At 40.8% G+C, this 57671-nt stretch carries 54 protein-coding genes and 2 tRNA genes (1 of these 56 running past the window's edge); 35 read left to right on the plus strand and 21 right to left on the minus strand.

Annotation, left to right across the window (positions count from 1 at the left end; all coding sequences use genetic code 11):
* Positions 1 to 100, plus strand: partial view of an MFS transporter gene (locus H6614_03460; GenBank protein MCB9242706.1) — the 3' end only. Its footprint begins 1076 nt before the window's first position; 100 of the gene's 1176 nt are visible here — the last part of the coding sequence; its start codon lies off the left edge, out of view; the stop codon is at positions 98 to 100.
* Between the two features lie 57 nt (positions 101 to 157).
* Here H6614_03460 and H6614_03465 read toward each other — a convergent pair whose 3' ends face one another.
* Positions 158 to 1963 (minus strand): T9SS type A sorting domain-containing protein, encoded by a 1806-nt coding sequence (locus H6614_03465; protein ID MCB9242707.1) that lies wholly within the window; start codon positions 1961 to 1963, stop codon positions 158 to 160.
* Between the two features lie 281 nt (positions 1964 to 2244).
* Positions 2245 to 2505, minus strand: a complete 261-nt coding sequence (locus tag H6614_03470; GenBank protein ID MCB9242708.1) for a hypothetical protein — start codon at positions 2503 to 2505, stop codon at positions 2245 to 2247.
* A gap of 156 nt (positions 2506 to 2661) precedes the next feature.
* Between H6614_03470 and H6614_03475 the strand changes: the two genes are divergently transcribed.
* Genes H6614_03475 through H6614_03485 form a run of 3 tightly spaced genes read left to right on the plus strand, consistent with a single transcriptional unit; the run spans position 2662 to position 4784 of the window.
* Positions 2662 to 3927, plus strand: a complete 1266-nt coding sequence (locus H6614_03475; protein ID MCB9242709.1) for an NAD(P)/FAD-dependent oxidoreductase — start codon at positions 2662 to 2664, stop codon at positions 3925 to 3927.
* Between the two features lie 2 nt (positions 3928 to 3929).
* Complete coding sequence (locus H6614_03480) at positions 3930 to 4250, plus strand: TusE/DsrC/DsvC family sulfur relay protein (GenBank protein MCB9242710.1); 321 nt, start codon at positions 3930 to 3932, stop codon at positions 4248 to 4250.
* A 24-nt stretch (positions 4251 to 4274) separates the two neighbouring features.
* Complete coding sequence (locus H6614_03485) at positions 4275 to 4784, plus strand: DsrE/DsrF/DrsH-like family protein (protein ID MCB9242711.1); 510 nt, start codon at positions 4275 to 4277, stop codon at positions 4782 to 4784.
* Positions 4785 to 4837: 53 nt separating this feature from the next.
* On the opposite strand, the gene H6614_03490 is transcribed toward H6614_03485, so the two are convergent.
* Complete coding sequence (locus tag H6614_03490) at positions 4838 to 5506, minus strand: hypothetical protein (GenBank protein ID MCB9242712.1); 669 nt, start codon at positions 5504 to 5506, stop codon at positions 4838 to 4840.
* Between the two features lie 250 nt (positions 5507 to 5756).
* On the opposite strand from H6614_03490, the gene H6614_03495 reads away from it, so the two are divergent.
* The 4 genes from H6614_03495 to H6614_03510 all read left to right on the plus strand — a co-directional run bounded on the left by H6614_03495 (position 5757) and on the right by H6614_03510 (position 10669).
* Positions 5757 to 6140, plus strand: a complete 384-nt coding sequence (locus H6614_03495) for a hypothetical protein (protein MCB9242713.1) — start codon at positions 5757 to 5759, stop codon at positions 6138 to 6140.
* A gap of 12 nt (positions 6141 to 6152) precedes the next feature.
* Positions 6153 to 7472 (plus strand): T9SS type A sorting domain-containing protein, encoded by a 1320-nt coding sequence (locus tag H6614_03500; GenBank protein ID MCB9242714.1) that lies wholly within the window; start codon positions 6153 to 6155, stop codon positions 7470 to 7472.
* A gap of 166 nt (positions 7473 to 7638) precedes the next feature.
* Positions 7639 to 9570, plus strand: a complete 1932-nt coding sequence (locus tag H6614_03505; GenBank protein ID MCB9242715.1) for an alpha/beta fold hydrolase — start codon at positions 7639 to 7641, stop codon at positions 9568 to 9570.
* A 127-nt stretch (positions 9571 to 9697) separates the two neighbouring features.
* On the plus strand, positions 9698 to 10669 hold the full coding sequence (locus H6614_03510; GenBank protein MCB9242716.1) for a T9SS type A sorting domain-containing protein: 972 nt from the start codon (positions 9698 to 9700) through the stop codon (positions 10667 to 10669).
* Between the two features lie 47 nt (positions 10670 to 10716).
* On the opposite strand, the gene H6614_03515 is transcribed toward H6614_03510, so the two are convergent.
* On the minus strand, positions 10717 to 11847 hold the full coding sequence (locus H6614_03515) for a metallophosphoesterase (GenBank protein ID MCB9242717.1): 1131 nt from the start codon (positions 11845 to 11847) through the stop codon (positions 10717 to 10719).
* Positions 11840 to 14350, minus strand: coding sequence for a cation-translocating P-type ATPase (locus H6614_03520; protein MCB9242718.1), 2511 nt, complete (start codon positions 14348 to 14350; stop codon positions 11840 to 11842). The genes H6614_03515 and H6614_03520 overlap by 8 nt, the downstream gene beginning before the upstream one ends.
* Before the next feature lie 120 nt (positions 14351 to 14470).
* On the opposite strand from H6614_03520, the gene H6614_03525 reads away from it, so the two are divergent.
* A tRNA-Pro gene (locus tag H6614_03525) sits at positions 14471 to 14544 on the plus strand.
* Positions 14545 to 14576: 32 nt separating this feature from the next.
* Positions 14577 to 15377: a methyltransferase domain-containing protein gene (locus H6614_03530; GenBank protein ID MCB9242719.1), complete on the plus strand. Its 801-nt coding sequence runs from the start codon at positions 14577 to 14579 to the stop codon at positions 15375 to 15377.
* Positions 15378 to 15396: 19 nt separating this feature from the next.
* On the opposite strand, the gene H6614_03535 is transcribed toward H6614_03530, so the two are convergent.
* Positions 15397 to 16890, minus strand: a complete 1494-nt coding sequence (locus H6614_03535) for an exo-alpha-sialidase (protein MCB9242720.1) — start codon at positions 16888 to 16890, stop codon at positions 15397 to 15399.
* Positions 16891 to 17035: 145 nt separating this feature from the next.
* Here H6614_03535 and radC point away from each other — a divergent pair, with 145 nt between their 5' ends.
* A complete protein-coding gene (gene radC / locus H6614_03540) occupies positions 17036 to 17761 on the plus strand; it encodes a DNA repair protein RadC (GenBank protein MCB9242721.1) in 726 nt (241 codons plus the stop codon).
* Between the two features lie 2 nt (positions 17762 to 17763).
* Here radC and H6614_03545 read toward each other — a convergent pair whose 3' ends face one another.
* Positions 17764 to 17952: a DUF1737 domain-containing protein gene (locus H6614_03545; protein MCB9242722.1), complete on the minus strand. Its 189-nt coding sequence runs from the start codon at positions 17950 to 17952 to the stop codon at positions 17764 to 17766.
* A 149-nt stretch (positions 17953 to 18101) separates the two neighbouring features.
* Between H6614_03545 and H6614_03550 the strand changes: the two genes are divergently transcribed.
* Both H6614_03550 and H6614_03555 read left to right on the plus strand, forming a co-directional pair.
* Positions 18102 to 19055 (plus strand): J domain-containing protein, encoded by a 954-nt coding sequence (locus H6614_03550; protein MCB9242723.1) that lies wholly within the window; start codon positions 18102 to 18104, stop codon positions 19053 to 19055.
* A 61-nt stretch (positions 19056 to 19116) separates the two neighbouring features.
* Positions 19117 to 19199 (plus strand) — tRNA-Leu (locus H6614_03555).
* 39 nt (positions 19200 to 19238) lie between these two features.
* Here the strand turns inward: H6614_03555 and H6614_03560 are convergent.
* From H6614_03560 to H6614_03595, 8 genes are all read right to left on the minus strand, one after another.
* Positions 19239 to 20186, minus strand: a complete 948-nt coding sequence (locus H6614_03560) for a hypothetical protein (protein ID MCB9242724.1) — start codon at positions 20184 to 20186, stop codon at positions 19239 to 19241.
* A complete protein-coding gene (locus H6614_03565; protein ID MCB9242725.1) occupies positions 20183 to 21016 on the minus strand; it encodes a hypothetical protein in 834 nt (277 codons plus the stop codon). The genes H6614_03560 and H6614_03565 overlap by 4 nt, the downstream gene beginning before the upstream one ends.
* Positions 21017 to 21094: 78 nt before the next feature.
* On the minus strand, positions 21095 to 21475 hold the full coding sequence (locus H6614_03570) for a DoxX family protein (protein MCB9242726.1): 381 nt from the start codon (positions 21473 to 21475) through the stop codon (positions 21095 to 21097).
* A gap of 107 nt (positions 21476 to 21582) precedes the next feature.
* Positions 21583 to 21987: a VOC family protein gene (locus H6614_03575; protein MCB9242727.1), complete on the minus strand. Its 405-nt coding sequence runs from the start codon at positions 21985 to 21987 to the stop codon at positions 21583 to 21585.
* 6 nt (positions 21988 to 21993) lie between these two features.
* Complete coding sequence (locus H6614_03580; GenBank protein MCB9242728.1) at positions 21994 to 22560, minus strand: dihydrofolate reductase family protein; 567 nt, start codon at positions 22558 to 22560, stop codon at positions 21994 to 21996.
* Positions 22561 to 22968, minus strand: a complete 408-nt coding sequence (locus H6614_03585; GenBank protein ID MCB9242729.1) for a VOC family protein — start codon at positions 22966 to 22968, stop codon at positions 22561 to 22563.
* Positions 22969 to 23004: 36 nt separating this feature from the next.
* The gene (locus tag H6614_03590; GenBank protein ID MCB9242730.1) at positions 23005 to 23490 is read right to left on the minus strand and encodes a VOC family protein; all 486 of its coding nucleotides are present in this window, start codon (positions 23488 to 23490) and stop codon (positions 23005 to 23007) included.
* Between the two features lie 26 nt (positions 23491 to 23516).
* On the minus strand, positions 23517 to 23900 hold the full coding sequence (locus tag H6614_03595; GenBank protein MCB9242731.1) for a DUF1428 domain-containing protein: 384 nt from the start codon (positions 23898 to 23900) through the stop codon (positions 23517 to 23519).
* A gap of 223 nt (positions 23901 to 24123) precedes the next feature.
* On the opposite strand from H6614_03595, the gene H6614_03600 reads away from it, so the two are divergent.
* Positions 24124 to 25104, plus strand: coding sequence for a helix-turn-helix domain-containing protein (locus tag H6614_03600; GenBank protein MCB9242732.1), 981 nt, complete (start codon positions 24124 to 24126; stop codon positions 25102 to 25104).
* A gap of 13 nt (positions 25105 to 25117) precedes the next feature.
* Here H6614_03600 and H6614_03605 read toward each other — a convergent pair whose 3' ends face one another.
* Positions 25118 to 27295, minus strand: a complete 2178-nt coding sequence (locus H6614_03605; protein ID MCB9242733.1) for a T9SS type A sorting domain-containing protein — start codon at positions 27293 to 27295, stop codon at positions 25118 to 25120.
* Between the two features lie 245 nt (positions 27296 to 27540).
* Between H6614_03605 and rpsF the strand changes: the two genes are divergently transcribed.
* From rpsF to H6614_03675, 14 genes are all read left to right on the plus strand, one after another.
* Complete coding sequence (gene rpsF / locus H6614_03610; protein MCB9242734.1) at positions 27541 to 27987, plus strand: 30S ribosomal protein S6; 447 nt, start codon at positions 27541 to 27543, stop codon at positions 27985 to 27987.
* 81 nt (positions 27988 to 28068) lie between these two features.
* A complete protein-coding gene (locus H6614_03615; protein ID MCB9242735.1) occupies positions 28069 to 28548 on the plus strand; it encodes a single-stranded DNA-binding protein in 480 nt (159 codons plus the stop codon).
* 75 nt (positions 28549 to 28623) lie between these two features.
* On the plus strand, positions 28624 to 29286 hold the full coding sequence (locus H6614_03620) for a 50S ribosomal protein L9 (GenBank protein MCB9242736.1): 663 nt from the start codon (positions 28624 to 28626) through the stop codon (positions 29284 to 29286).
* 149 nt (positions 29287 to 29435) lie between these two features.
* A complete protein-coding gene (locus tag H6614_03625; GenBank protein MCB9242737.1) occupies positions 29436 to 31304 on the plus strand; it encodes a 2-oxoacid:acceptor oxidoreductase subunit alpha in 1869 nt (622 codons plus the stop codon).
* 5 nt (positions 31305 to 31309) lie between these two features.
* Entirely contained in the window at positions 31310 to 32356 is a 1047-nt protein-coding gene (locus H6614_03630; protein MCB9242738.1) for a 2-oxoacid:ferredoxin oxidoreductase subunit beta, read from the plus strand.
* A 96-nt stretch (positions 32357 to 32452) separates the two neighbouring features.
* A complete protein-coding gene (locus H6614_03635; protein ID MCB9242739.1) occupies positions 32453 to 33163 on the plus strand; it encodes a Crp/Fnr family transcriptional regulator in 711 nt (236 codons plus the stop codon).
* 113 nt (positions 33164 to 33276) lie between these two features.
* Positions 33277 to 33996, plus strand: coding sequence for a hemerythrin domain-containing protein (locus H6614_03640; protein ID MCB9242740.1), 720 nt, complete (start codon positions 33277 to 33279; stop codon positions 33994 to 33996).
* A gap of 10 nt (positions 33997 to 34006) precedes the next feature.
* Positions 34007 to 34441 (plus strand): cytochrome c, encoded by a 435-nt coding sequence (locus H6614_03645; protein ID MCB9242741.1) that lies wholly within the window; start codon positions 34007 to 34009, stop codon positions 34439 to 34441.
* 14 nt (positions 34442 to 34455) lie between these two features.
* Positions 34456 to 36441: a Sec-dependent nitrous-oxide reductase gene (nosZ, locus tag H6614_03650; protein ID MCB9242742.1), complete on the plus strand. Its 1986-nt coding sequence runs from the start codon at positions 34456 to 34458 to the stop codon at positions 36439 to 36441.
* Between the two features lie 60 nt (positions 36442 to 36501).
* Complete coding sequence (locus H6614_03655; protein ID MCB9242743.1) at positions 36502 to 37086, plus strand: hypothetical protein; 585 nt, start codon at positions 36502 to 36504, stop codon at positions 37084 to 37086.
* Positions 37073 to 37519: a nitrous oxide reductase accessory protein NosL gene (locus H6614_03660; GenBank protein ID MCB9242744.1), complete on the plus strand. Its 447-nt coding sequence runs from the start codon at positions 37073 to 37075 to the stop codon at positions 37517 to 37519. The genes H6614_03655 and H6614_03660 overlap by 14 nt, the downstream gene beginning before the upstream one ends.
* A 47-nt stretch (positions 37520 to 37566) precedes the next feature.
* Complete coding sequence (locus H6614_03665) at positions 37567 to 38766, plus strand: nitrous oxide reductase family maturation protein NosD (GenBank protein MCB9242745.1); 1200 nt, start codon at positions 37567 to 37569, stop codon at positions 38764 to 38766.
* Positions 38763 to 39485 (plus strand): ABC transporter ATP-binding protein, encoded by a 723-nt coding sequence (locus tag H6614_03670; protein MCB9242746.1) that lies wholly within the window; start codon positions 38763 to 38765, stop codon positions 39483 to 39485. Before H6614_03665 ends, H6614_03670 begins: the two co-directional genes overlap by 4 nt.
* Entirely contained in the window at positions 39469 to 40245 is a 777-nt protein-coding gene (locus H6614_03675; protein MCB9242747.1) for an ABC transporter permease subunit, read from the plus strand. The genes H6614_03670 and H6614_03675 overlap by 17 nt, the downstream gene beginning before the upstream one ends.
* Here H6614_03675 and H6614_03680 read toward each other — a convergent pair.
* From H6614_03680 to H6614_03695, 4 genes are read right to left on the minus strand one after another with little or no spacing between them, the layout of a single operon-like run.
* On the minus strand, positions 40242 to 41087 hold the full coding sequence (locus H6614_03680) for a histidine decarboxylase (protein MCB9242748.1): 846 nt from the start codon (positions 41085 to 41087) through the stop codon (positions 40242 to 40244). The genes H6614_03675 and H6614_03680 overlap by 4 nt on opposite strands.
* Positions 41071 to 42495, minus strand: a complete 1425-nt coding sequence (locus tag H6614_03685; GenBank protein ID MCB9242749.1) for an amino acid permease — start codon at positions 42493 to 42495, stop codon at positions 41071 to 41073. The genes H6614_03680 and H6614_03685 overlap by 17 nt, the downstream gene beginning before the upstream one ends.
* 27 nt (positions 42496 to 42522) lie before the next feature.
* Complete coding sequence (locus tag H6614_03690) at positions 42523 to 43083, minus strand: pyruvoyl-dependent arginine decarboxylase (protein ID MCB9242750.1); 561 nt, start codon at positions 43081 to 43083, stop codon at positions 42523 to 42525.
* Positions 43084 to 43113: 30 nt separating this feature from the next.
* Positions 43114 to 44301, minus strand: coding sequence for a beta-lactamase family protein (locus H6614_03695; protein MCB9242751.1), 1188 nt, complete (start codon positions 44299 to 44301; stop codon positions 43114 to 43116).
* 148 nt (positions 44302 to 44449) lie between these two features.
* Here H6614_03695 and H6614_03700 point away from each other — a divergent pair, with 148 nt between their 5' ends.
* On the plus strand, positions 44450 to 45913 hold the full coding sequence (locus H6614_03700) for a T9SS type A sorting domain-containing protein (GenBank protein MCB9242752.1): 1464 nt from the start codon (positions 44450 to 44452) through the stop codon (positions 45911 to 45913).
* A gap of 69 nt (positions 45914 to 45982) precedes the next feature.
* On the opposite strand, the gene H6614_03705 is transcribed toward H6614_03700, so the two are convergent.
* Positions 45983 to 49231, minus strand: a complete 3249-nt coding sequence (locus H6614_03705; protein MCB9242753.1) for a PD40 domain-containing protein — start codon at positions 49229 to 49231, stop codon at positions 45983 to 45985.
* A gap of 136 nt (positions 49232 to 49367) precedes the next feature.
* Between H6614_03705 and H6614_03710 the strand changes: the two genes are divergently transcribed.
* The 6 genes from H6614_03710 to H6614_03735 all read left to right on the plus strand — a co-directional run bounded on the left by H6614_03710 (position 49368) and on the right by H6614_03735 (position 57532).
* Positions 49368 to 50681, plus strand: coding sequence for an insulinase family protein (locus H6614_03710; protein MCB9242754.1), 1314 nt, complete (start codon positions 49368 to 49370; stop codon positions 50679 to 50681).
* Between the two features lies 1 nt (position 50682).
* Positions 50683 to 51972, plus strand: a complete 1290-nt coding sequence (locus H6614_03715; GenBank protein ID MCB9242755.1) for an insulinase family protein — start codon at positions 50683 to 50685, stop codon at positions 51970 to 51972.
* Between the two features lie 26 nt (positions 51973 to 51998).
* Positions 51999 to 53375 carry an insulinase family protein gene (locus tag H6614_03720; protein MCB9242756.1) on the plus strand — a complete coding sequence of 459 codons (1377 nt, stop codon included), beginning with the start codon at positions 51999 to 52001 and terminating at the stop codon, positions 53373 to 53375.
* A 47-nt stretch (positions 53376 to 53422) separates the two neighbouring features.
* Entirely contained in the window at positions 53423 to 54403 is a 981-nt protein-coding gene (locus H6614_03725) for a MoxR family ATPase (protein MCB9242757.1), read from the plus strand.
* Positions 54404 to 54614: 211 nt separating this feature from the next.
* Positions 54615 to 55442 (plus strand): T9SS type A sorting domain-containing protein, encoded by an 828-nt coding sequence (locus tag H6614_03730; GenBank protein MCB9242758.1) that lies wholly within the window; start codon positions 54615 to 54617, stop codon positions 55440 to 55442.
* Positions 55439 to 57532 carry a T9SS type A sorting domain-containing protein gene (locus H6614_03735; protein ID MCB9242759.1) on the plus strand — a complete coding sequence of 698 codons (2094 nt, stop codon included), beginning with the start codon at positions 55439 to 55441 and terminating at the stop codon, positions 57530 to 57532. The genes H6614_03730 and H6614_03735 overlap by 4 nt, the downstream gene beginning before the upstream one ends.
* Positions 57533 to 57671: the final 139 nt, after the last annotated feature.

Here is a 57671-nt window from a genome sequence, read left to right on the forward strand (position 1 = left end):
ATTTATAGGAAGCTTTGTCGGTTACGCGCCGGTATTTATCGCCGGTGTTTTGCTTGCTTTCTTAAGTGTAGTTGTACTGAGAGCGGGATTAAAAGAGTAGCGCAAAAAAAAGAGCGCTCTAAGTGAGCGCTCTTTGCACAGTAAAATAATATATAAATCATTTAATAAGGCTCATTTTTTTGCTCTCATAAAATTCCCCAGCTTTTAATCTATATACATATACACCACTTGCAAGACCTGTTCCGTCAAAATCTATTCTATATATTCCGGGCTGTTTTACCTCATTTACCAATGTGGCGACTTCTCTGCCCAACATATCATAGATCTTAATTTGTACAAGACCTGCTTTTGGAATATCATAGCTGATTGTTGTAGATGGGTTGAACGGGTTTGGATAGTTCTGAGCCAGCTTATATGCATCGGGTAAAGTATTTGTATTATTATGAACGCTAACAAGAGTGCCTTCCATCCTGGCTATCGTACCTGTTGTTCCCACTGCCCACCCGCTTAAGCATGTTCCATCAGAGAAATCAACATCGTTGAGTGTTCCTGCAGCGGTAAATTCTGAAGCCCAGTTACTTCCTCCGTCAATAGACCTGTAAACACCTGTACCACGTACATACCAAAAGTCCATTCCTTTACCTTCAACACCATTTATATTACCTGTGCCCGGAACAGTACCGACACTGGTATAGTTGGCACCTCCATCGGTAGTTTTTACTACCGCAGTACCAACTGCAAAGCCTGTCATACCGTCATAATGGATATTGTAAGAGTTAGCTGTACCCGTGGTTGCACCGAATTGCCATGTTGCACCAAAATTAGATGAATAATAAACACGTGTATTATTAGTGCCGAACCAAATATTATTCACGTCAGCAAAAACAGAGTTATTCCACCCTGCTTCACTTCCAGCTTGTGGGAGATAGTATCCAGATGAATCCCATGTTGCGCCTCCATCAGATGTTCTCCATAACGACCATCTGCCTCCTACAGGATCGCCTTCAAGAAACCCTATACTTGGTGTAACGAATTTCATTGCGTTAAAGAAGCCACCTGTTTGAGTGTGAACCTGTGTCCAGTTAACTCCTCCGTTAACTGTACGGTATACGTTTGAAGCACTTGGTGATGTGGTACACCAAGCAGTATCCGCTCCGAGAGCATCGATGGCGTATATATCACCTGATATCACACCTGGGTTTGGGTTACCGTCAGTCCATGTAACACCGCCATCAGTAGTTTTACGGACAGTGCCGGCAGCGCCAGCTGCCCATCCGATCATGCCATTAACTGATTTAACGGAATAAAGAGCAGATGTAGTACCTGAGGTCTGAGCTGACCATGAATAGTTACATGTGCCTGCAGGACCAATATCGACTCCGAAGTTAAGTGTATGGCCCGTCTGACTGCTGTATACAAAGGGACATCCACCTATAGAATAGTTCCTTTTAAAACCTGTAAGTATATTATGACGGAGATTCGGACCAGTTCCTGTTGAACCACATTGTCCAATCTCGACAATTAAGCTCATACCCGGATCATATGGAAATGGTGTGTCAAGATCTATGCTCATCCAGGAATTTGTAGTGGAGGATAAATTTGCACTGGCATGAGAATACACTGTAGTTAGACCTGTAACCCATGATGCAGGCAAGTCGGTAATACTCGACTGTCCCATTTTAATCTCAAGGTTTGTATAAGTCGTTGCAGCGGTAGTGGTTGTATAGACATAGATCCTTGTAATGACGCCTGCCGGAGCAGGTGAAGGATTACTAAATTCTCCGGGCAAAAAAAGCCCTTGTACGGCTTTTCCTCCTGTAACATTGAAAGGAAAAAGATTACTAGAGGTTCCAACGTTTTGATAATTGTAGTGTTGGGGCTGAGCCCACGAGGAACCCGCAAAAATAAGGAAGAGTAATATCGTGAATGCATTCCCAAATAAAAATTTGTGAAAAGTTTTCATATCAATAGTATTTTAGTTTGTGAGATGAAATCTCAAAATATATTATTAATACTAAATAACTGATTCTTTTCTTTAATGGTATGAATAGTAAGTATATAAGTATAAATGTGGGGGTAAGGCAACAGTGTGGGCGTAGTGAGCGATATTTTTCCCCTTTGCATAAGTTTAGGTTACAAAACTTAAAATGTCAAGGTGTTTTTGTTCAGTTTACATTAAAGTTGTATTTTCCAAAATTTTTATAAATATCAATGACAACGTAAAAACCTCAAGTGAGATAAAAATTACTCACTTTCGGCTTCTTGCTCCATTTTATCAAGCCTGGTGTAATAGTCCTTAATTTCCTTTAAGTGAGCAAGGGCGATCTTTCCTGTCACTATCTCATCATCATTCGTTACGTTTGTCTGTGGATCATGTGAGCCATGTTCCATCTCAACTTCGAGTCCTCTTCTGAATTGTTCTATATCATAGGTATTCCAGTCTATGCCAATCTTATTACCGATTTCCCGTGCTTCTTCCGTAGTAAAAGTTTTTTTTGAGTCCATGGTCTTAATTTTTTTTGTAAACATGAAACATATATTATAAAAATAATGAAGTAAAGATTTAAAAACTGTGATTTTACTCACAGGTTAATGTTGCATTGTAAGGAAAAATCAATTTAAATAATTTTATATAGGGAAGGAAAAGAAAGGAAGGTATTTATGAAAAGGCTACTTATATTAGGTGCAGGCACATCCGGTACTATGCTTGCAAATAAATTTTACAATGAAGTTGATTCGAAGGAATGGGAAATTACTGTTGTAGATAATGTAAAAACCCATTACTACCAGCCCGGCTTTCTGTTTATTCCATTCGGTATTTATGAAGAAAAAGACGTTATCAAACCCAAATCCGAACTATTCAATGAGGGTATCAATGTTGTATATAAAGAGATAGATAAGGTAGAACCCGGTAAGAACACGGTTATTTTAGAGGATGGTGAAGAATTGGGATATGACTGGCTAATTATTGCCACCGGGGCAAGGATCGCACCCGAAGAGATCGAAGGAATGAATGGACCGCTTTGGCAAAAGGACATATTTGATTTTTATACAATTGAAGGCGCGAAAGCATTAGAGGAGAAATTGAAAGACTGGGAAGGCGGAAAAATGGTGATCAATATAGCTGAGATGCCTATAAAATGTCCCGTCGCTCCGCTGGAATTTGCTTTTTTAGCTGATTATTACTTTACAAAGAAAGGAATGCGTGATAAGGTGGAAATAAGTTTTGTTACACCTTTGTCTGGAGCATTTACAAAACCCAAGGCATCTAAGTTATTGGGAAATTACCTTGAAGAGAAGAATGTAAAAACCGTAACGGATTTTAATATCGGTAGGGTAGATAACGACGGAAAGAAAATTGTATCATGGGATGAAATGGAAGAGCCGTTTGACCTTCTCGTTTCAATTCCAACAAATAAAGGCGCAGATTATATTGAAAGAAGTGGAATGGGCGACGAATTGAATTTTGTCCCGACCGATAAATTCACCCTAAGAGCAAAGGACTATGAAAACATCTTCGTTATTGGAGATGCAACTAATCTTCCAAGTTCGAAAGCCGGTTCGGTAGCGCACTTCCAGTCAGAGGTATTGTTTGAGAATCTAATGCACGCAGTTAAAGATGAACCATTAACTGCTCAATTTGACGGACACGCAAATTGTTTCATCGAGTCTGGTTTTGGAAAAGCATTTCTTATAGATTTTAATTACGATACCGAACCATTACCGGGAAGCTTCCCATTACCGCTAGTCGGACCATTTTCACTACTTGCGGAGACAAAAATGAATCACTTTGGGAAGCTGTTTTTCAGATGGACATATTGGAATATGCTGCTAAAAGGACACTCAATGCCATTACCTTCACATATGTCGATGCTTGGGAAAAAAGTCGAAGAAGAAGAATTAGAAATTATAAATAAGGAGAAATAAAAATGACATCAACAATAGAAATATTAGGAAAAACACTTGCTGTAGATCCTGATGGAAACCTGGTAGATGCAAAAGAATGGAGTGAAGAAATTGCGAAGGAACTTGCTAAAGAAGAAGGAATACCTGAATTAACTGATAGGCACTGGGTAGTGATCAACTATATGAGGAAAGTATTTGCGGAAACGGGCGAAGCTCCCTCCATCAGAAAAATAACAAAAGAAAGTGGGGTAGAAACAAAGGAAATGTATGCACTGTTTCCAAAGGGACCTGCAAAGAAAGCCGCAAGGATAGCAGGGTTACCAAAGCCAAAAGGATGTATTTAAGTCTGATCGAAAGGAGAAAATAAAATGACAACAGAAGAATTAGAAAATAAAAATTTAATAGAAGAAGAAAAGCACCCAATAACCGGGGTGAGCATAATAGTTTCTAAGGGTTCACTCGAAGGCATATATCCAGGATTGATAATGGCAAATGGAGCCCGCATGGAAGGAATCGATGCTAACCTTTTCTTTACATTTTTTGGATTAGACGCAATTGTGGATAAGAGGATGGACCATATTAAGGTTGCAACGGTTGGAAATCCGGCTATGCATATTCCATCGTTTGTCGGAATCATGCCCGGAATGTCAAATGTCGCAACACACATGATGAATAAGGAAATGGAGAAACTAGATATTCCTCCAGTGAGGGAGTTTATAGAGATGGTACATGATGCTGGATGTAATATTTATGCATGTAAAGCCTCAGTCGATATGTTTCATTTGACCGATAAAGATTTTTGTGAGCAGGTGGACGGAGTAATTACAGTTGGAGAATTCTATGAAAAATCTGCGGGATCGCAGATTATTTTTACATAATAAATACCTAATCCTTTCTCCTGATTAACCCCTCCCATCCCGGGAGGGGATTTTTATAATTTATCTTTGATGTCTTCCATTTGCTTGTCCGGAACACTGTCTTTTGATTTCATAAATTTATGAAACATTTCCGTATCAAAATAAAATATTGTTACTTTTAGAAAACCGTTGTCTTTTATTTTTTCCGTGTAGTAAAAGTCTTCGTTTAGGACGTAAAAAGATGAGACATCATGTTCAAGGCTTACTCTCCCGTTATCCATATCCCAATCGTAAACGTAAAACTTTCTCATGAAAAGAGTATTAACAAATTTAGATGTATCTTTGTAATCTGAGTAGTAATATGAATTACCGTACTTATCCTTCATTGCATCGAGAATGGTATCGAAGTGTTCACGAGATTCGGTTAAGGTCTTGCAAGGAAATTTAATCGATACGTCGATGTTAAAGAGTTTATTACCATGGAAACTGTCGAAGTAAAGTGTTACGTCCAGTGGCATTGTATCATTATTAACTACAATGCTATCACTATAATAAATAAAACTTTCCGATAGGGTAGGAGGGATCTGGGCATCATGATCATAAGTAAAATTAGTATCGACGAAGTAGTCTCTTACGTTACAAATGAAAAGCGCCGCTTCTTTAGACATCCCAAAATCAAATCCATTATATCCCGTGAGCGGCTGAGCTTTCAAAGGAAGATTTGCGAGAGTGAATAATATCATTAAAACCGTAATCCAATTCCGGGTCATTTTCAGCGTTTTTATTTTCTTGACTTATATGAAGTTAACAGGGAAAGATCTAAATTTGTTTCAGTTAAATAAATTTGCAAAAAATGCATTATGTAGTTTAAAAAGTATTGATTTTAGAGTTTTTTTGCTATAATTAGCATGAGCGCCGGGAAAATCCTTACAATTTAACGTTAAAAAGATGCTAAAGATATTTATTCCTCTATTACTGTCATTAATATTATTTATGGCAGGATGCTCCAGTAGTTCATCAGATTCATACCTTCAAAAAGATAATTACGTTTTTACAATGTATGATGATGCAAATTCCATCATAGCTACAGGTACATTAAAAGTTAAATCATACAAGGATAACGCAATCTCAGGTGATTATGAACTTACAACAGTGATAAAGGAATTTGACGGGTATAAGTCCATGAACGGAAACAAATTTACGGGAAAAGTGAACAGCAGTGATAGATCCGCATTAATAAATACAAATCCTAATATGGCCGACAACAATGTTTACTTTAATGTAAAAATAAAGTCTAACAGGCTAGAAGGTGATTGGTACTATACAGCACTACGTCAAGACATCAAATACAACAAAGTTGTAATAGTCAAAAAATAAAATTCAAAACCAATGACCAAACAAATACTAAAAGTAAGAAGTATCTTTTTTGCCGCTTCTTTTATTATTGCTTTAGTAATTTTGACCGGCTCCAATAATGAGCAGACATCGAATACTTTTGATGTTGTTTCAAAAAAGAACTGTGGAACGGTGGAATTTAATAAGATGCAGCTAGAGAGATACCCTGAGTATCAGGTAAACAGGGAAAACCTCGAAAAGTTTACCAAGCAGTATGTTCTTGAAGGCAACAGGCAGGTTGTTACAATACCGGTGGTTTTCCACGTTGTATATAATACCGCTGATCAAAACATTTCGGATGCTCAAATCATGAGTCAGATGGACGTAATGAACAAGGATTTTAACAGGCTGAATGCAGATACAGGAAGTACGCCGGCTCCCTTTAAACCTCTAGCCGCGAACATTCAGGTACAATTTTGCCTGGCACAGCGTGATCCGGGTGGAAGTTCTACTACAGGTATAACACGAAGGATGACATCGATAACTGAATTTACGGCAGAGGATACAAGTATCTATTATACTTCGCTCGGTGGTGAAGATATCTGGGATAGAGATAGATATCTTAATATTTATGTTTGCAAATTGGCTGGTACGCTGCTAGGGTATGCGCAATTCCCCGGAATGAATCCTGCAACTGATGGTGTTGTGATAGGATATAACTATCTCGGTACTATAGGAACAGTTCAACCGCCAAATAATCTCGGGAGAACAGCGACTCATGAAATTGGTCACTGGTTAAACTTATTGCATATCTGGGGTGATGAACCGAACTGTGCCCAGGATGATGAGGTCGCGGATACACCTCTACAAGGTACTGAATCTTCGGGTTGTCCTTCATTTCCTATGACAGATGCATGTACTCCCAGCGCGCCCGGAATAATGTTTATGAACTACATGGATTATTCGGATGACAACTGTATGAATATGTTTTCATTGGGACAATCAGCAAGAATGAATGCAGCGTTGTCAGGTCCAAGAGCCAGTCTAATGACATCGAACGGGTGCCAGTCGGTAGGTATCAATCAGATAGGTACGGAAATTCCGGATGGTTTTGCTCTAATGCAGAATTTCCCGAATCCATTCAATCCAACAACGAAGATCACATTTGATGTCCCAAGTCATGGAAACAGTCTCGTACATCTTTCCATTTATGATGTATCCGGTAAGGAAGTTGCTCTGCTGGTAAATGGAGACCTCCAACCGGGGCGTTATGAATACACATTCAACGGATTTAGTTTATCCAGCGGAATGTATTTCTATAAACTCCAATCGGGTGATTTCGTCAGTACAAAGAAAATGATATTAGTAAAATAGGATTGTCTTAAAAATTGATAAAAAAGCGGGTTTTTACCCGCTTTTTTATTTTTTGGAATAGTCTGTTGGGCATAATTTTTGCATAATTTAGTAATTAATACTTTGTATATATTCATTTTTCACTCAGTAAACACCATTTTCTATGGGGAGCAGCATACGGATAAAAATGAATAAAAGTAGTAGTACAGCTATTTTAATAGTTGGATTCCTACTTTTATTTAACAATCTCCAATCACAATACAGATTTAAACCCAGGCACGAGGGAAGGGGCTTTAATGTCACGCGAGTGGATTTTATGCTTGCAATGAACGATGGGACCTTACTCGACTGCACCAGATTTTTCCCTGACGAGACACCGCCAGCAGGTGGATGGCCTGCATTGATATATTGTCATGGTTTTGGTGGTACCAAATACGAGGATCTTCCATATGCAGAGGAGCAGGCCGCTGACGGATTTTTTACATTTGTATACACTATGAGAGGACAGGGAATATCAGGTGGTAAGACAAATCTGATCAGTACTCTTGAGATGGGTGACTTTACAAAAGTAGTGAACTATGTTAAAAGCCAGAGCATTGTAAATGTCAATAGGGTCGGAGCAATCGGCGGATCCCAGGGCGGAACGATTCCATTCATGGCGGCATGTAATGGAACAAGTTTGCGATGTATAGTTTCAGACGTTTCGAATCCGAAATTCGCATCGGACTGGATATATAATAAGTCTGTCAAAATGTCACTACTATGGACCCTGAGTTATGATACCACTATTGTAAGATACAATAATCTTGTTAAGGCTTTCAGGACATGGATTCTGGCTGATACTCCTGATAAGTACGACAGTTTGTTAACATATATTCCACAAGGAAGAGATTTTTCGAGCCAGGTCGGCAATAACAACGCACCAATATTTATAAGTACATGCTGGCAGGACAAGTTTTTTTCAACAAAACCCGATATAGACGCAATTCCATTTATAAATCCGGATTACAGAATGTATTTTGGGACTTTCGGCTCTCACGGCTCGGAGGCTTATGAGGATGAGGTAGATTATCATAATGAAGTAAACGGTGACTGGCTTTACTACTGGCTGGATGATTATCAAAATGGTGCTCTGGATTCATCGCAATATGTGTATGCATCAAGCAGTTATCCGCGCGTAGACGATATGTGGACGTGGAAGAGATTTTATTCAGATGTATGGCCTCCCGCGGGAGTGCAGGACGTTAAGTTTTATCTTCGACCTAACAGAACCCTCACTAATGCAGTTAGTTCTTTAAATCCTGATACCGTTGGATTTGATAATAATATCCTCGATAATTCGCTTACTATGCTGGAGGCGGTGAATAGGGAATTTACGGGTTCTATCTTCGAGTCAAAATTTCAGCGCAACAGGATAATATTTGAGACACCGACGCTAACGCAGAATGCAAGAATGGTCGGTACTCCATTTGTTAATATACACTACAAGTCTAATACAACAAAAGCTCAGTTTAATCTTCAGATATATGAAATAAAGCCGGGCAATGAGCCTTATATTGTAGGCAGGGCGAATTATACCGACAGGAATATAACACCTAACCAAATAAGGCAGTTGTCTTTTTACGGATCTTCGTGTTCTCATGTATTCCAGGCTGGAAGCAAGCTAAGGATTGTGCTCACAAATATTGATAATATTGATAATGATCCTTTCCTTAGAACGAACCCATATGTATTGCCTTCATTTCAGCAGGCAACAAACATAATCTATATGAATCCTGCTAATCCGACGTACATACAACTTCCTATGATAGGTTGGGTAACGATCTCGGTGAATCCAATTTCTACAAGCGTACCGGATGATTATTCACTGTCGCAAAATTATCCAAACCCATTCAATCCCAGCACTAAGATTAGGTTTGAACTACCAAAATCGTCTCATGTTAATCTTGTGATTTATGATGCGGTAGGGAGGCAGGTCGCAACGTTGGCAGATGACAGGTATAACGCAGGCACGTACGAAGCTGAATGGAAGGCATCGGATTTTTCGAGCGGGGTATATTTTTACAGACTAACGACCGAAAGTTTTATAAGTACAAAGAAGATGCTTTTGATAAAATAGAGTGGTTATGGGGAAATTTTTAGTAAAAAGGCAGGGAAACCTGCCTTTTTTATAATACTTGAAAAAAACAGGAACAAAGATTATTATATAAAAAAAGATACCCAAAAAATTCAAGGGAGGAATTTAAATGAAGAAAATTTTTACAGTCTTAATATTTGTAATTTCCTTTTTGTCAGCAGTATATAAGCCGGTTTCTGCAAATCAAACCGACCGGAGCCCACTGCCGGTTCTGGTTGTTCCAACCATTTACGAAAATACTGCGGCCACGCTTTCATTTCTTGGTCCACTTAGCTCATCAGAGCGGACAGTTCAATTTCTAATTAATGAGAACCAACTAACATCACTTATCGGGCAATACATTGATGCAATTACCTTCAGGCTTCGTCCAACCGTCGCTTCTCCTTGGCCGGCTTCGGATGTGACATATCCTAATTTTGACATATATTTAAGCGAGAGTGTAGCACCCGCAAACAGGAGTTTAGTATTTGCACAAAATATTGTAGGTGTCCAAAAACAGGTTAGAGCTGGTTCGCTTATGATCGTTGCAGGTTCTTACCCTGTCGGAGGTAATCCAAATAATTTCGGAACAAATATAACTTTCGACTCGTCATACTTATACACAGGCGGACATTTATTAATAGAGATAAGGCATGACGCATCCGGTGGTAGCTCAACATCTGTTGAAGCGGCGGGTACATCGACTACCGGTTATGGAACAGATTTCAGCTCTTGCTGGCAGAGCAGTTATACAGCCACGAGCGGTATGCAGGCAAATTTTTGTATATTAAGCTTGACCTCCACGGTTTCCGGAATATCTGTAACATTGAATGAACCCGTTGAATATAAATTAAACCAAAACTATCCGAACCCATTCAATCCAAGTACTAACATAAAATTTGGAATACCGCGCTCAAGCGAAGTTAGACTTGTAATATATGACGCTATTGGCAGGCAGGTTACAACTCTTATAAGCCAGCACATGAATGCAGGACAATATGAAGTGAATTGGAATGCGGATGGATATACAAGCGGAATGTATTACTACACATTGACGGCAGATGGATTTACCGAGACAAAAAAGATGATGCTCGTAAAGTAAATTTTTTAAAAGAATGTGATATTGAAAGCGGGTGAAAGCCCGCTTTTTTATTGTATGTCAAAAGTGAGATTGATTATTTCCGGTTTATTACCCAGCCTAACGGGAGGTCCCCATGTTCCTACCCCGCATGAAACATAATAATGTGTGTTATTCTTTCTTTTATAGCCCCAGCTCAGTTCATAGATCTTTTCAGTAATGAAGTTCAAGGGCCAGAGCTGAGCATGGTGTGTATGACCGGAAAGCTGGAGGTCTATATTATATTTCTCAGCTTCTTCTAGATTATAGGGTTGGTGATCCATCAGAATAACAGGTTTACCGGTATCGACATCTTCCAGGATCTCATCCAGGGATTTTCTGTTTTTCCCTGTAAATCCCTTCTTAGCCCGGTCCTCCCTTCCAACAAGGTAAAAGTTGTCGTCGATAAGGATACTTTCATCTCTGAGTATTATTACGTTATGATCAGTGAGGTATTTTACGGCTTTCTGAATTCCGCCTATGTATTCATGATTACCGGTAACGGAATAAACACCAAGAGGAGCTTGAATGGCTTTAAGCAGTTCCCCAAGATTTTGCCTTATAACAGGGGTAACATCCTCATCCAGTACATCACCGGGAAGAAGAACCATATCGGGGAAGAGGGAGTTGATCTTATTTACAATATTTTTTAATCTCTTTGTTCCAATGATCGTACCGAGATGGATATCGGAGGCGACTGCAATCTTATATTTCTTAGGAACTGCTTTTTTATTCTTTATGGTAATGTATAACTCTTTTATCCGGACATTTTTTGCATTTAAATACCCAATGAAAATTACCAAAAGAACGAGCGGTATTACTATCAGGAATTCGTAGTAGAAGAAACTTTTGGGAAGGAAATTAAAAGCAAGGTTCAGCAAGAGTAATAAATCTGTTAAGACCACTGCTATAAAAAAGTAGAGCAATGAAGCAAACCAAAATGACCCTATCCACACAAAAAGAATGCTTATAAATCCGGATGTCTTTTTCTCGAGATACCTGCCTATGAAAAATGAACCGGCGCATATAATGAAAATAATTGAATAGGCTAATCTTACACCTCCATCGAGGGTGTTGAATCCGTGAATAAAGATGTAAAAATTGATGATGGCATAAAGTGTGAAGAAGATTGTAAAGAAACTGATGAATTGTTTGTTAGCCATTAGGTTCTACTCTTCTTTTGATGAACTTCACAGCTTCAAACCAGATAACGGAGATAAATCCGATCACAACTGCTATTCCCAATTGAGGAAGCGGTGGAAGACTGAATTCGAAAAAGGTTGTTACCGGGTTTATAACAAGGAGTGAGACACAAATAGCTATTGTGACCAATATGATCATAGGCACAAGTTTGTTTCTGTACCGCAATGTAGTGAAGATGGAGTAATAAAAGGAACGATTAACAAGTGTAAGAAATATATTCGCAGAGATTATGGCAATAAAAACCATTGTTCGTGTTGATGGCTCATCTAATCCCAGCATTACACTATATTGGTATGTGAATAGAATTCCAATCGTTATAAATAATCCCTGCACAATACTTGTTCCCAGTTCCATAGGTGTAAAGAACGTCTTTGTGAAGGGTCTCGGCTTATGGTTCATTACATTCTTTTCTATGGGTTCGTTCTCATATATAATCGAGCATGTAGGTCCCATTATAAGTTCGAAGAAAATAATGTGAACAGGAGAGAAGATGTTAGGATATTTCCACGCAAGCGCAAGGGGTAAAAAGACAGTCAAAATTATTGGAATATGAATAGAAATAATATATTGGATGGCTTTCTTAAGGTTTGTATATATCTTCCTGCCCATTGCGATTGCATCCACCATCTTTGCCAGATCGTTATCAACAAGAATAAGAGATGAAGCCTGCTTTGCGATCTCCGAACCTTTGCTTCCCATTGAGACACCAATGTTTGCCGCTCTCAGTGCAGGTCCGTCATTTACCCCGTCTCCTGTCATAGCAGTAATTTTTCCTGAAGCCTTAAGCGCGTTTATCAGCTTTAGTTTTGCTTCGGGGAACATCCGTGTAAAAATGTTATTTCTTAGTGCAGTTTCTTTAAGGCTAGAATCATCCATTGACATGACTTTTTCCCCGTTGGTATAGTCATCTATTCCCCTGAGTTTTATCATTCTTGCTATTGCCAGTGTTGTTTCGGTATTATCCCCTGTAGCTATCTTTACATCTATACCGGCATTGTAAAATGAATCTAAAACCTCCGGAATATTTTTCTTTGGGGGGTCGAGGAATGCCAGTAATCCTTTGAAGTTAAACTTAAATTCCTGCTGAGTCCTGGGGAAATGATCTCCGGAAAATATTGCCTGCCCGACTCCCAAAACTCGGTAACCTTTATCGGAGAGATCCACAACGGCCTCATTTACAATTTTTTTCTCTGTATCTGTTAAAGTGGATAAGTTTATTAATGCTTCAGGAGCGCCTTTAGCGGCGATTATAATATTACCCTCTTGATTCCCGAAGACGTGAGTCATCATTGGAGGCCTTCCATCGAGGGGGTATTCATGGACCATGCTGTAATCTTTTCGTTCATCAATTGGGAATAGCTTTTCATATGCATTGTGAATGGCTATTTCCATTGTATCAAACGGAATAGGCTCACTTGCCCACATAGCAGTCGCTAACAGTTCTTTCTCTTTATCATTGGTCACATTATTAATATCCTCGACCGGTAAGATATTTTCACCCAATACAAAGATACTGGATAATTCCATTCTATTTTCTGTTATGGTTCCGGTCTTATCCAGGCAAATGATATTTGCGCTGCCAAGCGATTCTACGGTTTTCGTTTGCTTAACGATAATACCCATCTTCATTAATCGCCATGCACCCAGTGCCATAAAAGTTGTAAACGCTACCGGGATCTCCTCCGGAAGAATACTCATTGCAAGAGTAAGTGCTTTGAGAAGGCTGTCGAGGATGTTTTTGGAGTCGAAGAAATTTAGTATCCATACAAGGAAGAAGATGACAGCGCCTGCTATTACCATCCTCTTCATAAAATTCCCAATCTGCAGTTGTAACGGAGTCCGTTCTTCCTTAATGGATTCTATACTTTTTCCTATTAAGCCAAGTCTTGTTGCATTTCCTACCTCGGTAACATTGCATATTGCCAGGCCGCCGGATACGGTAGTGCCCATAAAGACTTTGTTGTCTCCGCCATCGGATTTGATCACAGCAGATGATTCACCGGTTAGAATAGATTCGTTTACGGAGAAATCATTCGATTGAATGATCTTTCCATCGGCAGGTATGGATGATCCTTCTTCGACTATAATACAATCGCCTACAACAATATCCTTGATCGGTATTTCTTTGACATCTCCATCACGGATGACCCGGCTGAGCGGTTGTGTAAGGTCTTTGAGAGCCTCGAGAGCGTTACGACTTCTCGAATCCTGGTAAAGAGAGATGGAGGCAACTAAAATTATAGCGGCTGCCATAAATATCCCGTCTCCGACCTCTCCGCTTATAAAGTACAAAATCGCAGCGGTCAGCAACAGAAGTATCATCGGTTCGCTCAAAAGATCACCTATTGCTTTTATGAGAAAATGCTTCTTCTTTTGTTCGAATTCATTTATCCCGTACCTGGCTCTGGAACGTGATACTTCATCTTCACTCAGACCCTGTATGTCAATATTCAGATCTCTCATTAGTCAAAAATAATTTAAATAATCTTAACGAGCTATTAACTAAGAAATGTATAAATTTAAGCTCAAAGCTATAATTTTAGTAAGTGAATTTAATCAGGCTATTTAGTATTTTGAATAGTTCGGGGTGTAGATCAGTTGGTTAGATCGCACGTCTGGGGGGCGTGAGGCCGGTGGTTCGAGTCCACTCACCCCGACAAATTCCTTATAACTCTTCACCCACATTATCATGTCTCAGCCAGCATTTACAGGTACCGTAGCCGAAAATTATGAAAAATATTTTAGCCCGATGTTCTTTGCGGTTCCAGCTAGGGATATTGCCGGCAGAATACCTGTCAATATAGAATCAGTTCTTGAACTTGCATGTGGTACAGGGCAGGTTACCAGATTATTAAAAGACAGATTTCCGGATGCAAAAATAATTGGAACTGATCTGTTTCCGGGGATGATAGAAGTAGCAAAATCTATTACTGGCGAAGATTCAGGAATTAAATGGAAAACTATGGATGCGACCGATATTTCATTCGAGGATGATTTGTTTGATGCAGTTGTGTGCCAATTCGGTGTTATGTTCTTCCCTGATAAGCAAAAGGCTTTCAATGAAGCTTACAGAGTATTAAAACCCGGCGGAACATTTATATTTAGCACCTGGGACACCATTGAAAAACAACATATTGCAGAGGTAAATGTAGAAGTTGTAAATTCATTTTTTCCGAATGACCCTGTCACATTTTTCGATATACCTTTTTCAATGAGCGATCCCTCGGAAATGGAAGAGCTTATGAATGGCGCAGGTTTTAAAAATGTATCAATTGAGTATGTAGATCTTGAAGGAAGTACGGCTTCAGCTGAAGAGGCAGCAAAGGGATTTTTATTAGGAAACCCGATTTATAATTATATTTGTGAAAGAGATGAAAACCTCCTCCCTGAGATATTAAGTGCCGTTCGGGAAAGGTTCGCTAAGGAATTTGGCGCCGGGGCTTTTAAGATCCCGCTGTCGGTGATAGTATCATCCGGAACGAAGTCATAATAAAACTCCGGCCAATATACTACTTTATCAAAACCATCTTTTTTGTACTGACAAAGCCGCCGGCTTCAAGCTTGTAGAAATAAACCCCGCCCGAAAGTTTCTCTGCATTCCATTTGGGTTCGTATGTTCCGGCGCTCAGTTCTCCGTCTATAAGTGTTTCAACTTCTTTGCCTAAAACATCATATATGACGAGTTTGACATTCGAAGAAACAGGTAATTCGAATCTTATCTTTGTGCCCGGGTTGAACGGATTAGGATAGTTCTGAAAAAGGTGGAATTTTTCCGGAATCTCTGAATTTATATTCACCAATCCGACAAGATTTCCTGTTGGATTACGCTTGTAGTAAATCTCAAAATTCCCATCTCTGTGGTCGATCCAAACAACATGCACGGCTTGATTTGATATCGATACTGAAGGATAGATAGAGTCATCGAATGCATTTGTCAGTCTTGTGTCAGGTCCCCAATTTATACCGCCGTTAGTAGAACGTTTGTTGTAAATCTCAAAATTTCCATCGCGGTCATCACACCAAATAACCTGCACAATCTGACCGGACGAGGCAACAGAAGGGTAAAGAGAATATACGTTAGAAGCAATCAAAGGAGCATCAGTACTCCAGGTAATACCTCCGTCTGTCGAGCGTTTATAAAATATATTAAAATATCCGCCCTGCTCATTATTGTCTCCACTCCTTTCATCATTCCATACAATATGAACTACAGAATCGGATACCGATATACAGGGAGACTGGGAGACCGTGACAAGATTTGTCAGCTGTGTGTCAGCACCCCAGGTAACACCGCCATCTGTAGAGCGTTTGTAGTATATTTTGAAAGCGTTACCAACACGGCTATCTGCCCATGCAACATGAACGACCGAACCTGATACACATATGGCAGGTTTCTGTGAAGCAGAAACGGTATCCGTCAGACGTGTATCGGCTCCCCAGCTTGCGCCGCCGTCAGTAGATCGTTTGTAGTATATCCCGGAGTTTCCTTCGCGGTCATCACGCCATACAACTCTCACATCCTGCCCGGAAGATGATATGCAGGGATCAATTGAAAAATCTGGATTATTAGTAAGCCTTGTGTCAGTACTCCAGCTTACTCCTGAATTTGTAGAGCGTTTGTAGTAAATTTCCAGGTTCCCGTCGCGTGTATCTTCCCATACGACATGCACAATTGTACCGGATACTGAAATTGAAGGATGCTGAGAAATAGAAGCATTATTTGTCAGGCGCGTATCGGCTCCCCAGGTAGCTCCTCCGTCTGTAGAGCGTTTGTGGTAAATTTCAGAATTCCCGTCCCGTCTATCTTCCCATGAGGCATACACAAAATTACCGGTTGACGCTATACACCAGGCATTGTTAGTGGATGTAAAGGATGAGGCAGTGTCATTTGTCAGCCGTGAATCGGCCTGCCACTGAGCATATGATTCAGTATACTTAAATATGGTTACTGTAACAGTTAATACAAGGAAAGAAAATAAAAAGATTGAAATGATGGTTTTCATTTTTCCCCTATTGCAGAATTTATTGGAAAACAATTATACCTTAAGTATTTGACATTTTCAAGTAGTGGAAAAAGGCATGCAAATGCTGTGCTTTAGTAAGTAATAAATTTAAAAGTATTTATGTATCTTTGAGTTCACAAAAAGTATGAGCGCGGAATACAAAAATACTTCCAAATCCTTTACTGTACACGACCTTCCCCTTAACGACCGCCCGCGTGAACGTCTCAAATCATCCGGACCTGGAGCGCTCTCGAACGTAGAGCTTCTTGCTCTTATTATGGGCAGGGGAATAAAGGGTGAGTCGGTGATGGACACTGCGCGGAAGCTTCTCTCTCATTTCGGTTCGCTAAAGAATGTGTTAGAGGCAACACTTGAAGAGCTTACTCAAATTAGAGGGCTTGGTCCAGCAAAAGCATCACAGCTCGTTGCATGCTTTGAAATTGCCAGGAGGATAGCTAAGGAAGACATTGAGTCTGAATCGGAACGTCTGAATAGCGATGCGATCACCAATCCTCTGGATGCGGCTAAGCTCGTTCGTTCACACATAACGGATTTCTCGAAAGAGAATTTTTTTGTTATCTCGCTTGATACTAGGAACCGCCTTATCGCGATAGAAAAGGTTTCGCTTGGGACGCTCAACGCAAGTCTCGTACATCCTCGTGAGACATTCGAATCTGCCATACGAAAGCATGCCGCGCAGATAATGATAGCGCACAATCATCCATCTGGCGGTACCGAACCCTCGGAAGAGGATCTAAAGATCACAAAAAGACTTTATGATGCGGGAAAAATTATGGGGATTGACCTGCTTGATCATATAATTGTGACCAAACATAATTATATGAGCTTTATGGAGAGAGGACTAATATAGCTTTAGTAGTCATAATCACCATCCTCTTCATCCTCCATATCATCCATTTCATAGAATACCATTGTCTGAAAATATATCCCATCCGGTGAAACACACGCTCCACCTTCCGGCTCCCAACCCTCATTCATCAGGTCATTTACTATTCTTTCGAGTTCGGGAATGCTTTGCGCAGTAGCTATTTTATATTCCATGGTATGATTTGTAGTTTGAATTATGGGATATTAAATTACTTGTTTACGTCCCCAAATTCAAACTATTTATTTTTTCTATAAAAAAGAACAAATTTTTCGGTTTAAATTTAAAATGATATTTAAGATTTTGCTTTACTGAGATAAAAGCTATGGAATATAAAGATTATTATAAAATACTTGATGTTGAAAAGAATGCTTCCCAGGATGACATTAAAAAAGCCTTCCGGAAACTAGCTATTAAATATCACCCGGATAAAACGAAAGGTGATAAGGCTTCAGAGGAGAAATTTAAGGAAGTGAATGAAGCATATGAGGTACTTCGCGATCCTGAAAAGAGAAAGAAATACGATACTCTAGGCTCGAACTGGAAGCAGTATGAACAGGCAGGTGGTCAGGGCGGATTTGACTGGTCGCAGTTTTATGACCAGACTGGGGGAGGACAAAGGTCATACAGGTTTGAGACGGGAGGAAGCGACAGTGACTTTTTTGGCGGTGGAGTATTCAGTGACTTCTTCGAGCAAATGTTCGGTGGCGGCGGCGGTGGTAGTTTCGGCGGACAACGCAGGAGAGCCGGAGGTGCGATACCCGTTCGCGGACATGACCTTACCGCCGAGATGGAGATAACACTCCATGAAGCTTACAACGGTGTTTCAAAGACTTTCCGGTTGGAAGGTGAAGCTATCAAGCTTAATATTAAAGCCGGTATCAAAGACGGCCAGGTATTAAAACTTGGTGGGAAAGGTGCTCCGGGCATTAACAGCGGACAGCCGGGTGATCTGCTTCTAACAATAAATGTAGCTAGAGATCCTAATTACGATAGAAGAGGGGACGATCTTTATGCGGATCTGCCGGTAGACCTATATACTGCAGTCCTTGGGGGCAAGGCTCAGTTCCAGACTCTAAAGGGTAAAGTAAATGTGACCATATCTGCTGGCACGGAAAGCGGGAAACTCTTAAAACTTCCCGCGATGGGAATGCCTTCTTATTCGGCTAAAGGGAAATTTGGGGATCTTTATCTCAAAGTAGAGATACAGGTACCGCAGAATCTGAATGAGAAGGAGAAGGAGTTATTCGAGGAATTGAAAGCCCTGAGAGGCAAATAAATCAGTTTTAGAAGAAATTCGAAATTATTATATTAGCAGTTCGGTTTGTAAAAAGGTAGTAGCGGTGGTGGCGGAACTGGTAGACGCGCCATCTTGAGGGGGTGGTGCCACCTAGGCGTGGGGGTTCGAGTCCCCCCCACCGCACAAAAGAAAGCCCGATGAATATATTCATCGGGCTTTTTGTCATTTCCAACCTTCCATTCTTTCATTTGCTTTTTTATAGTATTGGTCATAAGCCAATTTAAACTCTATACACTCTGCAACCTTTCCGTGGGTATATTTTTCTATTAGAGAAAGAAAATAATTTCTTCTTTGTTCGTAGTCCCAATTTAATTTATTTCTTAAATAATTTGATACTCTATTTAAAACCATTATGGTCTCATAGGTCGCATTGTTGTCTAAGAAGTGATCGATATTGCTAAAAAGTTTGATACTGTCACCTTCAGCAGCTAAGTAGTAAATATATTCACTAAATATTTGAGGATAAAATTTTGAATCTGGAAATTCATCGACGAGATATTTCAATCTTTCAATCTGACTATCGAATTTTTTGGTATTGTTGAAAAGAATGCTGCATACTTTTTCTTCTTTTCCTCCAGCCGGTAATATCTCTATTTTAATAGAATTTGATTCGAGAGGAGGTGGATAATTTATCTTTTTGCCGCCTGGGACAAGATATACATATTTAATTTGAGAATATTTGTCATAACTTCCTTTAATATCATAAATTCCTTTTGTTACGTATCTTTGATCAAAATAATTCTCTGTTAGGTTTATAAAGGATATGAAAGATGAACCTGGTGACACTTTGATAGAATCAAGTGCCCCCATCCTCTCGTCATCCTCTCGCAGACGTATATTTTCATTGCCGTTATTGCTCACTATTTTAAGTGGGACAGATAATTTATCGGGCAAATATGTTAAGTAGTAATCGGTATCTGTATTGTTATGGATACTAATTTTTAACCAGATATTTTCTCCAAATATATAATTATCATACTCAGGCTCTATAACAAGTTGAACTTCACCTTCCTTTATAGGAATATTGTGATTTGAGAGTATAGGTTCATTTTTAGGACTTTCGGAACAACCGCTCAACAGAATCAATATTAGAAATATGTATTTAATCATTTGGATTTTTTGAGAAGATACATTGAGACTTCTTCTGTCATTGTGCCGGGATATTGTTCGGCTAATTTAGCAATTTCAGAATTTATATCCGAAGAATTTAGTTCTTTTATCTTTTCGAGATAGAACTGATGATAAAGTAATGCATAATAAACTTCATACGAATTGTTGTATTTTTCATAGAAATCCGTATAGAGTTGCTCATATCGCAGGGAATCTGTTATAATCCCATTCAAAACGATTTTAAAGTAAAGTGAAGGCGTATAGGGTGATACAGGATATTTATAATACAAACCTTCATAATCATTTTTGGATGACTCCCGGTATTTTGGATTTGTATTAACTTTTTTATGAATCTCTCTGATATTTTCAAATACCGTCCTATCGTCATTAACCGGCTCAGTTATATCAAAACTAATTGTATTCGATTGGATATTCTGAAAACTACAGACTACACTATAATTCCCATCACCTCCCTTGATGCCATCATTAAGCTGATGGTAATAGATAAGCGTGTCATTCTTTCTTAAGACTTTCTTTATGGGCCACCAATCCACTGAACCTGCCAATTCATTTCTTTGATTGTTAAAGGGACTGGTAACTAATGTACGAATAGCCCCTCCAACAAAAAAACCTGTATAGTAATAATCTTCCTCGGAATTGTTTATAAGAGATATTTTGAGCCAGGCATTTTCACCCAGAAGGTAATTTGACTTTGAAGTCCGAATTGTAAAGTAAATTCCCTGATTTTGATCTAATTTATCCTGATAAATAGCTGTAAGTGGAAGTGAAAAAGTCAAGAAAAGAGTTAATATTACTCGGTAGGGGCTCATAATTATGATACCAAAGTTTTAAGTAACTGTTCCAAATAAAAAAACCCGGCATAACCGGGTTTGAATAAAATGTAACTCTTACTTTTCCTTTCTTCGCGCTAACCATGCATCTAAGCTGTACTTACCTGCGCCCAGAAACACCAATGCAACAAATACTGTAAACAGTCTAAGAGGATTGCTGACTGTACCCCACGGATCGAGTTTGTGAAGATGCTGAAATGTAGCCATTAACATAGTAAATGCCATGAATGCTGAAGCGGGACGTGTAAACAGTCCCAGTACGAGAAGTAATCCTCCTCCGAACTCACTCGCCGCTGCCATAAATCCCCAAAACTCAGGAGCAAAAGAAATACCAACATTGCCCATAGCGCCTCCAACCTTAGCCCACATATCCGGACCACCCTGTATTTTTGGAAGACCGTGAACAAGAAGAAATGTTAATCCCACTCCAAGCCGCATAATGAGAATTCCAAGATCTTTATTCCTTTCTAGAAAATCCTTCAATGTTCCTCCTTTATTTTTTATTACTTAACCGCACAGCACAAGATAAAGATTCCCTTTAATTTTTACTGTGGAATTTCTTCCTCATTCATCCACATCAGTTCCCATATATGTCCGTCGAGGTCTGTATAGCTTCTTCCATACATAAAATCGTAATCCTGAGGCTCGCGTGTTTCGGTAGCACCTGCACCTAAAGCCCTTTCCATAAGGTCAGTTACTTCATCCTTACTGTCACAGGAGAGACAGGTTATTACCTCTGTTGTAGTTGATGAATCTGCTATTTCCTTTGGAGTGAACTCCTTAAATTTTTTCCTAGTGAGAAGCATTGTATATATCTCATCTGAAATTACCATACATGCTGCAGTGTCATCTGTAAATTGCGGGTTGAATTCATATCCGAGCTGTTTGAAAAAGCTTATGGATTTATCCAGATCCTTTACCGGGAGATTTACGAATATCTTCTTTGACATTACTATTTATTTATCTTTTGGTTTATATTTGTTTAATACTTTACCGCTATCGAAAGTCCTGGACTCAAGTAAGGTCAGATTAAAAATATGGTAATTGTCTCCAAAGATTCGGCGTCCATTACCGATTGCTGCCGGGTTAATTACCAGATAATATTCATCTATTAAATTTGCTTCAATAAGGCTCGAAACAAATGTTGCACCGCCATAAACAATAATGTCTTTCCCGTCCATATTTTTCAATTCGTTGATTATATCTATTGAATTCTGAAGTGTTGTATTATTCCAATTTGATTCTGTTAAAGTTCTGGAGAAGACTATCTTTGGATAATCTACCATCTTTTTTGCGAATGCGTATTCTTCACTTTCCGGTTTTTCCAAAGCAGCTTCCCAGTGTTTTACAAAACCGTCTGTCATATTATGTCCCAGGAGTATTGTATCGCATGAATCGGTGAGCTCTGTTACATATTTTTTTACGTCATCAGTCCATTGCATCATAGCCCAGTCGAGCTCGCCATTAGGACCGCAGACGAACCCGTCCACGGTCATTTGTACCTGTAATTTTAGTTTTCTCATTTACATTTTTGAATTTGGCTGAAGAACCCCGATTCTGTTTCCTTCGGTATCTTTAATTGAAATAAACAGACCAACACCCGGGATATCATCTGGTTTATCTTTTCCCTGGCTGCCCCCAAGAACTTCACCACCTGATTCTTCCACTGCTTTCATTGCTTCATTAATGTCGTCGACCGCGATAACAACCGATGGGCATGATTTTTCATCTGCCCTTTGGAATAATCCTCCGTTTATCATTCCCGGGTTCTTTGGAAAACCGTTCTCACCACGCTCGGAAGTGGATACAACAGTATAGTTACCCATTTCAGGCCCAAACTTTTGGGCTTCCCAGCCAAAGGCATTGGCATAAAAGTCTGAAGCTCTATCCCTATCCTCTACAGGGAGTTCGAAGTGTACTACCGGATTCATTTTGCTCATTTTGTTATTTCTTTAATTTTTAAAATTTTATGAGTTCATAGCTCTTTCTATTTCAGCGAGATCGAATTTTCTCATCTGCATTAATGCTCCCATTGCTTTTCTGGACTTCTCGGAATCTCCTGTCATAATTTCCTCCCAGTTAGCGGGACAGATCTGCCAGGATAAGCCGTATTTATCTTTTAGCCATCCGCACATCGACTCCTGTCCGCCATCCGACGTCAGCTTATCCCAGAAATAATCTATTTCTTCCTGACCATTGCACATTACCATCAATGAAATTGATTCATTGAATTGAAATAAAGGTCCTCCATTGAGAGCGAGGAATTTTCTTCCTTCCAACTCAAATGATATGGTCATTACTTGCCCTTCGGTTTGCTTTGCAGCTTCAGCTACTTCTTTAGTGTACCGGGCAATGTGGTTTATTTTAGAATTCTTAAATACCGACACATAAAAGCTTACTGCTTCTTCCGCCTGGTTATCGAACCAGAGGCAATCTTGAATTTTGTTTTCCATTTTAATTCAGAGTTTATTTGATTTATTTATTCTCCTACGAATACCTTGAAACCACCCATTGCCATTTTCCTCATATCGAATGGCATTTTTTTACCCATACAATCCTCCATTAATCCCGGATCCGCCATAACTATTTTGTTGATCCTGTTCCTGTCGGCTTTGGATTTGTACGTGATGAACGAGAAAACCAATGCTTCATTTTTTTTGTGTTTGACATAATCGCCGAATCCTGTCATTCCCTCAATTTTCATATCGTCACCCATACTTTCTATGTAGCTCAATGCACCGTGCTTCATATATATCTTACGGGCTTTATCAGAAATTTTCTTGTATTCCTTTAGTTTTGATGTTTGTACCGGAAGCAGGAATCCGTCCACGTACTTAGCCGATGATTTTGTACTTTTTGCCATAATTTGATTTTTGGTTTATCAGAATTTACGGTTTTAATATAAAGTCTTTACAAATATAAGATGATAAATCTAATTCTTGAGCGTGCAATTACGCCAATAAAAGAGGTTGAATGCGACAAATATGGTAATTGTTACTTCAACGAGGTGTAAATACGCCAACACTAGGGGTTGATTGCGACACCATTATCGAGTAATTTTGTATTAACAATCTAATTAAAATTTCATGAAAAGAATATCTATATTAGTACCAAAAAGAGCGATATTAGGAAGTTTGGAGGGGACGAGAATGATATTTACTCAAGTAAACCAGATATTCCAATCCCAGGGGGCCCCGGCATTATTCGATGTTCAGCTTGTTGGACTTACAAGAGAAACACCGGTAAGCGGAGGAGCTTTTACAGCAAATGCAACTGCATTGATTACCGAAGTGGACGAAACCGACCTTATAGTTATACCCGCTCTGGACGGTGAGATAACAAGCGCTATCGATGATAATAAAGAATTTATTCCCTGGATTGTAAAGCAATATAAGAATGGTGCTGAAATTGCTAGTTTATGTATGGGAGCGTTTCTGCTTGCAGAAACCGGGTTACTCAAAGGGAAGAAATGCTCGACGCACTGGATGGCAGCAAATGAATTTAGGAAGTTATTCCCGGATATTGAGTTGGTTGATGATAAAGTTGTAACCGAAGAGCAGGGAATATATTCGAGCGGGGGAGCATTCTCTTACTTGAATCTCATTCTCCATCTGATTGAAAAATATGCCGGCCGTGACATGGCAATATTTGTTTCCAAGATCTTTGCAATTGAAATAGAAAGGAGGACTCAAACTCCTTTTACTATATTCCAGGGACAAAAAGATCATGAGGATGAAGAGGTAAAGCAGGCTCAGGAGTTTATAGAAAAACACTTCAATGACAAGCTAACAGTTGATCAGCTCGCTAAGATGTTTTATATAGGCAGAAGAACGTTCGAAAGGAGGTTCAAAAAGGCTACGACCAACACAGTAATTGAATACATACAGCGTGTAAAGATCGAGGCCGCTAAGAAAATGCTGGAATCATCACGTGAAAATGTAAATGAGGTAATGTATAATGTTGGTTATTCTGACAGCAAGGCTTTCAGAAATATTTTTAAAAAAGTAGTTGGCTATTCACCACTGGAATATAAGAGGAAATATAATAAAGAAGGAGCTTACGCATAAGCTCCTCTAATGTTTATTTTATCAGTACCATTTTTTTAGTTTGAAAAAATTCTTCTGTCTCTAACTTGTAAAAGTAAATACCGCTTGGCAAAGTACCTCCATCGAATGTATATTCGTAACTTCCCGCATTTAACCTCTCACTTACCAGTATCGCAACTTCCTGCCCTAGTACATTGTAAACTTTTAAACTGGTTAATCCCGAGTGGGAGATATCAAATCGTATTTTAGTTGAAGGGTTGAATGGGTTTGGAAAATTTTGGCTTAGATTAAACTCATTTGGGATTTCACTACCTGTTTGAGAAAGAATATTTGTCAAAACAGGACCACCTGTTGTAGTCTTTAGTATCATTCCATAGCGACCGCAGATATATCCCGTGTTTGCGTCAACAAAAAATATTCCCCATTGTGGTACGTGTATATCAGGGAATGGAATATGCCATTCCCAATCCTCACCGCCATTGGTTGTTCTGACAACTTTTTTTAATAAAGGAGAATAATCTGCAAAGTAGAAACCGATAGTCGAATTTACAAACATTAAATCAGTAAAGTTAGGATCCAGAGGTATATCTTGTTGTGATTCATAATTATTTTCGCCCCTTATATGATTAAGTTCAAACCAGTTATTTCCGGCGTTCGTTGTTTTAAAAGTGCGGTTGGTATAGGGTTCATTTCTAATAGCATAACCGGTGTCATTAAAAAATTGCATAATTGTCATAGACACATCGATTGATTCGCCAAATGTAGTTGTCCAATTCAATCCGCCATTTGTACTTTTAAAAAATTTTCCATAGGGTAATCCAAAGTAAGTTACCCCGCCGGCTATAATTGTCGAATCATTATAATATTTGACACATCCTGTCTTAAAGGGAACTGTAAGCTGAAACCAGTTATTCCCGGCATTAGTAGTCTTAATAAAAAATGGGCTATTTCTTACGGCAACAAGTCCGGTATTTGCATTTAGAAAACTTGCCGCTGATAGGGAACTTCCTGTTACCCCTGTATTTAATGTTTGCCATGCAGTACCCCCGTTAGTTGTTTTTATCAATAAGCCATTTTCACCGGAAATGTATCCCGTATTTTGGTTATAAAAATATATTTCAGCTAATCTTGTTGTTGTTCCTGAATTTACTGTAAGCCAGTTGTTTCCGCCATTTGTAGTTCTTAGCAAAGCTCCACCTGTACCGCAAGAAAGCCCTGTCAAAGCATTGAAAAAATAAATATCAAACAGTTCCTCCCTTGTACCATATGAAATATAATCCCAGTTAATGCCTCCGTTGTGGGTTTTTGCCATGAAACCGTTTAGCCCAACTGTAAAACCTGTGGAGTCATTTACATAATCTACTTTTTCTACTTTTGTATCACTTGTAATTGTTTCGTAGTTTTCTCCTCCGTCAGTTGTTTTAAGGATGAAATTTCCAGTTTCTCTGGTAAAATAACCGGTGGACGAATTTAAAAAATGAACTTCATCGAATTTGCCTAAGCCGCTATAGTAAACTGTCCATGTTATACCACCGTCTGTTGTCCTTTTTACTCCTCCACCTGTTCCTAATACAAAACCTGTCATTGAATTAATAAAATGCACGGCATAGTCGGATGATGGAACAGAGTTCGGTGTCCAGGAATTTCCTCCGTCCGTTGTTTTTAATAAATGGTTTCTTTCGCTGACAGTATAGCCGGTGTTCGCATTTATGAACATAATATCAAGAAGATCTCTGTTATAAAAAGTAGGTATCGAATCCCAATTGATTCCTCCATCTGTAGTTTTGACAAATGTTCCGTTGTCACCACATGCAAATCCGGTTGTTGAATCTATGAAGAAGATACTTGCCAGTGTCTTTACTGTATGTGAATTGGCTTCTTGCCAGAGTGTACCCCCGTTAGTTGTATAGAAAATATGTCCCTTGCTTCCACATGCAACAACTTTTGCAGGAGAGAGGACAAATGCATCATATGTGTTTACAGTGTCGGGAGTATATTGAGGGATATACGATACCCCCCCATTAGTAGTCTTAACCACTATTCCCCCCAACCCAAATGCCCAACCGGTATTATTATCGATGAAAGCTAAAGTGTTTAGAGTTCGCGTAGTAGGATACGGATTTTGTTCGGTCCATCCGTTAAAGGTAAATAATTGGGAATATAGGGGAAGTGATGAAAATAGCAGAATTAGGGTAAAGTATATCTTCTTCATAGGTAATTTTTGATTAAATTAACCCACTTAGTTATCCAAACTCTACTCTTTAAAAGTATAAATATTATATGCCATTTTTTCAAGATTGGAATACAGTGGTAATATATTATTATTTGCTGTTTTTTCACTGTCCACTTTTTTAGATTTTTACCCTATCTTACTGTATTTAGCTTGATTGTTTTGCTTTATTGTGGTATTTTTGAGACTTTGGTAAAAATAATGTTAAAATAACGTAAACAAACGATTTGGCAAACAGATATTACGAGTCTTATATTATCGTAGATGGTAATTATGAAGATTCACAGGTTGAAGAGATAGTCACACGTTACGAGAAGTTCCTGAAAGATCACAACGCGGAGATTAAAGAGCTTGAGAGGATAGGAAGGAAACGACTGGCATACCCCATCAAAAAAAGGCTAAACGGATTTTACATTTGTTATGAATTTCTCGCCGAGCCTGAATTAATCAAAGAACTTGAAATGAAGTACAAGGTAGATGACGAGATCCTTCGTTTTCTTACCGTACAGACAGATGAAAAAACTCTTGAACGCCGTGCGAAGCACTTCAAGAGAAAGGCCGAAGAGCTTGCTAAAGCCGAAGCCGAAAGCAAGGAGGAAGCTAAGCAAGAGGGAACTCCCGAAGGAAAGACTGACAACAGGGAGAGAAAACCTCAAGCGGAAGCTGTCAAGTGATCCGGTTCGTCTCCGGGTATGCAATGAGTGTGACTTAATTTTTTTAACTAACTTTAACAACCTATTTGCGGGAGGTAAAACATGGCTGAATTTAAGATGCCCGAATTAAACTCTGTGATCATCGCAGGAAACCTCACCAAGGATCCGATCTTTAGGCAGACGACTAACGGAACACCGGTGGTTAATTTTTCGATTGCGAGCAACAGAAGATTCAGGGACAAAAACGACGAGTGGAAAGAAGATGTTTGCTACGTCGGGATTGTTGCCTGGAACAGACTGGCAGAAAGCTGCAGAGATAAGCTCAAAAAAGGTAACGCTGTCTTAGTCGATGGTGAGCTTCAAAGCAGGACTTTCAAAACTGAAGATGGTAACAACAGAACCATCGTTGAAATTAAAGCAAGAAGGATCCAATTTCTTAATAAGAGAGCCTCATCTGGCGAAGGTGACGATGATGACTCTATTTTGGAAGATGATTCTGATTCGCATGACTCAGGAATGGATGATGATAATTTCGATTCGCTCCTATCACCTGAAGATTCTGAACTAATTAAAGGGAATTAATCTATCGAAAGTTTTTACATCTTAAAAGGGGCAGGTTATTAACCTTCCCCTTGTTTATATTTTAAATATAGAGACATGAAGATAATATTAAAAGAAGATCACGGCGTCCTTGGATCAGCCGGCGATGTAGTAGAAGTAAAGGGCGGGTACGCAAGGAACTACTTAATTCCCCGCGGTATAGGTAAAGTTGCTAACGAGTCAAACATCAAAGCGATGTCTGAGCTCCGCAAGCAGCAGCATAAAAAGATCGAAAAAGAGGTTGAAGATGCAAAGAATCTTGCCGGCGAACTCGAAAAGGTTACTCTTCAAATGACCGTTAAAACCGGTGAAGATAACAAAGTATTTGGCTCGGTAACTTCACAAAATCTTGCCGACGAACTGCATGGAAAAGGATTTGCGGCAATAGATAAAAGAAAGATTCTTCTTCCACATCCTATTAGAGAAATAGGCGAATTTCCTGTAAAGATCAAAGTTTACGGCGAAGTTATGGCTGAGATCAAAGTAATTGTGGAAAAAGAAGCCACTGATGATAAGGTTGTTGATAAAGTACAGGAAGAAATAGACGCGAAAAAAGCCGCTGAAGAGAAAGCTCAAGCTGTAACTCAGGAAGTTGTCGAAGAAAAAGTCGAAGAAACTCCGGAGATTGTGGCTGAAGATGAGGTTATAGCCGAAGAAAAAATTGAAGAGCCGGTTCCCGAAGATAGCGGAGAAGAAAATCAGGAAGAAGGTAAAGAGTAGTAAGGTTAATAAATAAGTAGATTTCCAAAAATCCGTCTCTGGTCTCAGGGACGGATTTTTTATTTCTATTTTACGTTGTTTTGGATTAATATTGGAATTAAATTTATGAAATTATTGAGATATTTTTAAATATTAGTTATTTTAATCATATGTCAGAAAATACAGAAACAAAAGACCTTCAAAAGAGTAACGGTCACGATAAGAAAACCGAGCATCTCGAAAGTGTAACCATTCGTTTTGCCGGTGATTCCGGTGACGGGATGCAGTTAACTGGTAAACAATTCACAGGGACTGCCGCTATATTTGGTAATGACATCGGGACTATGCCCGATTTTCCGGCTGAGATCAGGGCGCCCGCGGGCACATTGTACGGAGTAAGTGGTTACCAACTTAGATTTTCAGACCACGATATATATTCACCCGGGGATGAAGTGGATGTGCTTGTTGCAATGAATCCTGCTGCACTAAAAGTCAATCTCAAAGATCTAAGAAAAGGCGGAACAATAATTGTAAATGAAGATGCCTTCGATAGAAAGAATCTCCAGCTTGCAAAGTATGAAGTAAACCCGCTCGAAGACGATTCGCTAAGCGAATATAATGTACATAAACTTCCCATTACAAAAGCCACGCTCGAAGTTGTAAAAGATGTTGGCTTGACTACAAAAGCCGCAAACAAATGTAAGAATTTTTATGCGCTGGGACTTATGTACTGGCTCTACGACCGCTCGCCTGATAAGACGCTTGCATGGATAGATGAGAAGTTTAAAGATAAACAAGTTGCGGAAGCAAATGCGCTTGCATTAAAAGCAGGGTATAACTTCGGCGAAACATCGGAGATATTTAATACACGGTATGACGTTAAACCTGCGAAACTACCGGCTGGTACTTACAGAAGCATTAGCGGTAATGAAGCTATTGCCCTCGGACTTGTAGCCGCGGGTGCAAAGACCGGTCTTAAGATATTCCTTGGAAGCTACCCAATAACACCTGCTTCGGATATACTGCATCATATGTCTCGTCATAAGAATTTTAATGTAATAACGTTTCAGGCAGAGGACGAGATAGCTGGAGTTACATCTGCATTAGGTGCTTCGTTTGCAGGAAGCATTGGGGTAACAACAACCAGTGGTCCGGGTATGGCATTAAAAGCCGAAGCAATTGGACTGGCTGTAATGGTTGAGCTTCCACTTGTGATTGTCGACGTACAGAGAGCCGGACCATCTACGGGACTTCCTACAAAGACTGAACAGGCTGATCTCTTACAGGCTATGTACGGCAGAAATTCGGAATCGCCCGTTGCGATAATTGCCCCGGCAACACCATCGGAATGTTTCACAATGGCTTATGAGGCTGTGAAAATTGCGATCGAACATATGACTCCTGTGATACTTCTCTCTGACGGTTACATTGCAAATGGTAGTGAACCGTGGAAAGTTCGTACATCCGCTGATCTTAAAGACATTAATGTGGAATTCAGAACGGATTCTGACGGCTATTACCCGTATTTAAGAAATGAATTTTTAGTGCGCCCATGGGTAAAGCCTGGCACTCCGGGTCTTGAACACAGGATAGGCGGACTTGAAAAAGAAAATATTTCCGGTAATGTGAGCTATGATCCGCAGAACCATGAGAATATGGTAAAGTTGCGCGCGCAAAAGATTAAGAATATTGCCGAACATATCCCTGAACTCGATGTGCTCGGTGAGGATTCGGGTGAACTCCTTGTACTCGGATGGGGAGGAACACATGGCGAAATATTGACTGCTTTCGAGCGCGCAAGAGAGAAAGGGCTTAAAGTATCCTACGCTCATCTGCGCTACCTGAACCCGATGCCAAAGAACACCGAAAAGGTGCTTAGGAGCTTTAATAAAATACTTATTCCCGAATTGAACATGGGACAATTAAGCAAGCTTATAAGAGGCGAGTACCAGATAGATACGATACAGCTCAATAAAATACAGGGACAGCCCTTTAAGACAAGAGAAATTCTTAGTAAGATCGAAGAAATTTTAAATTAAAGATCATGTCAGAAGAAATTACAAACGGAACGGGTACGACAGAAGGTGCAGTTGAGTACAAAGCGAAAGACTTTTCATCGGACCAGGATGTAAGATGGTGTCCCGGTTGCGGCGATTACTCAATACTTGCCCAGATGCAGAGAGTATTGCCCAATATGGGACTTAAGAAAGAGAACGTAGTTTTTATTGCCGGGATAGGATGTTCGAGCAGGTTTCCATATTACATGAATACATATGGTTTCCATACTATTCACGGCAGGGCAACTGCAATAGCAACGGGTACCAAGATAGCTAATCCTGATCTATCCGTCTGGGTAGCTACCGGTGACGGTGATTTATTGAGCATAGGCGGAAACCACTTTATACATATCTTAAGGCGTAATCCGAATATTCATTTACTTCTCTTTAATAACAGGATATATGGTTTAACTAAAGGACAGTATTCTCCGACCTCGGAAAGAGGGAAGGTGACTGGTTCGACTCCATACGGTTCGCTGGATAATCCCATTAACCCGGTATCGCTTGCGCTTGGTGCGGACGGTTCTTTTATTGCGAGAACTATGGACAGAGACCCGAAGCATTTGCAGGAAATGCTTATGAGATGTCACCGGCATAGGGGAACTTCATTCCTGGAAATTTTCCAAAACTGTAATATTTATAATGACGGTGCTTTCTTTCTCTATACAGAAAAAGATACTAAAGAAGACAATGTAGTGTTCCTTGAACAGGGGAAACCGCTCGTATTCGGTAAAGAGAGGAATAAAGGTATCCGCCTCGACGGTTCAAATCCCGTAGTTGTAGATATTTCAAACGGTGAATGGAGTGAAAATGACCTTATGGTACACGATGAGCAGTCCAGAGAACAGGCGTTCATCTTGAGCAGATTTAAAGAGATTGACGGACTGCCTGCTCCAATGGGCGTTTTTCTGGATCTTGAAAGACCGGTCTTTGAAGATCTTGTGTATGAACAGATCGATGCCGTTAAAAGCAAACGGGGAGACGGTGATCTCGATGCCCTCTTGCGTGGCACACAGACATGGGAAGTTGGCTGATAGGATATTATGCATTGTTAAATCTAGACAGGATTTCCTGATACTATTCACTCCTATTCTTATTAATTTAGGTATAAGCTGAATTAAATAACCTTAATGGATCACAACGATGTAAAGAAGATCTTTCTGTTTTCTGATCTTTCCGACAACGAAGCAAAACTCATATACGAAAATTCGGTTTTTAAAACCTTTGATAAAGGCGAGATGATTTTCTTTGATTCGGAACCTTACCAGGGGTTTTATGGTGTTCTGGAGGGATCGGTTAAGATATATAAAATAAGCAAAGACGGTAAAGAACACATCATTCATTTTATTGAAAAAGGAAATACATTTGCTGAAGTGCCTTTGTTTGAACGATGGAGTGATTCCCGGCAGGAGGTTACTTATCCTGCTAATACAATGGCACTTGAGGAGGATACCCAGTTGATTTTGATACGAAGTGAATGCTTTCTCTCTGTACTCGAAAAAGATCCCGGACTTTGTATGAAAATGCTCGCTAGTGTGAGCAAACGAATGCGGTACCTTACCAAACACATCGAAGACCTTACCTTAAAAGACATAACCAAAAGACTCGCCGGGTATCTTGTTCTGGAATATAATAAAAGTACCTCCTCGGGTTCGCATCCGGCCTCTCCTGACACTATAGAACTTGACATATCAAAGTATGATCTTGCTTGCTACCTGGGTACTATAAACGAAACTGTTTCCCGTGTTTTCAGAAAATTACAGGATGAGGATATTCTGCACGTTGATGGCAGAAATATAACCATAAAAAACCTCCCTCTTCTAAAAGAAGTTGCCAAATAAATTCCACTTTCTCATAGGTTAGTTTCCACCTTTATCTGCATTTCTATCCATTTGACTTAAGTCATACTACCTGTCCCCTTAGTACCATTAATTTTGAATAGAACCGGATTCTTATGGTTACTAAGGAATCAAAAATATCGGATATAATTAGAGAGAATCCTGAGCGGGTACTAACGCTTGATAAATATGGCGTTAAATTTTACCAAAATCCGGGGATAACACTTATGGAAGCATGCACCGGCAAAAAGATAGATTTGAACCTCTTAATAAACGATCTCGAAAGATTAGAAAAAGGTGCCAGTATATTAATTAATTGGGAAAACTGGAGCTTGGACTTTATGATTACTTATCTAGAAAACAATCATCACGCTAATATACGTTCTTTACTTGGCAAGGACTATGTGATCTTTTTTATAAAATATTTGCAGGGAAAAGAAAATGAGAATAAAGAAATTGATGAGTTGTTTAGCTCGATAAATGTGCACCTAAAGAAAGAAGAGAGGATGCTTTTTCCATATATAAAACAACTAGAGATTGTTTATGCCAATGGACTCGAGTTCGAGTATGCAAATTTCGGCACCTTACCGAATGTATTGAAAGTTATCAACAAAGAGCATTCGCAGATTTGTGCTTATATTGACAATGTGGTGGCAGGTATTGACCGCATCTTGGATAAGGCATCTCTCGAAGTAAAAAAGTCTATCCTGAAGATTCTTGAGGGCATAAAAAAAGACTTTCACTTACACGTTTACCTCGAGGAAAACGTGATATTTCCTAAAGCCTTAACATTAGAAGAAGAACTGATCAATAATTTTAATATTTCAAAAAATTAATATCTGGGAAATGAAAACAACAATACAAAATAAGTTTATTATGGTAGGTTTTCTTGGAATGTTGCTTCTGCTACTACTGTTTACGTCTTGCTCACAGAGAGATCCTGAGATCGGAATCGGACCGGTTGATAAGGTTGAAATTAGTGCGACTATAGATGATGGAATGGTGACCAAAGGAAAGCAGATATTTGAAACCAAATGTTTGTCCTGCCACAAGATTAATGAAAAATTTGTAGGCCCCGCGTTAATAGGTGTGACCAAAAGGCGGAAACCGGAATGGATAATGAATCAGATATTGAATCCGGAAGAGATGACTAAAAAGGATGAAGTCGCCAAAAGATTATTCCACGAATATAATATGACACAAATGACTTTCCAAAATGTAACACAAGATGACGCAAGAGCAATTCTCGAATATTTCAGAAAAAACGACAGTGAAAAATAAAGGAGAAAAATATCATGAAGAAATTTAATTATTTGTGGAGTTTTATCCTCCTGCTCGTAGCAGTAGGTGTGATATCTTTCGCAGTGAAAGGCTGTGGCGACGGGGGACAGGGTGATGTTACTTTGGTAAGTGACGCCGCCGACAGGGTATACGTAAAACCGGGTAGCTATGATGAGTTTTATGCTGTGGTATCAGGTGGATTCAGCGGACAGATGTCATTCTATGGTCTTCCTTCAGGGCGACTTTTCAAAGTTATTTCGGTTTTTTCCCAAAATCCGGAAACAGGCTATGGTTACACAGAAGAGACCAAAGCTATGCTGAACACTTCATTCGGATTCCAACCGTGGGATGACTCGCACCATTCTGAATTATCACAAACAGACGGTGTCCCCGACGGCAGATGGGTATTCATAAATGGAAATAATACCCCGCGTATCGCAAGGATCGATCTTAAGTCGTTTGAAACAGTTGAAATAATTGAGATCCCAAACAGTGGCGGAAACCACTCTTCGCCATTCATTACTAATAATACCGAATATGCTATCGCAGGAACACGTTTCAGTGTTCCGCTTGGCGACCAGGACCCGCCGATTGCCGATTACTCTAAAGAATTCAAAGGAACTCTTTCTTTTGTGAAAATAGATCCGCAAACAGGCAGGATGGGAATTGATTTCCAGATAGTAACTCCGCCGTTTAACTATGACCTTAGCCACTCAGGAAAAGGTCCGTCGCAGGATTGGTTCTTCTTCTCCTGCTATAATTCGGAGCTCGCACATACATTGCTTGAAATAAATGCCAGCCAGAAAGATAAAGACTTTATTCTTGCTATAAACTGGAAGAAAGCAATGCAGGTGAAACAGGAAGGCAAGACAAAACCAATGAGTGTAAAGTATGCTCATAATACATACGACGAAAGTACACAGTCAGCATCGACTGAAATGATGGAATCAGTGGATATGATGTATCCTGAAGACCTTGCCGGATCCATGTTCTACATCCCTTGCCCGAAATCACCGCACGGTGTGGATATTGATCCGACCGGTGAATACTTCGTTGGCGGTGGAAAACTTTCTACTATTATTCCAGTTTTCTCATTCAGCAAAATGATGACCGCAATTGAAAATAAAGATTACGAAGGTGATGTAGAGGGAATTCCTATCCTAAAATACGAATCAGTATTAGCTGGTGAAGTTAAAGATCCGGGACTTGGACCGTTGCACACGGAATTTGATAATGAAGGCAATGCATATACTTCAATGTTCGTTTCCTCTGAGGTTACAAAATGGAAAGTTTCTACTCAGGAAGTAATAGATAAGATCCCTGTTTATTATTCTATCGGTCACCTTATGGTACCCGGTGGCGATAGTAAGCAGCCATGGGGTAAATATCTCGTTGCATTGAATAAGATCACCAAGGACAGGTACCTCCCGACGGGTCCTGAACTCACTCAATCGGCTCAATTGATAGATATTACCGGTGATAAGATGAAATTATTAAGCGACTTCCCGACTGTGGGTGAGCCTCACTACGCACAGGGTATCCCAGCTGATATATTGACCAAAAACCAGATCAAAATATTTAAGATCGAAGAAAATAATAATCCCTATGCAACCAAGAGCGAAAAGGATGCAAGGGTTGTAAGGGAAGGAAATGTTGTCCATGTATATATGACAGCTATAAGATCTCACTTGACCCCGGATAATATAGAAGGTGTAAATGTCGGTGACGAAGTTTACTTCCACGTCACTAATTTAGAGCAGGATTGGGATGTTCCGCATGGGTTTACAATTAAGGGATCTAATACTGCAGAGATGCTGATAATGCCGGGACAGACGAGAACAATTAAGTGGGTGCCTGATGCGCAGGGAATATATCCGTTCTATTGCACGGACTTCTGCTCAGCTCTTCACCAGGAAATGTCAGGTTACCTGCGAGTAACACCAAAAGGTTCTGACGTACCGCTAAGTTTTAAAACAGGTTCCGGACAGGAACAGAAGTAAGGCTGATTACCTTGGGGGGTGCTAAACCCCCCGTTTTTTTGAGAATATTAATTAATGACGATGAAAAAGCAAACGCGTATAATATTGATTGTAATTTCACTGATGCTGATCGGCGCGTATTTTTTCCCGATATGGAAAATAGATCTTAAAGCTCCGCAATATCCCGAAGGATTGGGAATGAAGATATGGGTAAGCAAAATATCCGGCGACTTGAATACCATTAACGGATTGAATCACTATATTGGTATGAAAACCATACAGCCGGATTCTATATCGGAGCTAAAGGTAATGCCATTCGTTGTTGGCGGACTTATTGTTATTGGAGTTGTAGCCGGTGTTTCCGGGAAAAAGTGGATATTGTTTTCTTGGATAGTGCTTTTTGTTATTGCGGGTGCAGTCGGTTTATATGATTTTTATACGTGGGAATACGATTACGGGCATGACCTCAATCCAAGCGCGGCAATAAAGGTACCGGGGATGAGCTATCAGCCTCCGCTAATAGGCTCAAAAAAACTCCTGAATTTCTACGCGTCATCATTGCCGGATATTGGTGCTTATATATTTTTCGGTGTTGCTCTTATTGCGATTATACTTTTGATACTTGAAGTGAGAAAACCTAAAAAGTTGCTGAATGCCGAAACATAAAGTTATTTTTTGTTTTATAGCGTTGGTTCTATTAACCTCCTGTAATAGGGGACCTGAACCGTTAAACTTTGGAACGGATGAATGCAGTCATTGCAGGATGACTATAATGGATGAAAAATATGGTGCCGAGATTGTAACAGGGAAAGGTAAAGTTTATAAATATGATGCAATGGAGTGCCTTATAAATGGAGCAGTGGAAAATGGACTCGACAAAGATGGATCGAATACTATCTACGTGATAGACACATCCCAGCCCGGCAAACTGATTCCGGCATTAGGTGCTTACTACCTGATTTCCGAAGAGCTTCACAGCCCGATGGGTGCCGGTCTGTCTGCATTTGAGAGTGAAACATCTGCGCGGGAATACCGGAATAAATATGGAGGTGAGATTTATAATTTTGAACAGGTAAAAGAAATTATCCTTAAAAAGTGAAGAAGTTCGCCATAAATATTGCTCTCTTTTTATTTGTCATCTTATCCATGGCTCAAAATGCTATTGGCAGGGATGTAATTGTAGGTGAGAAAGAAAGATTCAAAAATATTAAGGAAGCAGTTGGATTTGCAAAGGACGGCGACCATATAATAATCAAGCAGGGTTACTATTGGGAATTCGGTATCGAGATTGAAAAACAGATTACTATTACAGGCAAAGGAAGCCCTGTTATTGACTGCATGTCAAAAGGAAGAGGCATTCTTATTAAAAGCGACAATGTTACAATATCTGGGCTTGTAATAAAGAACATTGCGACCAGTAATCTTGATGAACTTGCAGGGATAAAGATTTTCGAATCAAAGAACTGCATTATAGAAAACAACCGTCTGGAAAATAACTTCTTTGGCATCTACCTCGCTAATGCCTCGAACTGCGCAGTCAGAAATAACGAAATTATTGGTAATGCCCTTACAGAGAGTTCATCCGGTAATGGGATACATCTCTGGCGGTGTGATAATATCCTTGTTGAGAATAACTCTGTATCGGGTCACAGGGATGGTATATACTTTGAGTTTGCTGGAAATTCGAGGATAAGCGGTAATATGAGTTTCAAGAATTTACGTTATGGACTTCACTTCATGTTTTCTCACGGGAATGTTTACTCATACAATACTTTCAGAAATAATGGTGCAGGTGTAGCTGTGATGTATACTAATCATGTGGATATGTACAATAACCGCTTTGAGGACAACTGGGGGCATTCATCTTACGGATTATTATTAAAGGATATTAATGACAGCCGTATTCACGGTAATTACTTCGATAAAAATACCGTAGCTGTGTTTATGGAGGGCTCGAACAGGGTTAGTCTCATCGACAATGATTTTATGAGCAACGGGTGGGCGCTTAAAATAATGGGAAATTGCTACGACGACACAATTATGTCTAACAACTTTGTTGGAAATACTTTCGACGTTGCCACAAACAGTTCGCGAAGCACTAATTTTTTCTTTGGTAATTACTGGGATAAGTATTCCGGATACGACATGGATAAAGACGGGTTTGGTGATGTGCCGTTTAGACCTGTGAGCATATATTCTGTCATTACGGAAAAAATACCGTCCGGCAAGATTCTCATAAGGAGCTTTATAATGAACATATTGGATGCCGCCGAAAGGGTCTTTCCGGTACTCATTCCTGAATCCCTTATTGATGAAAAACCGCGGATAAAGAGGATTCAGCGATGATAACACTAAAAGGTCTGTCAAAATCTTTCGGCAAGTTCAAAGTTCTCGATAATATTTCGATTGATTTCAAAGAGGGCAATGTGGTTGCGGTTATGGGTCCCAACGGATCGGGCAAAACTACTTTGCTTAAATGTATTCTAAGTCTTGTAATACCCGATGCGGGTGAGATAATTGTCGATGGGGTGCAGGCTGGTGCTGATTATTCGTATAAAGATAAGATAGGCTATATGCCTCAGTTCGCCAATTACCCCGGAAATCTAAAAGTTCGGGAGATATTCGATATTTTAAAGGAGATCCGCGATGACAAAAAAGTCTATGATGAGGAACTCGTCGAAAGCTTCAAAGTTCGGGATGTTTTTGAAAAGAAATTCAGCCAGCTGTCGGGTGGTATGCGTCAGAGAGTGAGCGGAGCGCTAGCTTTCCTTTTCGATGCTCCTATAATAATCCTGGATGAACCTACTGCCGGTCTCGATCCTTTAGCCGCCGAGATAATAAAGGCAAAGATTTTCAAAGAAAGACAAAAAGGTAAATTGATAATTCTTACCTCTCATCTTCTAACCGAAGTCGATGAGATTGCGGACAGATTGATCTTCTTATTGGAGGGTAAGGTAAAACTGGATACCAGCATTTTAGCGATGAAGAATGGTCATGGTGAATCACTCGGCTCTATCGTTTATAAGTATTTTAACAAAGAGGAAAAGAATGAAGGGGAACAGTAAAATATTTAGATACGTCGTCACTGATCTACTCCGTGGAAAGCTTTTTACGGGATACACACTGCTTCTTTTGATAATTAGCTCCGGTGTAGTTTACATGGGAAAGGATGATGCAAAGGCAGTCGTAAGCCTCTTGAACGTGGTTCTTCTTATCGTCCCGCTCGTGAGCGTCATATTCGGTACTATCTACTTCTATAATTCGATCGAGTTCATGGAGTTGTTGCTCACACAGCCTGTTAAAAGAAGCTCCATCTTCTACGCGGAATACTGGGGGCTGGCATTCGTTCTTTCGCTCAGTTTTTTGATTGGAATAGGTATACCTGTACTGATAACCGGATTTTCCGTAACTTCACTGTACCTCCTTATTGTAGGTGTCATGCTTACTTTTATTTTCGTAGGCATATCTTATTTCATTTCTGTGACCGATAAAGATAAAACAAGGTCGGTTGCCTACGCCATTATCACCTGGCTGTTCCTGAGTGTTATATACGACGGGATTATACTTATCCTGTCATTTGTATTTATTGATTACCCGATAGAAGATTTTGTGCTGGCATTAACCGCTCTCAATCCGATAGACCTCTCACGTATAATGATAATCTTAAATCTTGATATGTCTGCGCTGATGGGTTTCACTGGCGCATCTTTCGATAAGCTTTTTGGTAATGCCACTGGGATTATTGTAGCGTTTGCGCTTCTGCTGATGTGGACTTTTGTGCCCTTCTGTATTTCTTTAAGGAAATACAGGAGACGGGATTTTTAAAATCCCATCTCCTTTTCCCACTCTGAAATCGTCATTTTGGAAATGTCATATGCCAGCTTATCCTTCGGTATCGCGTCCTTCGCGAGGACCACATATGGAGCGCATGTCAGCGCCGATCCCACATAACCTTCCGGTACCCATGCTGTCTTATATCCCAGGTATATGGATTTGTATTTAGCAAGCTGGTCCTGTCCGCACAGCGCCACGCTCTCGGCGATGTTTTCCATCAATTTGTCTAAGTAAGCCACTCTGTCCTCCTCGCTTTCTGCCGGTATATCCTGCCCCGCATCCTCGATGAATAAATTCGAATCCCGTTCCTGGTCTTCCGCTATGGCAATTGCGATTGCGCACCATATAGATGTAGGTCCGGCTATTGTCACATCTTTTACTGCGCATATTGCTTGTGCTCCGGGTAGTAGAGGGAAGCGCCTCTTCTCGTTTCTCCCGAATAACCTTTCTCCGGCATTTAGCAATGGCTCGACCGAATACACCGGTATCTCCACACCGTCGAATCTCTTCTTCATAAATAGCGGTTTCTGCGAACCGTCTGCTATCACTTCTGCTTTTGCCAGGTCATATCCCCATACCGCTCCGTTTAATCCATTGAATGATGATGCCGTTATCATGTTGATCTGTCCGATATACGCGTCTGCTGCCTCAGCCCGGTCGTAACATACTATTCCATCAAGTATATTGTCCATTTCTTTCTTTACTATCCCCGTCGAGAGTGTCATTACCGAAATATATCCGAGCCCGCTTGAACCGGGATTGCCGTATCCGTCGCAGTATTCATCGAATGGTCCTACCGCTCCGTTTATTACTGTTTCAAGATTGAGTTTCATTTGCTTTTTCTTTTCTTTTGTTTAAGCTGTGAAATATAAACGGCGGGATGCTGAGTATCACTACACCGCCAATCATTATAGCTTCGAATTTTGCCACACTCTTAATTGGAACATTGTCCGGTGGAATGAACCCGAGCACCAGCGTGAACACACATCCTATTAACCCTATTCCTGCTACAGTCCAAACCCCGGCTTTTCCTCCCGGTATCTGGAATGGTCGTTTTATATCCGGCTGAGAATAGCGTAGTTTTATTATTGCCGAAAATATTAGCATATACATTATCACTGTCAGCTGTGCTGTCAATGCCGTTAGTATCCAGTATGAACTGCTGACGTCCGGTGCTATCAAAAATATCAATGAGAATAAAGAACCGATAAGTGCCTGTATTATAAGTATTCCTACCGGCATTTCGTCTTTGTTCACTTTTTTAAATACTTTCGGAAGGCTTCCGTCCTGTGCCGTAGCAAGTATACCTTTACTCGGACCAATGAGCCATGTACTGATCTGCGCCAGGGCGCCGATTGCCGTCAGAAAGGCTATCACCTTGACGAACCACTTCATACCGAATTGTGAAAAGAATGACTCGAACGCCTGCATCAGTCCCGCAACAAGACTTATTTCCTTAGCAGGAACTACAATTGCTATCGCAAGTGATCCCAGAATAAACAGCGCAAGGATTATTGACGCCGAAAGAAATATTGCCTTTGGATAATCTTTCTGCGGATCCTTTGCTTCATTTGCGTGGAATGCCGCCATCTCGATACCCGCCAGCCCCACTATCACACCCGCGAAAAATACAAGGTTGTCCAGCTTCATATCCGGGATGAGCGTGTCCACCGAAAATGTGATCTGCGAAGGATTGCCCAGCACAAACCACAATATACCCAGTATGATAATGAGCGCGCCGGGAATAATAGTACCCGTCATTGTTCCCACACTGCTTATAATTCCCGATGCTTTCATACCAAAAAAATTCGCGAACGTCGTGCCCCATAATACAATGAGCATCACTGCTACCATATATACTTTATTCTGCGCAAGCTCCGGCGTGATGATATATGCGATTGTTGCCGCCGTGAATGAAAGCACTGTCGGTAGCCAGACGGCGTTCAATACCCACTCCATCCATACCGTCAAAAAACCGTACTGCTGTCCGAATGCTTCCTTTACCCATAGGTAAATTCCGCCTTCACCCGGGTACGTTGTAGCAAACTCCGCTGCAACGAGCGATATCGGTATAAAAAATATCAAACCCGCAAGCACATAAAAGAATACTGACGCGAAGCCGTAATCCGCCATCAAAGGCAGGTTGCGGAGGCTCACTATAGCTGCTACGTTTATCATAGCCAGCGTGAATACACCCAGCGTTTTTAGTGGGAGCTTACTTCCGTTATTTTGATCACTCATTTGATTTTCCGTTTAGTTCAAAAATGACTAATCGTACTGAGGATATATATATGTTACAAATCCTATGCAGGCAATGGCTGTTGCCCATTTCTTCTGGACGATCTTTGATACTAAATTAAATTGCATGTCGAATGCTTCGTATTCGTCAGTGCTGTACCGCCTGTCAAATATACCGTTGAGCGATGTGGTAAGTATCTGCTTTGCCTGCTCCTCGGGGGCGTGACCTTCGTACTCAGCCGCGAATCCGCCTATATGTAAACCGTCGGATTTCCTTCTTACCTGTATCCTGCCGACACCTGCGGTCAACTGGTCTCCCTGCTTTCCGTTTATCTGAGCCATGATCGTCTCAAGTGCTGCTCCGTGATGCATGTATTTAGTCAGGTCGTCATATGGTGATTCCACTGATTCTGGGGGAAGTACCGATGTGTATTTGAGGATGTTAAAATTATCTATGCCGGCTTCGAGAAGTGCAAGGTCATATGAACCAGTTTCCCACGGGTCGATACCGCTTCCCAGGTCTGTTTCACCGAATCCGGTATTAACAAAATAATCTTTTGGGATCCTTGTCCCGTATACTACTCCGTTCATGAAAATCCTCCTTTACTTTTTATTTTGATATTAGTTTGCTTTCTTTTTATCCCAGGGCATTTGTCCCGGGTAGATCACCTCTGCAAGCGATGAAAATATTCTATCCGCTACTCCGCCCGTAGGTCCGAACATGTTCACATTCAAGATGAACATTGCATCCAGTTCCGGTGAATAATACATACTTGTATTAAATCCCGTGATACCGCCATTATGCCCGTAAAACGATCCTATCTTTAGTATAGCCAGCCCGTACCCCAAAAATGGCGCTGTACCGGTAGGGATTGTCTTCAAACGCTCTGCCTGCATAGTATCGCTTAATAGCTCACCGGAGTCCAGTGCCTTCACATAGACTGTTAGATCTCCTATTGTGGAAATCATGCACCCTGCCGCTCCTGTTATAGTGGGGCTGATCTTTGTTGCGTCCTCGACTTTTCCTGTGCTGTCCTTCATATATCCGTGGCAATACGGTTCCGGCATGTCCGGTGTTACGGGAACTATTGTATTTTTAAGACCGAGCTTCTTTATTATTCTGTTGTCGATTTCATTTTGCCATTTACCATTCGTTACTTTATCTATTATCATTCCGAGTAATAGATAATTTGTGTTGGAGTAATGATACTTGCCGGGTTCACCGGGCGGGAACATTGGCGGAAGCTTTATCGCAATACTTAATATCTCATCATCCGTATATTCCTTCAGCCTCTCATAAAAAAATGCGTTGTCCAGTTCAGGCGCGTTCAGGTAATCCTGTAGTCCGCTTGTCATGTTCAATAGCTCTCTCATCGTAATATCTTTTGCGTTTGGCACCTGCGGGTAATATTTATCCAGCTTGTCGTTAAGTGCTATCTTACCTTCATCGCATAATTGCAGGAACACCGTCCCGATAAATGTTTTTGTTATGCTTCCTATCCTGATATAATCAGTCAGTTCGCGCGGTTTTTGAGTGCTCAGGTCTGAGACGCCTTTGTTAAAGGTTGTCGAGCCCTTATCCTTTATCCAAATTCCTCCCGATATCCCCGGTATGCTGTCATTGAGCATTGCCTGGTTTAGCACGGAATCTATCCCTGCGGTTATCTCCGCTGAGAATTTACTCTCGTTCGTTTTTGTCGAGGAAGTGTCGCTGTCCTTTATATCGTAGTCCCTTTTATTTTCACCGCATCCAAATATGATTAGAATGGAAAAAATTAAAACTATGCTGGAAAACTTGTGCAGTTTCATTTGAAGGTCTTTTAAGGAGGTTAGTATAAGGTTTTCTTAATTTAACAATATTGTATATAAATTAACATGTCGTAATTCCTTGTTTAAAAAATCCATCATGGCTAATATAATGCCGGGGTGAATGTAACTTAACTTTACGGAGGATGTTTTGAAAAAACTTTACTTATCGGTAATATTCCTGATTGTTTTCTGTGGTAATGTATTTTCACAGTCTTATCTGAATTTCCCCATTGATACGCTCGCCAGCGACAGTTTTTATAATTATCGCGCTCAGATAAAATACGATGCTAACGGCTTTTACCATATTGTAAATTCGCGCCAATTCGATGTCGCAAGCAACACCCGGGAGATCTTTTATTGGACGAATAAGAACGGTCCCGTGGAAAAAACAAGAGTGACGGATAATTCCGTCGATGATAACTATGCTACCGTAGGATTCGATACGCAGAATAATGTGCATATCGGGTGGGAAAGGCGTGATGCAGGAAATCTCTTCCAGGTTATATATACTAATGACAGACCGGGAAATTTCACAAATACCATCTGGATAACTACCGGCGGAATAAACAAAGCCACACCTTACATGGCTGTCGGAAAAGATTCTCTTGTTCACTTTGTCTACTATACGTTCGTTGCCGGGCAGGATAATGCATATTACCGTAATTACAATTTCATTACTAACCAGCTTGGTAATGAGATCACTCTTGGACCGGGTGAAGCTTCCGGCGAGAATGACATAGAGGTCGCCGTCGATGGGCTTAATAAAGTCCACGTCGTTTATACAACCAATAGCTCCGCTCTTAATGGGGGTGCCTTGATGTATTTTAATAACGAGGCCGGTTCGCTCGTCAGCATACCGACCGGGTTAAACGCGAACATACAAAACCCCGACATTACAATAGACAATAGTAACACTGTTTACATTATATATAAACTGTCCACCGATGATAGGATCTACATGATATCCCGTCCGTCCGGAGGAAGTTTCACTGCCCCCGTCGCGATCGTTCCTGCAAGCGTGGGCAATCCCGTCTTTTGGCGGGGCATTGATACCGATTCTAACGGACGTCTCTACGTCTCATACGCAAACAACAGCTCCTCCGCAACCAAAGGATTTTTCCTCGTCCACGGTACGGGAAGCAACTTCTCACAGCCGATACTCGTCTTCCAGGACAGTACCGCCAGCTACATTACTAACGGCTCGACGTCTATCACCGCTAAGGGTAACGGTGAGATAGCCGTTTGTTTCGGACCCGCCGGGTCGAGATTCGGGAATGTCATCTCCGACATCTTCCTCAAACAGGGGACGCTCACCGTTACCGGTATTACCGAACCCCTGAATACCGTCTCGGAATTTAAACTTTATGACAATTACCCAAATCCTTTCAATCCCTCAACAAGTATTCGCTATTCGTTACCCGTGAGCGCAAATGTTAGCCTTGCCATTTATGACGTGAATGGTAAGATAGTAAAGACTCTTGTCAGCAGGTATCAGGAAGCAGGCAATTACTCGATTAATTTCGACGCGGGTGACCTTACTACCGGAGTATATTTCTACAAATTGCAGGCAGGGGAGTTTACCGAAAGTAAAAAAATGATGTTGGTAAAATAAGAGTCTATAAAAAACAAAGCCCCGCGGTTAATTAAAACCACGGGGCTTCTTTTTATTTCTATCTCTTATTTAGAAATCAAATCCTATCGAAATATAATACTTCGGTGCCGAGAACTTATCCAGGTTATAGCTCCATGCCACGTCGAACATCAACGGCAAGTTAAGGAACACTGCCCGCGTTCCTATACCAAATCCCGTTAGCAGGTCTCTCGTTACCAATTTTCCTGATGCATCATCCTGGAATAGTTGTAGCGGGTTGCTGTCGCTCCACGCCGTACCTGCATCCATAAATAATACACCCTCTATATTCTGGAATCCTATCGGCAATAATCCGAGTATCAAATATCTTATTATCGGGAACCTAAGCTCGGCATTCATCAGCGCGTATCGCGATCCCGATTTTGCGTCATAGTCATATCCCCTGAGAGGAAGTCCCGGTGTCGAAAATACGTATTCTTCTATATCCGATATTGGGATGTTGTTGTTCGCGAAGTCTCTGTTGATCCAGTTCGGTACACCGCCGATGTAAAATCTCATCGGGTTAGGTCCAAAGCTTGCTCCGCCCGCAAATCTTAGCGCGAAACTGTATCCGTCCGCGATCTTAAAATACGTCCTGTAATCCAGCAGTCCCGAAACGAATCCTACTCCGTTCTCGCCGATCTTTGGAGTACCAAGTGCGGATATGTTATATCGTGTACCCTTTACCGGGGTTATGTAATCGAATAACGTGTTATCGTGAACAAAGCTCATCGACGGGATGAATAGGTTCTTTTCCTCTATCGGCTCGCTCGAATCGTCGAGATTTTCCTTTGATACGTGCATCGCTGTTATTCCGCCGTCTATTCTCTTGAATCTGGAGAATGGATATGATGCCGCGAGGTTAAGCCCGAAGCTCCTGTACCTGTACAGCTGGTCACCAAAACCAAGTCCTCTGTCATAGAGCAGGAATCTTGCCGTATGGAATAACTGCGCGCCGAGGTCTAGTCTCATCGGCAGATAATAATATCCTACCGCGTAGTCACTGTTCTTAAGGTCTATCACCATCGAGGTCAGTATCTGTATCCTGTGGTTTCCGAGCAGATCGCTGAAGGCTATCGTTGCCGTTCCCTGTACACCGTAATAGCTGGAATAGTCTGCTGCTCCGTATACTATGTCTGGTGTGAATTTTATCTTATAATTGTGGATCTTGTACGACCCGTCATCGTTTGTATTATCCGCTACCTTAAAGTTCGTATTAGTCTTGTACAGCGAATCCAGGTAGTTCGTTCTTACTTTTTCGTCTTTATTATCTTTAAAGCTCAGCTTAATGTCATTTCCATAAAGCCCTTTCACCGTGTCGCTCTTCACTATCTCCGTCGAATCTTCCGTCATCAGGCTGTCGTTCGTCGTTAGCCCGGTCGAATCCATTTCCGGCACTATTGGCGCTTGAGCCATCGTGTCGTTGGTATTGTTTGTCTTTATTACAAGACCTTCGCTGTTCACGTTGCCGTACTTTTTCATTACGTATTCCGTCGGCACCAGCTTGTCCATACCTATATCTCTTTCGAACGGATTATTCATCGAGTAAATATCATATCCGCCTTTGTTCAGCGCCACGAAGAGCATCTTCTTCCCGTCCTTTGATACCGAGATCTGGTCGAGTGGGTTGAGCGAATTAGTGATTGGCTTGTCTATTGGTGCGCCTGTTGTGTCATAATGTCGCAGGTATAGATTGCTTATACCGTTTACGTCTGAGATATAAAGCATCTTATCACCATCTGGGCTTAGCTGGGCATATGATTGCTTTGAGAATGGGATATTGGTCTCTCTTATTACATGACCGGTCTGAACTTCGACTTTATATATATCTTCCTGTGTCGGCTCGTAATCGTACATCTTAAAATCCGCCGGCACCATGTTCTTATCAACATAGTCTCCTCTGTCGGACGTGAAATAAATATATTTTCCGTCTGGCGACCATGTCGGGCTCATCTCCGAAAAGATATCATCCGTTAGGTTTTCCACCGAACCTGTCGAAAGGTCGTACGTATATATGTCCGACTCCCTGTCCGTCAAGCCCACATACGCAAGTTTATCTCCGTTCGGAGACCATGTTACGTAGGATATGTTATTGCTCTTTACTGGCAGTTTTTTCTCGTCACCTGACTTTACGTTAATGATGTATATAGCATCCCTGTCGCCTGCTTTTACACTGACAGCAAGCCTGCGTCCGTCTGGTGACCAGGACAGTCCCGGTGTTAGTATCTGCAGTTCCTCGAAATCGCTTCCCGTACTTCCGTTAATGACCTTCTGTATCACTTCACCCGTGTTTGCGTTTGCAATGAACACGTCGAACAGGTCATCGCGGTTTGAAATAAATGCGAACATGTTTCCGTTTGGCGAGATAACCGGGGACACGTTATAATAACCGCCGTCCCTCTCGTGATTCGTCAGCTGTTTTGAAAAGTCATCTACTTCCTCCCTAAAACTAATTCCGGGCCAGTATGTCTTCTTCAATTCCTTCTGCCACTTCTCACCTATTTTTTCGAGACTGATCTTATACGTTTCCTTAAATGCCGCATCCACGTCACCAAGTCCCTTGATGTTGTTCATCAGCTCGCCGATGGTTTCTTCTCCGTAATAATCTGCCAGCCACGCAAAGAAGCTCTGACCGGCGCGGTAAGCGAAGTAACCTCCGATATATTCGAGCGGGGGCAGGTAATTATTTACTACCGCGTCTCGCATGAACATGTCGGTCGGCTTGTCCAGTCCGTCGAGGCTCTGAAATTCCGCCATACCTTCGCTAAACCATAATGGGAATATTAATGTGATGTTCCTTGAAATGATGTTCTGTATCGAACCGCCGTAGTACATGTCATTCATGAATGCGTGTACCAGCTCGTGGTGTATTACGTGCCTGAACTTTTCGTAATCGCCCTCGAATGGAACGAGTACCCTGTTCTTAAAGAGCTCCGTTACACCGCCGACGCCTTCAGGCAGGTATTGATCTATGATATTGTTTTGCTGGAAATCGTTGTGTGAATTAAATACCACTATCGGTATCCGGTTCGAGATCCTGTAATCGAAACTCTTCGATATAGAATCCAGCGAACTTTCGGCTACCTTAGCCGTATATTCTGCTATGTATTCTCCGCCCTGGTAAAAATATACATCGAAGTGCTTGGACTGAAGATATTTCCATTTAAATGTTTTATACTGGACCTTGTTCTGTCCAAATACTGCATCGATTTGTGAATAACCGGTATTGGATCCTAGGGTGGTAAAAAGCAGGGAAACCAGCACTACAAATAACGCTGTGGTTGAGTTGGGCTTTTTCATAACAAACAATTTATACTTTTAACAATAACTTATGTAATTTTTTTCCTATAATTTCCCCTTTGATGTGCCTATTTTTTTTACAGTGAAATTAATCTTCAAAGAGATTAACTTTGTTTTTTTAATAATAATTAAGTAATTGAATAAATTCAAGTCTGAGAATATAAACCACAAAACTGCCGATATTAGTTCTCCCGCTGATAAAAAATTAAAATTTGAAGAATACGTTACTGGCAATGGCTTATCATGTATTTTTTATAGGGATAATAGCAATCCTCTCGTTGGTGTGACTTTGGGCTATCATGTGGGCTCAAGGGATGAAGCCCCTCATAAAAAAGGTATTGCCCACCTCTTTGAACACTTGATGTTCCAGGGATCCGATAATGTTAAAAGAGGGGAGCATATGAAGTATGTTCAGAATATTGGCGGGATATGTAATGCGTTTACGATGCAGGATTTTACAGTTTATTTTGACGTCGTGCCTTCCAATCAACTCGAAGCCGCTCTTTGGCTTGAGTCCGACAGAATGAATTCCCTCGACTTCACGGAGGAAAATCTTAACAACCAGAAGCAGGTAGTTATAGAAGAGAAAAAACAAAGATACGATAACGCTCCCTACGGGATGGCATTTCATAATATTTTTAAAACCCTGTTTAGAGATTCTAATTACGAAAGCCCCGTCATAGGATACGACGATGATATTCTTTCGTTCACTCTCGATGAAGCAATAGATTTTCACAAAACATATTACTCACCCGAAAATTCTTTCCTTGTGCTTTCGGGAGATTTCGACAGAGATAATGCAGTTGCGTTAATAGAAAAGTACTTCGGTTCGGTAAAGAATGGTGGAATGCCACCCCGCCGGGAAAATGTGATTAAAGAAATGAGCGGTGACGTTTATAGTGTTATACATGACGATGTTTCTCTGCCCGTACTGTATATTGCGTTCCAGATACCAAAAGCAGGCACGGACGAATCATACACTATCGATTATTTCGCGGACGTTATCGCAAATGATAAAAGTAGCAGGCTATATAAAAGACTGATATATGATATGCAGGCGGCAAAGTCCGTTCACGCGCTTAAGTACCAGCTTCAGGATGCCGGTATATTTTTGATCCGGGCGGAGCTAAATGTGGACGGTAATATTGACCTTGTGGAAAATGTTATATACGAGGAAATGAACAATATGATCGACAAAGGGATAACTGATTATGAATACGAAAAAGTCAGTAATGGTATCGAGTTCTACCATGCTTCTTCACTTTCGACCGTGCAGAAGATTGGTATGGACACCTTATTCAATAAAATGCAGTTCGATGACGTTGACCTCATCAATAGAAAATCACAGATCTACCGCTCATACTCACAAGAGGATATACTGAGATCGAGTGAAAAATGCTTTAAAGATAAGTATAAGTTCGTTATGAAATATATTCCGAAGAAATATTAACATGGACAAAGCTCAGCCCCTTCTTGTAAATAAAGACCTTTATATTCCGAGAGTTGACTTCCGGGAATTTACACTCGACAATGGTTTGCGTGTGGTTCTTTCACGTAATGAAAGGATACCGTCCGTCGCTGTTAATTGCACGTATCACGTCGGTTCTAAAGACGAAGAACCCGGGCAGAGTGGACTCGCGCACCTCTTCGAGCACCTGCTTTTCGAGGGCACGGCAAACACAAAGAATGGTGAGTTTGATCTTCTATTGCAGGAGAGGGGAGGCGAAAGCAATGCCTACACCTCGACCGATGTTACGAGCTATTATGTCGTGATTCCTTCTAACCAGCTTGAGTTTGCTCTGTGGCTCGATTCCGACAGGATGGCTGGTTTCGGCATAGACCAGAAGAGCCTCGACATTCAAAAGGATGTCGTCCTCGAAGAGAAGATGACGATTTACGACAATACTCCTTATGGCTCGCTGGAGGAGGAGAGCTCTAAAAGATTGTTTAATGGAAGCCGCTACAGCAATATGATTATCGGGTCAGCCGATGACATCAAAAACGCTACACTCGGCGAAATAAGAAAATTTTGGGAACGCTATTACCGCGCGTCAAATGCTGTGCTATCCATTACCGGCGACATCGATTATAATAAGACAGAGGATCTTGTAAGAAAATACTACGGTGAATTCGATAGGAAGGATAAACCTGCTAAGCCCGCATTCGACGAGATAATCTCAAACGGCGCGGAAATGGTCGAAATTTATGACAATGTCCAGCTTCCTGCGACGTTCCATTTTTTCAGACTTCCAAAGATGGGCTCGAAAGAAAACTATGCGATGAAGGTAATCAGCTCGATACTCAGCGACGGCGATAGCTCGCGCCTTTATAAAGACCTCGTCATCGAAAACATCGCCTCCGAGATAGAGACGTCCGTTTACGAAATGGAGGACGTCAGCATGTTCTCACTGTTCTCTTACGGCTACGCCGGAAAGGACACCCGCGAAATGGAGTTTGTCATCGACCGCACTCTTGATGACCTTGCCGAGGGTAGATTCACTGAAGAAGAAATTTCAAAAGTTAAAAATAAAATAGAAACCACGTTCAGCACGAGAAGACATTCCATTATCGGTTTGGCGGATAAGCTCTCCTCATTGAAGATATTTTACGATGACGTGGATCTCATCAATACTGAAATAAAATATTACCTGAATACGACAGCCGATGACCTTGTGGATACGGTTAGACGCTTTTTGGATAGAAGCCGTCGGGTCGTGTTAAACTATTTACCTAATCTATAAATTTTTTTAAAATGAGTATAAGTGAAATGAATAAAGATAACTCTATGACTCTTGATAGATCCATTCCTCCTGCACCGGGAGAGATTAAAGACGTTAAATTCCCCGACTTTTTCGAAAGCAAAACCGACAACGGTATAACCGTACTAGTCGTTGAGGACAGGAAGCTTCCTCTCGTCAGCGCAAGGTTCGTTTTCAAATCCGGTTCTTACATGGATACCGTTACCGGGAATAATAAAGCGGGTCTGTCATCCATGACGCTTGACCTCATGCTGAAAGGTACTTCAAAACGCACGGCAACGGATATAGCGCGTGAAGTCGATTTTCTCGGCGGTGTGCTTTCCAGCGGGTGCGACCATGATGCCAGCTTCGTCAGTACGTACTCTTTAAAGAAACATTTTGACAAAATATTCGACATCGCTTCCGATACTGTTTTCGATCCCACTTTCCCGGAAGATGAAATAAAGCGTCTCAAGGAACAGCGCCACAATACTCTGCTTAGTTATCTCGATGAAGGCGATTACCTTGCGTCGCGTATTTTTAGCAAGTATCTCTACGGTGATTTCCCGTATGCGTATCCGGTGGAAGGTGTGAAAAGCGCCGTCGATGACTTTACGAGAGAGGACTTTGTAAATTTCCACAAAAAATATTTCGTGCCTTGCAATCTTATTGTAGCATTCGTCGGTGATATCTCGCCGGAGGAAGCCATGCTGAAGGTGAATGAAAAATTCCGCGAACTCCACGCAGGCGACCGCCCGCAAAAAGAAACCGTTCCGGAATTGATTCAAAAACCTTCGCACGCCTATCTAATAGAGAAGCGCGGCTCCGTGCAGTCTTCCATAAAAATGGGACATATCGGCATCAGCCGTGATAACCCGGACTTTATTCCCGCCACCGTGATGAATACCATTCTCGGAGGTAGTTTCACCTCGCGTATCAATCACAATCTACGCGAAGTCCACGGCTACACTTACGGCGCGCGCTCCGCGTTCGACTGGAAAAAGGTCAGCGGTGACTTCTCCGTCGAGACTGAAGTGAAGAACAACCTCACACACGACGCCGTTAAGCAGATCATTATCGAAATAAGACGCATGCGCGATGAACTCGTCACCGAAGACGAGCTTCAGAACATAAAGAATTTCATCACCGGCAATTTCCCGCTGCAGCTGGAGACTCCAAATGCTATCGCATCTAAGCTCATAAATCTGAAACTTTATGACATGGATGATGATTACTATAGTACGTACCTCAGCAGTGTAAATGCATTAACACGCGAAGAAATCAAAGAAACTGCTGAAAAATACCTGCATCCGGATAATTTACTGATCTCTATTGCCGGAAATCCGAAAGAAATTGAGGAAGATATGAAACATATTTGCGAAGTTTCGGTATTAAAAGAACTATAGGACCTATTAACCAAAAACGTACTATGTCTGATCAAAGCACAATAAAAATGACTGTACAGGAAAGCGATGTAAAACTCGTCAGCGAACTCAATAGCAAATACGTCGAACTAAAAACCGAAGTAGCTAAAGTGATCGTCGGACAGGACCGTATAATAGAGCAGATAATCATCTCTATCCTCGCTAACGGACACTGTCTCCTAATAGGTGTGCCCGGTCTTGCAAAAACCCTCATTGTAAGGACCCTGGCTGAAGTGCTCGATCTCAAATTCAATCGCATACAGTTCACGCCCGACCTCATGCCCTCGGATATCACCGGTACGGAAATACTCGAGAGCGATGAGGAAGGAAAGAAGTTCTTCAAATTCATCAAAGGTCCTATCTTTGCCAATATGCTTCTCGCGGACGAAATAAACAGGACTCCTCCTAAAACTCAGTCCGCTCTGCTCGAGGCGATGCAGGAACATAAAGTCACTGCCGCCGGTACGACGTACAAGCTCGAAGAACCATTCTTCGTTCTTGCTACGCAAAACCCCATCGAGCAGGAGGGAACATACCCCCTTCCCGAAGCACAGCTCGACAGGTTCATGTTCAATCTCTGGCTTGACTATCCCAACGAGTCGGAAGAATCCGACATTATAAAAAAGACCACCAGCATGTATCATCCCGAGCTCAGTCACATCTTTACAGCCGAGGATATAATCCGCTATCAAAACCTCGTCCGCAAAGTTCCTGTCGCGGATGAAGTAATAGATTACACGGTCAGTGTCGTCGCAAAGACACGTCCTGCGAATGCCGAAAGCCCGCAGTTCATAAAAGACTACATAAGCTGGGGCGCTGGTCCGCGCGCGTCGCAGTACCTCATACTCGGAGCAAAGACTCTCTGCATACTCGAGGGCCGCTACTCGCCGACGATCGACGACATAAAGAGGGTCTCCCGTCCGGTGCTCAGGCACAGGCTCCTTCCCAATTTCAATGCCGAGGCAGACGGAAAGAGCGTCCTTGAAATGATAGACATGCTCTTCGCCTAATTACTTTCCACTTTACACGTTTCCCATACAAAAACGCTCCTTACGGCGCGCCCAGGCTATTGATTATTTAAACATATTCACTTATGTTTATAGAGTAGGCTCCCACCTAAAGATTTAGAAAATGAGAAGAATTTTACTGCCTATATTATTAATAATTGTACTATCAGTCCCATACACCTATAGCCAATCTAGCGGTCAAAATCTCTTTCCAATGTCGGTTGGTAATGTATATGTTTATTCTGTCAATAGCCATTCAGGTGGAGGTTATGATACAACATATCTTAGAAGAGGTACTATTGATAGAGATTCTTTAATTGATGGGAGAAAATATTATTTTATTAATTCCATTAAATTTAACGGCTGGTATAGAGTTGACACCGCGACGGGAAGTTTATATAAGTATGATTCAGTTGGTAGTTGTTCGCATTACATAAATGAAATATTGATAGACAGTCTATCTTCTTCGCCTGGAGGATTAAATTATAGTTGCATTCCAGGCCAGTCTGCAATTGTTATATGCTCCTTTGAGAATAGAGAATTGTTTGGGCAAAATATTTTTCATAAAAAGTTTTCATATTCCTACAATGTAGGACCTGCTACTTTTACTTACAATTCTTATTATGCCAGCGGTTATGGGCTAAGTACTTATGTAACTTATTATTCAAACTTTATTTCGGGGACAGTCACCCATACACTGAAAGGTTGTGTTATAAACGGAGTTGTTTATGGTGATACGACAGTAACTTCAATACTGCAAATAGGTAACACTGTTCCCTCTTCCTTCTCCCTCCACCAAAACTATCCCAACCCCTTCAACCCCTCCACCAAAATAAAATTCGGCATCCCCAAAGGTGCGCTCGTCAAACTAAAGATATACGACATACTCGGACGCGAGGTCGCAGTCCTCGTAAACGAAAAGCTCACAGCCGGCATATACGAATACGACTGGAACGCCTCCGCTCTACCCAGCGGGGTGTATTTTTACAGGCTGGAGGCAGGGGAGTTTACCGAAAGTAAAAGGATGGTATTGGTAAAATGAGAAAGTTGATTCTCATATTAATATTGATGTCCTCAAATGCCTTTTGCCAATCCGGATGGTTCTGGCAGAACCCTTTACCGCAGGGGAATCAAATTAGTGATAATTTTAGATTCAATGATTTAGAATTTATTCTGGTTGGAGATTATGGTACAATATTATATACTTCTAATGGTGGTTTAAATTGGACTATACAAAATAGTGGGACGGATATATCATTATTGGCAACGCATTTTATTAATAACTTTACAGGTTGGGCAGTTGGCTGGAATGGAACAATCTTAAAAACAACTGATAAAGGTAATCATTGGACTAGTATGTCAACACCTCAGTTATTTAAGTACCGGGACGTTTATTTTTTTGATGAAAATACTGGTATTGTATGCGGCGAATTTAATGGTTTTAGAAGAACTACCAATGGTGGAATTAACTGGATTTATATTACTTTTCAACCTGCAGCTAGTTTATTTTCAATGCATTTTTTTGATTCAAGTAGAGGTATTGCTGTTGGCGGTGGTGGGTCCGTTAAGACAACGTTAGATGCCGGTCAAACCTGGCAAGATCAGCAATCAGCAATTAATCCTTTGAATTCGGTTTACTTCATTAATGAAAGTTATGGCTGGGCAGTTGGTTGGGGAGGTTATAATGTTAATAGAACGCAGAATGGAGGAATTAATTGGGAAAATTTAGGCACGGTTTCAGGACCTCTTTACTCTGTTTATTTTGTAAATGGCAATACTGGCTGGTTATCGGGAGATAATGGTGTAGTTGCCAGAACTTTGAACTCAGGACAGAATTGGACACTACAACAATCAGGTATAGATGGATTAATTTTGTCTTTGTCTATGATTAACTCAAATACCGGCTATTTTTTTGGTGCATTTGGAAGTATTGGCAAAACTACAAATGGAGGTATAAATTGGAAATTATCTACAGAATTACCAATTCAATGGCTTAGATCGGTAGACTTTGTAGATAATAATACCGGCTATGTGGCTGGGTTGAATGCAACAATAAGAAAATCAACAAATGGTGGATATAATTGGATAGAATTGCCACAATCTCTAACTACGTATGATCTTTATTCTGTAAGTTTTTTAAATGCCAGCACCGGCTTTGTAAGCGGATATAGAAGTAGGATATTGAAAACTACAGATGGAGGCAGTCATTGGTTACTTGGTTATGAGGAGTCAGGAGGTATTTTATATTCGGTTAATATTCTTAATGATTCAATTGGGGTTTCAGTTGGAACGGGGGGTAAAATTGTAAAATCGACTAACTCTGGAACAAGCTGGTTTCCTCAGGTTAGTAATACTGGAGGTTCTTTAAGGAGCGTTCAGATGCTTGATGAAAACACAGGTTATATTGCGGGAGGTGATTACTTATTATCAATAATCCTTAAGACAACTGATGGAGGAAGTACTTGGCTGCCAAAACCTTCAGGTACAAATTTAGCATTTTTTGGCCTTTGCTTTATTTCAAAAGATTCAGGGTGGGCTGTTGGTGAATCAGGAGTTATAAAATTTACTTCAAATGGTGGAGAAACGTGGATTTCTCAAACCAGTAATACAACAGAGTGGCTCAGGTCTGTATCCTTTGATGATAATGATTCAGGTTGGATATCAGGAGAAAATGGAGTAATATTGAGGACTACAAATGCAGGTAATAACTGGTTTTCTCAAGACAGCCATACAAAACATTATTTATTTTCTGTTAAGGCTCATGGACCTGACACAGCATGGATCGTTGGAGGTGCTTGTGCGATTTTAAAAACCACAACCGGCGGTGAAATAATTACAGGAATGAATAATAATTCTTTAGAAATTCCTCAATCCTTCTCACTCTCCCAAAACTACCCCAACCCCTTCAACCCGTCGACAAAAATAAAATTCGATATACCGAAGGGTGCGCTCGTCAAACTAAAGATCTACGACATACTCGGACGCGAGGTGGCGGAGCTGGTGAATGAAAAACTTAACGCCGGGGTGTACGAATACGACTGGAACGCCTCCGCTCTCCCCAGCGGTGTCTACTTCTACCGCCTCCAGGCAGGGGATTTCATCGAAACAAAAAGGATGGTACTGGTAAAATGAGGAAGGGATGAAAAAAATAATTTTGGTCTACATATTTTTAGTGTTCACTCATGATGTAGTACCTCAAAATCTTGAGGCAACTAAGTATATGCCATTAGCTTTGGGCAATTCCTATACTTACTTAAGAAAAGTTGTAACT

Source organism: Ignavibacteriales bacterium, assembly GCA_020635255.1.
Taxonomy (GTDB): Bacteria; Bacteroidota; Ignavibacteria; order Tepidaquicellales; family Tepidaquicellaceae; genus JAEYVS01.

Excerpts from the sequence above, each read along its gene's own strand:
- H6614_03670 (MCB9242746.1), top strand. The coding sequence starts at position 38,763 with ATGATAACACTAAAAGGTCTGTCAAAATCTTTCGGCAAGTTCAAAGTT.
- H6614_03580 (MCB9242728.1), bottom strand. The coding sequence starts at position 22,560 with ATGAGAAAACTAAAATTACAGGTACAAATGACCGTGGACGGGTTCGTC.
- H6614_03630 (MCB9242738.1), top strand. The coding sequence starts at position 31,310 with ATGTCAGAAGAAATTACAAACGGAACGGGTACGACAGAAGGTGCAGTT.
- H6614_03665 (MCB9242745.1), top strand. The coding sequence starts at position 37,567 with ATGGCTCAAAATGCTATTGGCAGGGATGTAATTGTAGGTGAGAAAGAA.
- H6614_03530 (MCB9242719.1), top strand. The coding sequence starts at position 14,577 with ATGTCTCAGCCAGCATTTACAGGTACCGTAGCCGAAAATTATGAAAAA.
- H6614_03520 (MCB9242718.1), bottom strand. The coding sequence starts at position 14,350 with ATGAGAGATCTGAATATTGACATACAGGGTCTGAGTGAAGATGAAGTA.
- H6614_03510 (MCB9242716.1), top strand. The coding sequence starts at position 9,698 with ATGAAGAAAATTTTTACAGTCTTAATATTTGTAATTTCCTTTTTGTCA.
- radC (MCB9242721.1), top strand. The coding sequence starts at position 17,036 with ATGAGCGCGGAATACAAAAATACTTCCAAATCCTTTACTGTACACGAC.
- nosZ (MCB9242742.1), top strand. The coding sequence starts at position 34,456 with ATGAAGAAATTTAATTATTTGTGGAGTTTTATCCTCCTGCTCGTAGCA.
- H6614_03535 (MCB9242720.1), bottom strand. The coding sequence starts at position 16,890 with ATGAAAACCATCATTTCAATCTTTTTATTTTCTTTCCTTGTATTAACT.
- H6614_03675 (MCB9242747.1), top strand. The coding sequence starts at position 39,469 with ATGAAGGGGAACAGTAAAATATTTAGATACGTCGTCACTGATCTACTC.
- H6614_03705 (MCB9242753.1), bottom strand. The coding sequence starts at position 49,231 with ATGAAAAAGCCCAACTCAACCACAGCGTTATTTGTAGTGCTGGTTTCC.
- H6614_03640 (MCB9242740.1), top strand. The coding sequence starts at position 33,277 with ATGGTTACTAAGGAATCAAAAATATCGGATATAATTAGAGAGAATCCT.
- H6614_03475 (MCB9242709.1), top strand. The coding sequence starts at position 2,662 with ATGAAAAGGCTACTTATATTAGGTGCAGGCACATCCGGTACTATGCTT.
- H6614_03470 (MCB9242708.1), bottom strand. The coding sequence starts at position 2,505 with ATGGACTCAAAAAAAACTTTTACTACGGAAGAAGCACGGGAAATCGGT.
- H6614_03595 (MCB9242731.1), bottom strand. The coding sequence starts at position 23,900 with ATGGCAAAAAGTACAAAATCATCGGCTAAGTACGTGGACGGATTCCTG.
- H6614_03585 (MCB9242729.1), bottom strand. The coding sequence starts at position 22,968 with ATGAATCCGGTAGTACACTTCGAACTCCCTGTAGAGGATAGGGATAGA.
- H6614_03730 (MCB9242758.1), top strand. The coding sequence starts at position 54,615 with ATGTCGGTTGGTAATGTATATGTTTATTCTGTCAATAGCCATTCAGGT.
- H6614_03575 (MCB9242727.1), bottom strand. The coding sequence starts at position 21,987 with ATGTCAAAGAAGATATTCGTAAATCTCCCGGTAAAGGATCTGGATAAA.
- H6614_03660 (MCB9242744.1), top strand. The coding sequence starts at position 37,073 with ATGCCGAAACATAAAGTTATTTTTTGTTTTATAGCGTTGGTTCTATTA.
- H6614_03735 (MCB9242759.1), top strand. The coding sequence starts at position 55,439 with ATGAGAAAGTTGATTCTCATATTAATATTGATGTCCTCAAATGCCTTT.
- H6614_03615 (MCB9242735.1), top strand. The coding sequence starts at position 28,069 with ATGGCTGAATTTAAGATGCCCGAATTAAACTCTGTGATCATCGCAGGA.
- H6614_03725 (MCB9242757.1), top strand. The coding sequence starts at position 53,423 with ATGACTGTACAGGAAAGCGATGTAAAACTCGTCAGCGAACTCAATAGC.
- H6614_03570 (MCB9242726.1), bottom strand. The coding sequence starts at position 21,475 with ATGCGGCTTGGAGTGGGATTAACATTTCTTCTTGTTCACGGTCTTCCA.
- H6614_03500 (MCB9242714.1), top strand. The coding sequence starts at position 6,153 with ATGACCAAACAAATACTAAAAGTAAGAAGTATCTTTTTTGCCGCTTCT.
- H6614_03505 (MCB9242715.1), top strand. The coding sequence starts at position 7,639 with ATGAATAAAAGTAGTAGTACAGCTATTTTAATAGTTGGATTCCTACTT.
- H6614_03680 (MCB9242748.1), bottom strand. The coding sequence starts at position 41,087 with ATGAAACTCAATCTTGAAACAGTAATAAACGGAGCGGTAGGACCATTC.
- H6614_03715 (MCB9242755.1), top strand. The coding sequence starts at position 50,683 with ATGGACAAAGCTCAGCCCCTTCTTGTAAATAAAGACCTTTATATTCCG.
- H6614_03605 (MCB9242733.1), bottom strand. The coding sequence starts at position 27,295 with ATGAAGAAGATATACTTTACCCTAATTCTGCTATTTTCATCACTTCCC.
- H6614_03625 (MCB9242737.1), top strand. The coding sequence starts at position 29,436 with ATGTCAGAAAATACAGAAACAAAAGACCTTCAAAAGAGTAACGGTCAC.
- H6614_03645 (MCB9242741.1), top strand. The coding sequence starts at position 34,007 with ATGAAAACAACAATACAAAATAAGTTTATTATGGTAGGTTTTCTTGGA.
- H6614_03720 (MCB9242756.1), top strand. The coding sequence starts at position 51,999 with ATGAATAAAGATAACTCTATGACTCTTGATAGATCCATTCCTCCTGCA.
- H6614_03690 (MCB9242750.1), bottom strand. The coding sequence starts at position 43,083 with ATGAACGGAGTAGTATACGGGACAAGGATCCCAAAAGATTATTTTGTT.
- H6614_03480 (MCB9242710.1), top strand. The coding sequence starts at position 3,930 with ATGACATCAACAATAGAAATATTAGGAAAAACACTTGCTGTAGATCCT.
- H6614_03565 (MCB9242725.1), bottom strand. The coding sequence starts at position 21,016 with ATGAGCCCCTACCGAGTAATATTAACTCTTTTCTTGACTTTTTCACTT.
- H6614_03515 (MCB9242717.1), bottom strand. The coding sequence starts at position 11,847 with ATGGCTAACAAACAATTCATCAGTTTCTTTACAATCTTCTTCACACTT.
- H6614_03495 (MCB9242713.1), top strand. The coding sequence starts at position 5,757 with ATGGCAGGATGCTCCAGTAGTTCATCAGATTCATACCTTCAAAAAGAT.
- H6614_03545 (MCB9242722.1), bottom strand. The coding sequence starts at position 17,952 with ATGGAATATAAAATAGCTACTGCGCAAAGCATTCCCGAACTCGAAAGA.
- H6614_03600 (MCB9242732.1), top strand. The coding sequence starts at position 24,124 with ATGAAAAGAATATCTATATTAGTACCAAAAAGAGCGATATTAGGAAGT.
- H6614_03485 (MCB9242711.1), top strand. The coding sequence starts at position 4,275 with ATGACAACAGAAGAATTAGAAAATAAAAATTTAATAGAAGAAGAAAAG.
- H6614_03550 (MCB9242723.1), top strand. The coding sequence starts at position 18,102 with ATGGAATATAAAGATTATTATAAAATACTTGATGTTGAAAAGAATGCT.
- H6614_03590 (MCB9242730.1), bottom strand. The coding sequence starts at position 23,490 with ATGGAAAACAAAATTCAAGATTGCCTCTGGTTCGATAACCAGGCGGAA.
- H6614_03490 (MCB9242712.1), bottom strand. The coding sequence starts at position 5,506 with ATGATATTATTCACTCTCGCAAATCTTCCTTTGAAAGCTCAGCCGCTC.
- H6614_03635 (MCB9242739.1), top strand. The coding sequence starts at position 32,453 with ATGGATCACAACGATGTAAAGAAGATCTTTCTGTTTTCTGATCTTTCC.
- H6614_03560 (MCB9242724.1), bottom strand. The coding sequence starts at position 20,186 with ATGATTAAATACATATTTCTAATATTGATTCTGTTGAGCGGTTGTTCC.
- H6614_03685 (MCB9242749.1), bottom strand. The coding sequence starts at position 42,495 with ATGAGTGATCAAAATAACGGAAGTAAGCTCCCACTAAAAACGCTGGGT.
- H6614_03465 (MCB9242707.1), bottom strand. The coding sequence starts at position 1,963 with ATGAAAACTTTTCACAAATTTTTATTTGGGAATGCATTCACGATATTA.
- H6614_03620 (MCB9242736.1), top strand. The coding sequence starts at position 28,624 with ATGAAGATAATATTAAAAGAAGATCACGGCGTCCTTGGATCAGCCGGC.
- H6614_03655 (MCB9242743.1), top strand. The coding sequence starts at position 36,502 with ATGAAAAAGCAAACGCGTATAATATTGATTGTAATTTCACTGATGCTG.
- H6614_03695 (MCB9242751.1), bottom strand. The coding sequence starts at position 44,301 with ATGAAACTGCACAAGTTTTCCAGCATAGTTTTAATTTTTTCCATTCTA.